Raw genomic sequence first — 57,671 nt, 5'->3', positions numbered from 1 at the left:
GATACCGGTAAAACCCGCAAAATCGCGAAAATGATCCACAAGCGGCTGGGCGATGTAGCGGATGCCCCGGTCAACATTAACCGCACTACGCTGGAGGATTTTATGGCCTATCCGGTTCTGCTGCTGGGTACGCCGACTCTCGGCGACGGCCAGTTGCCGGGGCTGGACGCCGGGTGCGAAAGCGAATCATGGAGCGAATTTATTAGCGGACTTGACGGCGTGAGCCTGAGCGGGAAAACCGTGGCGTTGTTCGGTCTCGGCGATCAGAAGGGCTATCCTGATAATTTTGTCAGCGGCATGCGTCCCCTGTACGACGCGTTGTGCGCCGCAGGCGCGCAGGTGATTGGCAGTTGGCCGAATGAAGGTTATGAGTTTAGCGCTTCCGCGGCGCTGGACGGAGAGCGATTTGTTGGGCTGGTGCTCGATCAGGATAACCAGTTCGATCAGACCGAAGCGCGTGTGGCGGCCTGGCTGGAGGAGATTAAAAGTGCCGTACTGTAGGCGTTTGAGATTGATGGTAAGCCGATATTAGATATTGTGTCTGTATTTCCGCCACCCGGCAAAAATGCGGGCACAATAATTTCATACAGATTCGGCATCGCGCTCAAACCTGCTTCACATTCTGGTTCAGAGGGTTGTTCCGTTCACTGTCAGTACGAGGATATATGTTATCTCCACAGCGTGTGAACGGGCAGGGGGACGTTTCGCCCGTCCCCCTGCACCCCCGGCATGGCGCTGGAAACCTGCCGCTTCGCGGTCCGCTCCACTCCGGCTTCATCTGGCGGACCGGCTGAGACGCGGCATCCTTGCCGCGACTCAGCCTCTGGCCGCCGTCCTGGCGGCCAGTCCTGGATGCGCGCCTGCGTTCCCGCCAGGTTTCCCTGATGCGCCCAACCCCCCGGCGGTGAGCCCGCAGGAAACCTGCAACTGCCTGACCGCTGAAGGTGATAAAAAACCGGGGAAATACCTGCCACATCTGAAAGACCGACAGCGACGAATATGCTGCTGAAACCACAAAACTCTCAGCGATGCCCTGGTGCCCGCTGAAACCGGCGAGCCGGAGACCCGAAGACAAGGGCTGGACGCCAGGGATGGCGGCCAGAGGCGAATCGAGACATGACAAAATTGCCGGGAGCAATTTTGAACAGCGCTTGCGCTGGCCCTGAAAGGGCGAGTCCCAGGGATGGGACGAGTAGTACCGAGTTGAGCCGACCGCAGGCTGAGGACCGGGAGGTGAGCGCAGTGCGCAGCACCGGTTTCTTTGCGGGACCGCGGGGATTGTAAAGGGGAGACGGTTTTCTCCCCTTTACCCGTTCACGGGCGACGGTCATCCATTTTCTGCGGGATTACGGTGAACGGAACCCGTGGCGCAGGGCCTGTATTTATGGTTTTCCAGGTCAGGTAAGGCGTCAGCCGCCACCTGACAAGAATGCAGGCATGGTAGCTAAAACCGGCCTCTCATCCCCCGGTGGCGCTGCGCTTACCGGGGCTACGGGCGCTCAGAGTGAGTAGGCCGGGTAAGGCGCTAGCCGCCACCCGGCAAAAATGCGGGCACAATAATTTCATACAGATTCGGCATCACGCTCAAACCTGCTTCACATTCTGGTTCAGAGGGTTGTTCCGTTCACTGTCAGTACGAGGATATATGTTATCTCCACAGCGTGTGAACGGGCAGGGGGACGTTTCGCTCGTCCCCCTGCACCCCCGGCATGGCGCTGGAAACCTGCCGCTTCGCGGTCCGCTCCACTCCGGCTTCATCTGGCGGACCGGGCGCGACTCGACGGCCCTGTCTCGACCCGCCCTCTGGCCGCCGTCCTGGCGGCCAGTCCTGGATGCGCGCCTGCGTTCCCGCCAGGTTTCCCTGATGCGCCCAACCCCCCGGCGGTGAGCCCGCAGTAAACCTGCAACTGCCTGGCCGCTGAAGATGATAAAACACAGAACCTCCCCTGAAAAAACGAACAGCGACGAATACGCTGCTGAAAGCACAAAACCCGCAGCGATGCCCTGGTGCCCGCTGAAACCGGCGAGCCGGAGACCCGAAGACAAGGGCTGGACGCCAGGGATGGCGGACAGAGGCGAATCGAGACAGGCCGTCGAGTTGAGCCGACCGCAGGCTGAGGGTCGGGAGGTGAGCGCAGTGCGCAGCACCGGTTTCTTTGCGGGACCGCGGGGATAGTAAAGGGGGAGACGGTTTTCTCCCCCTTTACCCGTTCACGGGCGACGGTAGTTCATTTTCTGCGGGATTACGGTGAACGGAACCCGTGGCGCAGGGCCTGTATTTATGGTTTTCCAGGTCAGGTAAGGCGTCAGCCGCCACCTGACAAGAATGCGGGCATGGTAGCTAAAACCGGCCTCTCATCCCCCGGTGGCGCTGCGCTTACCGGGGCTACGGGCGCTCAGAGTGAGTAGGCCGGGTAAGGCGTCAGCCGCCACCCGGCAAAAATGCGGGCACAATAATTTCATACAGATTCGGCATCGCGCTCAAACCTGCTTCACATTCTGGTTCAGAGGGTTGTTCCGTTCACTGTCAGTACGAGGATATATGTTATCTCCACAGCCTGTGAACGGGCAGGGGGACGTTTCGCCCGTCCCCCTGCACCCCCGGCATGGCGCTGGAAACCTGCCGCTGCGCGGTCCGCTTCACTCCGGCTTCATCTGGCGGACCGGGCGCGACTCGTGATTACTCGTCCCATCCCTGGGACTCGCCCTTTCAGGGCCAGCGCAAGCGCTGTTCAAAATTGCTCCCGGCAATTTTGTCCTGTCTCGACCCGCCCTCTGGCCGCCGTCCTGGCGGCCAGTCCTGGATGCGCGCCTGCGTTCCCGCCAGTTTTCCCTGATGCGCCCAACCCCCCGGCGGTGAGCCCGCAGTAAACCTGCAACTGCCTGACCGCTGAAGGTGATAAAACACAACCGAGTAGGCCGGGTAAGGCGTTAGCCGCCACCCGGCAAAATGTGGGCATGGTAGCTAAATGGGCTTGTTATCCCCCGGCGGCGTGGCGCTTAACGGGGCTACGGGTTTCCGGTCGCCTGAGGGGCAACAGCCCGGACGCGGCTACCCGCACAGCCCCGGCTGACGGGAGATCATCTGCTCCAGCCACTGGCGCTGGTGGCGCTGTTGACTCTGCTGCCAGAGATAATCCCGGGCGCTCTGCAGCGCCTGCTGCGGCGCCATCGGTTCGGCAGGGCGAATCGCTTCACACCATAACAGATGCCAGCCCAGCTCGCTGGCGACCGGCGGACTCAGCCCGTTTTCCGTCAGCGAAAACAACGCCTCCTCCAGTTGCGGATAAAGTAACCCTCGGCTAATCCAGCCTAAACGCCCGCCCTCCAGCGCGCTCGGACACTGGGAATAGCGCTGCGCCAGCGGCGCAAAGGCGTTGCGGGAAGCGTCGATTTGCTGATAAAAACGCAGGATTTGCCGGTGAACCGCTTCGCGGTCATCATCGACGGTCAGCAGCAGATGACGGGTCAGACGCTGCTCCGGGCGTATAAACTGCGTCTGATGGCGCAGATACCAGGCCTGTACCGTAGAGGGATCCGGCTGCGGCACCTGTCGGGCAATATCAGCAAAGGCGATCTCCAGCCGGGCGTGATGCAAGATGATGGCCGCGCGTTCTGGTGGGGTAAACTCTCCCTCGTCGAGCCAGACGCTAAGGGAAGCGGCAATGTTCTCTTTTAGCGCGGCGGTAATATCGCCTGGCGGGACCAGCGCGACGATCGCCTGTTCCATCTGGTGCTGGCGCTGCCAGGCCTGCTCAAAAGCCTCTCTGTCGGCTGCGTTTAATGCGCTCAGTTCACGGTTCCAGCGGCTGCGCGCCAGCCGCTGTCGACCAAAACGTTCCCATGCGTTCATGATTCTCTCTCCTCAGCCAGGGCGATGGCCTGTACCGGGACCCTGAACCAGCGGCCGCTAAAGTCGACGGTATAGTCGTCGCCGGACTCCCCCTGATCGGTGGCTTCAATGCGTCCCCGCTGACCGGCGGCCACGACCACATCGCCGTTGACCGACAACGCCATCAGACAGGTGACGGTATCGCCATATTGCAAATTCCCGGCCAACCAGGGCTGAGCGATGGGGATCAGTTCCTGTTCGCGGCAGCCGATAATCCGGTCACTGTCGGGAAAGTGGATCTGGTAGATGATCTGATCCTGCAAAAAAATGCCCCAGTCGCGCACAAACCCGGTGCTGCCGCGCCTGACCAGCAGCGCGCCCGGCGGGAAGCCCGCGACGGTGCCATCATTACGAATCGCGCGTACCACGCGGACCTCGTCGCTGAAGGTGAATTTCGGTCTCATGTGCCGCTCTCCTGAACGTGCTGCTGATAGCTCTCAGCGAGCAAGCGCCGCGCCAGCAGCCAGTGTGCGTGGGCGTTTTCCTCCAGTTGGTTGCGTAGCGGAACTGCAGCGCGCAGTTTGCGATGAAATGTAGCCAGCACCGGCAGACAGCAGGGCGCAAGGCGCTCCGGCTGATAGGCGACGGAAAAAAACTGAAAAAAGGATTCGGCGGAGCTCAGTTCGTCAACGCCGGGTATGTGATAAAACCACTCCATGATCACCCCCTCGCTCGCAGTACGGGTTCAGCGCAGATCTCATCATAGAGTGCCACCAGTTCGTAATCTTTCGGGCTGCGCTTCCAGTTTTCGGCAAAGCGGCGTATCGCGGGCAGCAGTTGATTAATTTGCGCCGAACTCAGGTGATACCCCATCTGGTCGAACACGCCGTTGACCGCCTGACGCCCGGAGTGTTTCCCCAGTACCAGCTTATAGCGGCGGCCAATCAGCGCCGGATCAATCGATTGATAGCTTTCGCTATCGCGCAGCAGCGCCGCCACGTGGACGCCGGACTCATGGGTAAAGACCAGCTCGCCCACCAGCGGCTGCTGCGGGTCGATGGGGCGCAAGGATGCATCCGCCACTTTCTGACAGAGCGCGGGCAGCGCCGCAAACTGAACGCCGGTCTCGACGCCGAGGCAGCGTTCAAGACCCAGCGCGACGGTCTCCAGCGCCGCGTTGCCCGCCCGTTCCCCAAGACCAAGAATGGTGGTATTGACGCTGGTGGCGCCAGCCCTGACCGCCGCCAGGGTATTGGCGGCGGCAAGGCCAAGATCGTTATGCGCATGCATTTCGATTTCGCCGGGCCAGACGTTACGCAGGGCGGAGATTTGCGCCACGGTGGTAAACGGGTCAAGTATGCCGACCGTATCGGCGTAGCGCAGGCGGGCGGCACTGGCTTGCTGCGCCACCAGGGCGATATCGCGCAGGGTCTGTTCGCTGGCCCGCGAGGCATCCTCGCAACCCACGCATACCTTCATACCGAGGGTATGGGCAAGATGGATAAATTTCGCCAGCCGCTCCAGCAGTACCGCTAATGGCTCGCGCAGTTTGTACTGTCGCAGTTTGTCCGACGCCGGAATGGAGATATCCACCCAATCGATGCCCAGATCGGCGCTTTGACGGATCTCCAGCGCGTTCATCCGGCACCAGGTCATCAGGGTGGCGTGAGGCAACTGGCGGCGCACCAGTTGGATCCGCGTAATCTCCTCGTCCCCCATTGCCGGGGTGCCCACTTCCATCGCCGTTACTCCCGCGGCATACAGCGCCTCGGCAATGGCGACCTTTTCGCTGGTGCGAAAGGCTACGCCGGGGCTCTGCTCACCATCGCGCAGAGTGGTATCGTTAATCAGTATGCGTCCCATCGCGACCCCGTCTTAGCCGTAAATCGGCGTGAATAGCGCATCCGCCGGGCGCGGCTTGCCGTTTTGCCAGTAGGGCGACAGCGCGCGCAGCCGGTCGATAATCGGTGGCAGGGTGGCGATGACGTAATCAATCTCTTTTTCCCGGGTGTAGCGCGAGAGGGAAAAACGGATAGTACCGTGGGCCGCGGTGTAGGGAATATTCATCGCCCGCATCACGTGGGAAGGCTCCAGCGAACCTGATGTACAGGCGCTGCCGCTGGACGCGGCGATCCCGGACTTATTTAACAGCAGCAGAATGGCCTCGCCTTCAATAAACTCGAAAGCCAGATTTACCGTGCCCGGCACGCGCGGCTGGTTGCCGCCCATCACCATCACGGAGGGAACGTCAGCCAACAGGCCCTGTTCCAGGCGATCGCGCAACTGGCTGATGTGCCCCATTCCCGGCAGATGAATGTGCGCCAGTTCGCAGGCCGCGCCCATGCCGACGATGCCGGTGATGTTTTCGGTTCCGGCTCGCCGACCGTGTTCCTGATGGCCGCCGCGCAGCAGCGGACGAAAGCGCGTTCCCCGACGCAGCCAGAGGCAGCCGACGCCTTTCGGCCCGTGGAACTTATGTGCCGAACAGGAGAGCATATCGATGCGGGTCTTACTGACGTTTATCGGCAATTTTCCCACCACCTGCACCGCGTCGCAGTGAAACAGCGCCCCTTGTTCATGGGCCAGATCCGCCATGTCGACCACCGGGAAAATCACGCCGGTTTCGTTATTGGCCCACATCACGCTGACCAGCGCGACGCGCGGGCTGAGCGCCGCCCGGAACTGCGCCATATCCAGCGCGCCCTCGCTATCGACCGCGATCCGGTGGATCAAATACCCCTGACGCTCCAGATGTTCGCAGGCCGCCAGCGTCGCCGGATGCTCGACGCTGGTGGTAATAATTTCGCGACGTTCCGGCATCAGGGCGACCGCCGAGGCGATAGCGGTGGAGGTGGCCTCGGTGGCGCAGGAGGTAAAGATTATCTCGCTGGGATATTCCGCGCCCAGTAGCGCCGCAACCTGCTGGTGTGCGCGCTCCAGAGCCGCCTGAGCCGGAATGCCGAAATCATGTATTGATGACGGGTTGCCGTAAAAATCCGTCAAAAAGGGCATCATCGCTTCCAGAACCATCGGGTCCAGGCGCGTGGTGGCGTTATTATCGAGATAAACCTGTTTCATCTTGTCCCCCTTGGGTCAGTTAACCGCGGCCTATGCCGCCACCACTTCCATATAACAGCCGGTGCGCTCCATCAGCTTTTGCTGCAGCCAGGCCAGAGTCATATCGGTCATCATGCAGCCGCTACAACTGCCGGACAGGCTGACGGTCACCTGATGATTGGCGACGTTAAGCAGCGACATATCGCCGCCGTCGGCCTGGATATGCGGGCGCAGTTCATTGATGGTATCGACGACGCTCTGCCAGTGCGGATCTTTGCTGCTGGTGACCGGGAGGGGCGACGGCGGCTGCTGCGCGAGGATTTCCGCCAGCGCCAGCTCGATTTTTTCATGGCAGGCGGTGCAGCCGCCGCCCGCTTTGGTGTAGTTGATTACCTCTTCGAGGGTGGTCAGGCCGTTGTTCAGCACCGCCCGGCGAATATGCCCTTCATCGACGCCGAAGCATTTGCAGATCAGTTTGCCCTCTTCATGCTCCGCTTCCGGGCTTTCGCCGCGAAAGTTGGCGATGGCCGCGCGCAGGGCCTCCTGGCCCATCACCGAGCAGTGCATTTTTTGCGGCGGCAGGCCGTCGAGATAATCGGCGATCTGCTGGTTGGTGATTTGCCCGGCTTCATCAAGGGTATGGCCGATAATCAGTTCGGTCAGGGCGGAAGAGGAGGCGATCGCGCTCCCGCAACCGAAGGTCTGGAAGCCCGCCTCCTGGATAATTTCGGTTTGCGGGTCAACGCGTAGCATCAGACGCAGCGCATCGCCGCAGCTTAATGAACCCACATCGCCTACCGCGTTGGCGTTGTCCACCACGCGCGCGTTGCGGGGATTAAAAAAATGGTCTTTCACTTTCTCGGAGTAATTCCACATGCTGTCAGCTCCAGGGATGATGACGGAAAACGCCGGGGCGCGGTCCACCGCAAAAAATGCGGTGGTGATAACCAACAAGCAAATGCAGTACCAATGCGTAAATACGTTAATTCTTAATGGGTTAACGGTTTAACCTGACAACCCGCGGCCGACACTGTCGTTATTTATTGTGGGGTTTGTCACAGAAACGACATGGTTAGCGGCGTGGATCCAGATCCTCCTGCCACTCCTGCTCCTGCAGCAGCCGGACAAAACGTTCCGGGTCGCGCTGGCGGGCGCTTTTACGCTGCGCTTTGTCATACCAGTAGAGCTGGATCTCCTGTAGCAGACCGACGATGGTGGTGTCCGCCGGAACGCGTTCGGCGCGAACGCCAACCTGTAATAACTGGCGGAAAACCGCATCGCCAATCGCCACGCAGAACAGGGTGACGCACCCCTCAAGGGCGTGGATCCGCCGGGCGATCTTCTCCGCCTGATGGCCATTTTCGACAGCGAAATCAACCACTCGGATCAGGGTGACCCGATCCGCTTTGACGCCGTATACCACCAGCCGCGGCGTGGCGCCGAAGTGCTGATCGACGTGACGGTAGTCGGAACTGGCGAAGGCGACCTTCATTGACCAGTCGTCGGAGTGGACCATATCAAACTGACGGTTAATGGTCGGCATAAGCGGCTCCTGCGGTGAGTGAGGGGTCCACGTGCTGGCGAAGCGGCGAGCGGTAGAGGGGAAGATGGTGGTGTCTCTCGCGCAGCAGATTCGCCAGTTCAAACAGCGTATCGCGCATTCCGCAATATCCCTGGCGTACCCGACGGAACTCGCCGAGCCGGTCAAAAATCGGAAAGCCGGCGCGAACCAGCGGCAGCGCAAACTGTTCCGCCAGATCGCGGGCGTGGGAGTTGGCCACCAGCAGGTCGGCAGGCTGGGAACATAACAGGGTTTGCAGATCTTCCAGATCGCCAGGAACTACCCGTTCAGCCGCCAGCTGGCGCAGGCTGGGATGGCCGGTGGGCGCCACCAGCGGGCCGGGCTGCATCCCCTGGCTGTTGGCGAAATCGCACCACGCCGCCAGAAGATCGCCTTCCGCCGCCATCGCCATGCGCTGGCCCTGCAGCCACGTATGACAGTCAATCATGGCATCCTGTAGCTGGCCACGCTGGCGTTCAAGCCATGCGGGTACTCCGCGTCCGGAAATTTTCGCCAGTTGCTGAATGAAGGCGTCGCAACGTTCGAGGGTCATCAGGTGCGGCAGGGTCATCACCTCCCCGCGGCTGCGCTGGGCCAGCAGCGATGAAGCCCGACTCAGGGAGACGCCGATGACGAAGCTGCACAGGCTTTGCCCCATCTGCTCTATCTGACGCAACGGCGTTCCGCCCTGGGTCAGCGGTGAGAAATCGCCCTGCGCCAGGTGGCCGTCCATCGATTGCGCCAGATCCGGCAGAATAATCGCCTGCAGGCCAAAGGCTTCGACGCATCGGCGCAGCCATTCGATATCGCCCGGGGAACAGAGATGGCTGACCAGCAGATTGACCCGGCGATTACGCTGACCGGGGCGCGGTTCAGGCGCAACCCACTGCTCAATAACGCTCTCCAGTACCGCGCTATAGCCATTTTCCATGGAGCCGTAAAAATCCGGGGTATTGACCGTCAGTATCGCGACCCCTTTGTGTCGGGGGTACTCTTCGCGAAACTGGCGAACCACGCGGGAAGTGTCGCTCCCCTGGGCTTCCGACAAGCCGGTGCTCAGCAGCACGATGGCCTGCGGGTTGTTACGCTGGCACAGGGTATCGAGGGCGGTAAAAATATTGCCGTCGGCGCCCATAATCGTCGAGGTCGGGTCCATGGCCGTCGATTGCAGCGGCACCGGGTCGTGAAAGTGCTGAATAAAAAAGACTTTGGCGAAGGCGCTGCATCCCTGTGCTCCATGGACCAGGGGGATGCTGTGCTCGATCCCGAGACTGGCGAGGATCGCCCCGAGCGGTTGACCGGTTTTGATTGGGCTGACCGCCAGGGGTTTATCACTGCGGAAAATGTCTGCCATGCTGTTCTCCTTAGTGCCAGGGGGCGCGGGAATGGGTTTGTGGCCAGATGGGGCTGTCGAGGGTCTGACAGAGCTGGCGGGCGAGAGTGACGATTCCCTGATAGCCAGCGAAGGCGTGTTCGCGCTCCTGATTGATATCGAGAAACGGCAGGCGGGCTTTATACGCGGTGTACATGTTGCGTCCACCGGCGATCATCAGGTCAGCCTGATAGCGATAAACCACATCCAGCAGGCTGCGGGCGTTGCCTTCCTCCAGCATGACCGCGTCATCGCCCATCAGTTCGCGGATACGCTGTTTATCCTCTTCGGTGGATTTACGTGTGCCGGTCGCCACCACGGTCATGCCCAAATCCTGTAGCGCCGACACCACCGACCATGATTTGACCCCGCCGGTATAAAGCAGCGCTTTGCGTCCGCGAAGCTGCTCGCGCCACGGGATAAGCGCCTGTTCCGCCGCCTGCTCTTCCCGCGCGATTAACGCTTCGGTGCGGCGGCATAAATCATCATCGCCAAGCAGCGTCGCCAGCTGACGCAGCGCGTCGGAGGTGGCGCGGATACCGTAAAAACTGCCTTCGAACCACGGCGTGCCGTAGCGCAGCTCCAGCGCTCTGGCGACATTGATTAACGCCCGCGAGCAGACCAGCATATTCGCCTGCGCCCGGTGCATGGTCTGGATCTCGGCAAAACGGCCATCGCCGGAGAGGCTGCCGAGCACGCGAATGCCCAGCTCATCCAGCAGCGGCTGAATATGCCAGAACTCACCGGCGATATTGTATTCGCCAATCAGGCCGATATCGTGACGGTGTTCCGGGGGAAACGGCGATGTTTCGGGCCAGGGGGCGGGTTCGCGCTGACCAATCACCCGTTTAACCATTACGTCGCCCGCCAGCCGGTTGCCGAGATTTTTACTGCCGTAAAAACCGGCGGCATCAACGGCGATGACCGGTACGCCGGTGGCGGTTTGCGCGGCCTGGCATACCGCTTCCAGATCGTCGCCCTCCATCGCGGGTACGCAGGTGTTGTAGATAAAGACCGCCGCCGGATGATAACGCGTGACAATATGGCGTACCGCGTGAAACAGGCGGCGTTCACCGCGGCCCATAATCACATCCTGTTCGTTGAGATCGGTGGTGAATCCGAGCCGGTTGAGGGTTGGCCCGGAGCTTACGCTGCCGCGATTATCCCACGAGCTGCCGGCGCAGCCGATGGGGCCGTGTACCAGATGCGCCACATCCGCGATGGGCAGCAGGGTTATCTGAGCGCCGTCGAACGCGCAGCCGCCGGCAGTGGCGCCGGGTTTGGGGGCGCTACAGCCGGATTTTTGCTTATGGTTGTGTTCACAGGCCGGTTCATCCAGCAGCGCCAGAATTTCATTTCCCTTCATAGTGACCTCGTTGACGGTGGGGGATAACGAGGTGATGCAATTCGCGCTCCAGAAAAGGTGCATTGATTTTTAAGGGAAAAGTGTTGTTGGCTTTGCGACAAAGCCAACAATCAGACAATGCCGTGGTGGGGGGAAGGGGGTTTTTATCACTTACCGCGATAACGTTAGGTTTTGTTGATGAAAAGGTGCCTGCCAGACGCTGTTAAGTGCGGCTAAAGCCTGGTCCTGGCTCGCCTCCTTCAGACGGCTGAGGCCCCGTAGCCCCGGTAAGCGCAGCGCCACCGGGGGGTGACGAGCGAGTTTTCGCCACCATGCCCGTATTTTTGTCAGGTGACGGCTGACGCCTTACCCGGCCTACTCACTTCAGGCGGCTGAGAACCCGTAGCCCCGGTAAGCGCAGCGCCACCGGGGGGGGACGGGCGAGTTTTCGCTACCATGCCCGCATTCTTGTCAGGTGGCGGCTGACGCCTTACCTGACCTGGAAAACTCATAAATACAGGCCCTGCGCCACGGGTTCCGTTCACCGTAATCCCGCAGAAAATGGATGACCGTCGCCCGTGAACGGGTAAAGGGGGAGAAAACCGTCTCCCCTTTACAATCCCCGCGGTCCCGCAAAGAAACCGGTGCTGCGCACTGCGCTCACCTCCCGCCCCTCAGCCTGCGGTCGGCTCAACTCGGCGTCATGCCTCGATTCGCCTCTGTCCGCCATCCCTGGCGTCCAGCCCTTGTCTTCGGGTCTCCGGCTCGCCGGTTTCAGCGGGCACCAGGGCATCGCTGTGGGTTTTGTGGTTTCAGCAGGGTATTCGTCGCTGTCGGTCTTTCAGATGAGGGCGGTATTTTCCCCAGTTTTTATCATCTTCAGCGGCCAGGCAGTTGCAGGTTTACTGCGGGCTCACCGCAGGGAGGTTGGGCGCATCAGGGAAACCTGGCGGGAACGCAGGCGCGCATCCAGGACTGGCGGCCAGGACGGCGGCCAGAGGCTGAGTCGCGGCAAGGATGCCGCGTCTCAGCCGGTCCGCCAGATGAAGCCGGAGTGGAGCGGACCGCGCAGCGGCAGGTTTCCAGCGCAATGCCGGGGGTCATGGGGGCGAGCGAAACGCCCCCATGCCGTTCACCGGCTGCGGAGATAACATATATCCTCGTACTGACGGTGAACGGAACAGCCCACGGAACCGGAATATGAGGCGCCACCGGGGGATAACAGGCCGGTTTTCGCTACCATGCCCGCATTTTTGCCGGGTGGCGGCTACGCCTTACCCGGCCTACTCACTCTGAGGGCCTGTAGCCCCGGTAAGCGCAGCGCCACCGGGGGATGACGGGCGAGTTTTTGCTACCATGCCCGCATTTTGCCGGGTGGCGGCTGACGCCTTACCCGGCCTACTCACTGAACCAGAATGTGAAGCAGGTTTGAGCGTGATGCCGAATCTGCATGAGATATTGCGTCCGCATTTTTGCCGGGTGGCGGCTGATGCCTTACCCGGCCTACTCACTCTGAGGGCCCGTAGCCCCGGTAAGCGAAGCGCCGCCGGGCAATTGCTGAAAAACGCACGTTGTCAGCAATTACCCGACGGCATGGGCCGCGTAGACGGCACGCATTCCACCGCTCCCGGTAACGCTAAAAAAGCCCGCGGGGTCAGCGGGCAACAGGCACAATACAGGGATTAAAAAACGCGCTCCTCCAGAGGGTTATCCCTGTTAAGTCGCTTCGCCAGCCACGGCGGTAAACGCCCTGCCAGCAGCGTATTGATCGCGTCGCACTGGGCCTGAATAGTGGTACCGGGCTGCGCTTTCATCGGATGTACCCGGTGACGAATCAGCCGGGCGGCGGCTGGCCCGCCAATCTCCTGACAAAACAGCAACTGGCAGTCGTCCACAAGCCGGGCGCGCACTTCGCCGGGCTCCTGCTGGAGGGGCGCGGAGGGATAGCGGCGCAGATCGTACAGCCAGCCGCCTTGCTCATCGAACGCATAGATAAAAAACAGCCGCCCCTGACCGAAATGACCGTTAATCGCCAGACCATCCTGCGAGCAAAAGGCGACCCGCAGCTGCGGCGTGCGCTGAGCGGGGCGAATGATACGTAAATGGGCGGGCAGTTCGCCTCGCAGACAAGACATCACCCGTGACCAGCGGGCGGGAGACATCACCGCATCAGGCGAGGGAAAGCGGGCGGCTAATTGCGTTTGCGTCAGGGTGGACAGCCGCGATGGCGTCAGCGTCTCTCCGCTCTCCTGCGCCAGCCAGTCCAGGATTTGCGCCGGTTGCAGGTCCGGTAAAGTCTGAAACAGCGCCAGCAGACGCCAGAAAAGGGTATCGTTGTCGGACATCTTCAGCTCCTTATAGCAGCGTATTGCGGGTCGCGCGCAGGCTTACCGGGAAGACAGGCCGCGCAGGCTGAGGATTAACGTAATAACAGCGTCCTCCTTCCAGCGAAATGGCGCCGCCCCAGCGATCGGCGTCGTTATGCTCAATCTGTATCACACGCGCTTCCAGGTCCTGTTTGGCGATATAGGCATACAGATCCGCGCCGCGCTCACGAAAAATCACGATGGGCATATTCCCTCCTGGCCCCGCATAATGCGGGGCGCCTGATGGTTAACGGACGAGGTCGAAGCTGTAATCGGTTTTACCCAACTGGCTGGTATCGCTATCCAGTTTCTCCAGTACCGCGTTGACCAGCGTTGTCACAATCTGCATTGCGCCTTCATAGCCCCAGGTGGTCTGGCGGTGCAGATGGTGGCGATCGAACAGTGGAAAGCCGAGGCGGATGAGCGGGACTTCAAAGGCTTTGCCCTTTGCCAGGGTATCGCGCTGAATAAACTTGCCGTAAGAGTTGCCAATCATAAAGTCCGGCTGCCGGGTGAACATCAGCGAACGGAAGTGCCACAGATCGCAGTTGATAAACACTTCGCTTTCACGCCCGTAGGGCGAGGCATCAAGCATTTTCTTCATCGCTTTTTGCCAGCGTTTGTTGGCGTTATGGCTCAGAATAACCGTCGGCTCGCAGCCCAGCTCCAGCAGGAAGCGAGTCAGCCCCATGACAAAATCCGGGTCGCCGTAGAGGCCAAATTTCTTGCCATGCAGCCAGGTGTGGGAATCGAGCATCATATCCACCAGCCGTCCGCGCTCAAGGGTGAGGGCGTCGGGAATCGGTTTGCCGCTAAGCTGGCTGACGGTCATCAGCAGTTCGTCGGTGGCGCTCAGCCCCAGCGGGATCGCCACTTCAGTCGCGGGCTGATTCCACATCTCCTGAACCACTTTTTTACTCTTCAGCAACTGCCACGGTTGCAGCAGCAGCGTATCAATGGCGTCCGGGGCCTCTTTTATCTCCTGCTGGCTGGTGCCGCCCGCATACATCCGATAATGCCCATCGGCAGGGGTATCGAGCACCTCTGACGGGTCGGAAAGCAGGCTGCACGGCACCGCCATCTGTTGCATCATCCGCTTTAATACGCGAAAGTTGCCGAGATAGGTTTCAAAACCGGTCACCAGATTGAGCTTTTGCAGTTTACCTGGCTGCCCCTGGTAGTCGGCGGTAAAGGTTTTGGCGAACCCTTCAAACATATTGTCCCAGCCGGTGACGTGGCTACCGATAAAGCTTGGCGTATGGGCGTGCGGCACGGCGATGCTGCTGTCGACAAAACCATCTTTTTTGGCGTTGGCGATAAACGCCTGCAGGTCATCGCCGATAACTTCCGCCATGCAGGTGGTCGAGACGGCGATGATCTCCGGTCTGTATAGCGCGCTGGCGTTCTGCAGGCCCTTGTTCATATTGTTGTTGCCGCCGAAAACCGCCGCGTCTTCGGTCATTGAGTCGGAAACGCAGGCGATCGGCTCCTTGAAATGGCGGTTAAAATAGGTGCGAAAGTAGGCCACGCACCCCTGGGAACCGTGTACATAGGGCAGGGTGTTGGCAAATCCGAGCGCACAGAGCACCGCGCCCAGCGGCTGGCAGGCTTTCGCCGGATCGACGGTCAGGGCTTCGCGCTGGAAATTGAGCGCTTCATATTCGGCGGTGGTCGTCCAGTCGAAGACCTCCTGCACGCGCTGCGCGTCATACGCCTCTTCCATACCGCGTTTATTGCGGAACAGTTGCTGATATTCATCTTGTTCGAATAGCGGATAGCAGCTATTAATTTTCTCAATTGTTTGGCTCATGGTGTTCTCCTCCCGCGCCACAAATCGGTGAACAGACGGGACAGTGAGTGGGCAATCACGCAGACTTCAGCCACGGAGCGGTCAGTTCGCTCCACGCCGGGTTGTTTAAGGTCATATCCATATCGCGGGCGAAAATAGCGAAACCATCGTAGCCGTGGTACGGGCCGGAATAGTCCCACGAGTGCATCTGGCGGAACGGCACGCCCATTTTCTGGAAGATGTACTTTTCCTTGATACCGGAGCCGATCAGATCGGGCTTCAGCGCCTTAACGAAGGCCTCCAGCTCATAGCTGCTGGCATCATCGAACAGCAGGGTTCCCTCTTTCAGTTCCGGCAGGGTGCGGTCGTAATCATCGTTATGGCCAAACTCATACCCGGAAGCGATGATCTCCATGCCCAGATCCTCATAGGCGCCGATAACGTGGCGTGGCCGCAGGCCGCCCATATAGAGCAGCACCTTGCGCCCCTCCAGGCGCGGACGATATTTGGCGATGATCGCCGCCATTTGCGCTTCGTATCGGGCGATCACCGCCTCGGCGTTGGCGCGAATGGTGTCGTCAAACTGGTCGGCGATTTTGCGCAACGATTCGGCGATTTTGGTTGGCCCGAAGAAGTTGTACTCCATCCACGGAATCTGATGCTTTTCCTCCATATGCCGGGCAATGTAGTTCATCGAACGGTAGCAGTGGACGAGGTTCAGCTTCACGAATGGCGTATTTTCCATTTCGACCAGCGTACCGTCGCCGGACCACTGCGCAACGACCCGTAACCCCATCTCTTCAAGCAGAATGCGCGAAGCCCAGGCATCGCCGCCGATGTTATAGTCGCCGATAATCGCCACATCGTAAGGCGTGGCTTCAAACGGCTGCCCTTCGCGGTTGTTCAGCACCCAGTCGCGTACCACGTCGTTGGCGATATGGTGCCCCAGCGACTGCGATACGCCGCGAAAGCCTTCGCAGCGAACCGGGATCACCGGTTTATTCAGCGCTTTGCTGCTGGCATTCGCCACGGCGCTGATATCATCGCCAATCAACCCCACCGGACATTCCGACTGAATGGTGATGCCTTTTGTGAGCGGGAACAGCAGCTCCATTTCTTCAATCAGTTTGCTGAGTTTTTTATCGCCGCCGAAGACGATGTCGCGCTCCTGGAAATCTGAGGTGAAGTTCAGCGTGCCAAAACTCTCGACGCCGCTGACGCCGGTGTAATAGTTGCGTCGTCCGGCGCGCGAGTACTGGCCGCAGCCGATCGGCCCGTGGGAAATATGAGCCATATCTTTAATTGGCCCAAAAACCACCCCTTTGGAACCCGCATACGCGCAGCCGCGCACGGTCATCACGCCGGGTTGCGATTTGCGGTTGGAGGTCATGCACTTGCCAACGCTTTCCATTTGCGGATCGCTGACCATCATGTGCTTTTTACGCTCTTTACGCGTGGTTTCCGGGAACACCTCCAGGACTTCCTGGATGAGCGCCAGATTACGTTCGCCTGTTGCGTTGGTCATGGTCATTATCCTGTGATCAGGCCGCGTTTTCTTCGGCGGCGGTTTTACCAATGATGCTGGTGTCTTCTTCTTCCATGATGCCGAATTCCATCAGCAGCGATTCCAGTTCATCCATGGTGCAGGGGGTCGGTACCACCTTCATGGTGTTGTTGACGATTTTTTGCGCCAGAGTGCGGTATTCATTGGCCTGATTACAGGTCGGGTCGTACTCGATAACCGTCATCCGGCGGATTTCCGCGCGCTGCACGATGTTGTCGCGCGGCACAAAATGAATCATTTGCGTGCCGAGTTTTTCCGCCAGGGCCATAATCAGTTCGTCTTCGCGGTCGGTCTGGCGCGAGTTACAGATCAGGCCGCCGAGGCGCACCTTGCCGGATTTGGCGTATTTGACGATCCCTTTGGAGATATTGTTGGCGGCGTACATCGCCATCATCTCGCCGGAACAGACGATGTAGATCTCCTGGGCTTTGTTTTCGCGGATCGGCATGGCGAAGCCGCCGCAAACTACGTCGCCGAGCACGTCATAGAAGACGAAATCGAGGTCATCTTCGTAGGCGCCTTCCTCTTCCAGGAAGTTGATTGCCGTGATAACGCCGCGGCCCGCGCAGCCGACGCCTGGCTCCGGACCGCCGGATTCCGCGCAGCGCACGTTGCCGTAGCCGATTTGCAGAACATCTTCCAGCTCCAGATCCTCGACCGACCCCACTTCGGCGGCCATCTCCATAATGGTGTTCTGTGCTTTAGCGTGCAGGATCAGGCGGGTGGAATCCGCTTTGGGATCGCAGCCGACGATCATCACTTTCTTGCCCAGCTCCGCCAGCGCGGCGACGAGGTTCTGCGTGGTGGTGGATTTGCCGATACCGCCTTTACCGTAGATAGCGCATTGACGCATGGTCATGGTGACTTCTCCTGTTGTTGAGTGTTTGCCAGCAGAGAAGTGCAGGGAACATACCAGTCGTGCCTGATTGATTAACACATTGATATACATGAAATTGTCTTAAAATCCCTGCGGCAGGGGTAAAACAAAACGGCACAATAAGGCGACCAAATGTGAGAAACAGAACAATTCCACGCGTCGGACCGATTGTGGCGCTTTGTCGCCTGTTCAACAGCTTGTCGCGTGCTGTGTCTTATTCCGCGCAATCTCTCTGCGCAATACCGGGCGGTTATTTAAATAACGTGCTGAATTTACAGTAACTATTTTGTTATGCGCGAGCTGGCACAGGCTGTGCTTGAGGCCATCACTGGGTTTGCCGCTTTCCGACGCGGCGAAGATGCCTCTCACCTTCGAGGATTGAACAATGTCCGGACAAATGAAAACAATGGATGGCAACGCCGCGGCGGCCTGGGTTTCCTATGCCTTTACCGATGTTGCCGCGATCTATCCTATTACTCCCTCTACGCCGATGGCGGAAAACGTCGACGAATGGGCGGCGCAGGGGAAAAAGAACCTGTTTGGTCAGCCGGTGCGCTTAATGGAGATGCAATCAGAGGCCGGTGCGGCAGGCGCGGTACACGGCGCGCTACAGGCCGGGGCGCTCACCACGACCTACACGGCTTCGCAAGGGCTGCTGCTGATGATCCCCAATCTGTACAAGATTGCCGGTGAACTGCTGCCGGGGGTTTTTCACGTCAGCGCCCGGGCGTTGGCCACCAATTCGCTGAATATTTTTGGCGATCACCAGGATGTGATGGCGGTTCGTCAGACCGGCTGCGCCATGCTGGTGGAGAACAACGTTCAGCAGGTGATGGATCTCTCCGCGGTCGCCCATCTGGCGGCGATTAAGGGGCGCATCCCGTTTGTTAACTTTTTTGATGGTTTTCGTACCTCGCATGAAATTCAAAAGATCGAGGTGCTGGAATATGAGCAACTGGCAACGCTGCTCGACCGCTCCGCGCTGGACAGTTTCCGGCGTAACGCGCTGCATCCGGATCATCCGGTTATTCGCGGAACCGCACAAAACCCGGATATCTATTTTCAGGAACGGGAAGCGGGCAACCGTTTTTATCAGGCGCTTCCTGAGCTTGTTGAAAACACGATGGCGCAAATTAGCGTCCTCACCGGACGGGAATACCATCTGTTTAACTACGCCGGCGCGCCGGATGCTGAAAGGGTCATCATCGCCATGGGCTCGGTTTGCGACACCATTCAGGAAGTGGTGGATACGCTGAATAGCGCAGGGGAGAAGGTCGGGTTACTCAGCGTGCATCTGTTTCGCCCCTTTTCACTGGCGCACTTCTTTGCGCAACTGCCAAAAACCGTGCAGCGGATTGCGGTACTGGACCGCACGAAAGAGCCTGGCGCCCAGGCCGAGCCGCTGTGTCTCGATGTTAAAAACGCATTTTATCACCATGACGCTGCGCCGCTGATTGTCGGTGGCCGTTACGGGCTGGGCGGCAAGGATGTCCTGCCCGGCGATATTGCCGCGGTGTTTGACAACCTGAACAAACCGCTGCCTATAGATGGCTTTTCGCTGGGTATTGTCGATGATGTCACCTTTACGTCATTACCGCCGTATCAGGGCGCGATGGCGGTATCGCATGCCGGGATCACCGCCTGTAAATTTTGGGGCATGGGCTCAGATGGCACCGTTGGCGCGAATAAAAGCGCCATTAAAATTATTGGCGACAAGACCCCTCTCTACGTGCAGGCTTATTTCTCCTATGACTCGAAAAAATCCGGCGGCATCACCATTTCACACCTGCGCTTCGGCGACCGGCCCATAACTTCGCCCTATCTGATTCACCGGGCCGATTTTATCTCCTGCTCGCAACAATCCTATGTCGAACGCTATGAGCTGCTGGACGGGTTGAAACCGGGCGGAACCTTTTTGCTGAACTGCAACTGGTCCGATGCGGCGCTGGAGCAGCATTTGCCTGCCCGCTTCCGGCGTTATCTGGCGCGGGGAAATATCCGCTTTTACACCCTTAATGCCGTCGATATCGCCCGTGAGCTCGGTCTTGGCGGGCGGTTTAATATGCTGATGCAGGCGGCGTTCTTTAAGCTGGCGGCGATTATTGACCCGCAAACCGCCTCGGACTATCTCAAACAGGCGGTGGAAAAAAGCTACGGCAGTAAAGGGGCGAGCGTTATTGAGATGAACCAGCGGGCGATCGACCTGGGGATGGCTTCGCTGCATCAGGTGACGATTCCGCCGCACTGGGCGACGCTGGATGAGCCTGAAGCGCAAGCGTCCGCCATGATGCCGGACTTCATTCGCGATATTCTGCAACCGATGAACCGCCAGTGCGGCGACCAACTGCCGGTGAGCGCGTTTGTCGGTATGGAGGATGGCACCTTCCCGTCGGGCACCGCGGCCTGGGAGAAGCGCGGCATTGCCCTGGAGGTCCCGGTCTGGCAACCGGACGGCTGTACGCAGTGTAACCAGTGCGCGTTTATCTGCCCCCATGCGGCGATCCGTCCGGCGTTGCTCAGTCCTGAAGAGCAGGACGCCGCGCCGGTAGCGCTGTTAAGTAAGCCCGCTCAGGGGGCGAAAGCGTATCACTACCACCTGGCGATTTCCCCTCTGGACTGTTCTGGCTGCGGCAACTGCGTGGATATCTGTCCTTCGCGCGGTAAGGCGCTAAAAATGCAATCTCTCGATAGCCAGCGCCAGATGGCGTCGGTTTGGGATTACGCGCAGTCGCTGGCGCCAAAAAGTAACCCGTTTCGCAAAACAACGGTTAAAGGCAGCCAGTTTGAAACGCCGCTGCTGGAGTTTTCCGGCGCCTGCGCGGGCTGCGGGGAAACCCCTTACGCCCGCCTGATCACCCAACTGTTTGGCGACCGGATGATGGTTGCTAACGCCACCGGCTGCTCTTCTATCTGGGGGGCCAGCGCGCCGTCGATGCCTTACACCACTAACCATCGCGGTCATGGTCCTGCATGGGCGAATTCGCTGTTTGAAGATAACGCCGAATTTGGCCTCGGCATGATGCTGGGCGGGCAGGCGGTGCGTAAACAAATCGCCGATGAGATGACCGCCGCCCTGTCGTTGCCGTTAAGCGATAGACTTATTGACGCGATGCGGCAGTGGCTGGCCCATCAGGATGACGGCGAAGGGAGCCGCGAGCGTGCGGATCGGCTAAGTGAACTGCTGGCGGTGGAAAAAGCCGGGGAGCCGCTGCTGGAGCATCTCTGGCAGAACCGTGACTATTTTATTCGCCGCTCACAGTGGATTTTCGGCGGCGACGGCTGGGCCTACGATATCGGCTTCGGCGGCCTCGACCACGTGCTGGCGAGCGGCGAGGATGTGAATATTCTGGTGTTTGATACTGAGGTTTACTCTAATACCGGCGGACAGTCGTCGAAATCGACCCCGGTGGCGGCAATCGCTAAATTTGCCGCGCAGGGGAAACGCACGCGCAAAAAGGATCTCGGCATGATGGCGATGAGCTATGGCAACGTTTATGTCGCGCAGGTCGCCATGGGCGCTGATAAAGATCAAACGCTGCGGGCTATCGCGGAAGCCGAAGCCTGGCCGGGGCCGTCGCTGGTGATTGCTTACGCCGCCTGCATTAACCACGGCCTGAAAGCCGGGATGCGCTGTAGCCAGCGTGAGGCGAAGCGGGCGGTTGAGGCAGGCTACTGGCATCTGTGGCGCTATCATCCGCAGCGTGAAGCGGAAGGCAAAACGCCGTTCGTGCTGGATTCCGAAGAGCCGGAAGAGAGCTTCCGCGACTTTTTACTGGGGGAAGTGCGCTATGCCTCTTTGCACAAAACGACGCCGCAACTGGCGGATGCGCTTTTCAGTAAAACCGAAGAGGATGCCCGGGACCGCTTCAGGCAGTATCAGCGGCTGGCCGGCGAAGAGTAGCGCGAGGCAACGGCGGGCGGGCAAGAGGCTGCGCCAGCGGTTTATTCTTCTTGCTGCATCACCCTGAGCAGCGTATCCAGCAGGCCGGGAAAACGCGCGTTTAAATCTTCCCGGCGCAGCGAAATCAAGTTTTCCCGCCCCTGAGGCCGTTGCCAGATCACGCCGCTGTCGCGCAGTACGCGCCAGTGGTGGGTCATGGTCGATTTGGCCACATCCTCATGACGCAGAGCGTTACAGCTCTGCTCGCTGCCGTCGGCAAGGATGCGAATAATCTCCAGACGGAGCGGATTACCGAGGGCGAAAAGGACATTTTCGAGGCGAATTTGTTCAGGTTCGGGGTGATTGGCGATCATAATATTCCTGTGTCGGCGGTTGCGCCGCTCTGCAAGCGGCGGCCCGTATCGGCGGCTGACCGGTAATATACTCAAACTGCGGTTCTAACGCCACGGGCGTCGTCGCAGCTTTACCGATAGTTACGATAGCAAAAATAGTTCGAATATACTCGTACAATTGTACTATGATAGATGCGGTTGAATAAATCGCGGCGTATCCGGCCGCTAACTGACAGTCAAAATGACTAAGGACGCATCATGCCCCGACCCATCCCCCTCGAACGTTATCGCAACATCGGTATCTCCGCGCATATCGATGCCGGTAAAACCACCACCACCGAGCGTATCCTGTTTTACACCGGGATGAGCCACAAGCTGGGGGAAGTACACGATGGCGCGGCAATCACCGACTGGATGGCGCAGGAGCAGGAGCGTGGGATCACCATTACTTCCGCGGCGGTAAGCTGTTTCTGGCCCGGCATGGACCGCCGCTTCGCGCCGCATCGCATTAATATTATCGACACTCCCGGGCACGTGGATTTCACTATTGAAGTGGAGCGTTCCATGCGGGTACTCGACGGCGCGGTAATGGTTTACGACTCCGTCGGCGGCGTACAGCCGCAATCGGAAACCGTCTGGCGGCAGGCGAATAAATATCACGTCCCGCGGCTGGCCTTTGTTAACAAGATGGACCGTCCCGGCGCGGATTTTTTCCGCGTGGTGCAGATGATGAAAGATCGCCTGAAAGCGAATCCGGTGCCGATTGTTATTCCGGTAGGCGCGGAAGATCACTTCACCGGCGTGGTGGATCTGATCACGATGCGCGCCATTTTGTGGGATGACGCCACCCAGGGGATGACCTTCAGCTATGTTCCGGTGCCCGATGAGCTTCTGGATACCGCCCGGCAGTGGCGGGAAAAAATGGTTTCCGCCGCCGCGGAAGTCAGCGATGAACTGATGGATAAGTATCTGGAAACCGGCGATTTGAGCGAGGCGGAAATCGTTGCCGGGCTGCGTCAGCGTACCGTGAAGGGCGAAATCCAGGGGGTACTGTGCGGCAGCGCGTTTAAAAATAAGGGCGTACAGCGGATGCTTGATGCGGTGGTTGAGCTGATGCCGTCGCCGCTGGATATTCCGGCGATTCAGGGCGTGGATGAGAAAGGGCGGCCCGCCGAACGTCATCCTGGCGATGACGAACCGTTCTCGGCGCTGGCCTTTAAACTGATGACCGACCCCTATGTCGGGCAACTGACCTTTATCCGCGTCTATTCCGGTACGCTGAAAAAAGGCGATGCGGTGTGGAACCCGGTGAAAGAGAAGAAAGAGCGCATCGGCAGGATCGTGCTGATGCAGGCCAACGATCGCCATGAGGTGGATGAACTGCACGCCGGGGATATTGCCGCCTGTGTCGGCCTGAAGGATGTCACCACCGGCGATACGCTGTGCGACCCGGATGCGATCATCACGCTGGAGCGGATGGCGTTTCCGGAACCGGTGATTTCGCTGGCGATTGAACCGAAGACCAAAGCCGATCAGGAGAAAATGGGCATCGCCCTGCAACGACTGGCGGCGGAAGATCCGTCGTTTCGTCTGCACACGGACGAGGAGTCCGGTCAGACGATTATTTCCGGGATGGGCGAGTTGCATCTGGAGATTATCGTTGACCGGATGAAACGTGAGTTTGCCGTTGACGCGAATATTGGCCGTCCGCAGGTGACCTATCGCGAAACGATCCGCAAAACGGTCAAAGAGGTGGAAGGCAAGTTTGTTCGCCAGTCCGGCGGGAAAGGGCAGTATGGTCACGTGGTACTGACCCTTGAACCGCTGGCGCCGGGGAGCGGCTTTGTGTTTGAAGATGCCACGAAAGGCGGCGTGGTGCCGCGCGAGTACATTCCTTCCGTGGAAAAAGGGCTGCGCGAAGCGATGGGCAGCGGCGTGCTGGCGGGGTACCCGGTGGTGGATATCAAAGCGACCCTGACCTTTGGCTCGTATCATGAGGTCGACTCTTCGGAAATGGCTTTTCGCATGGCGGCGATATTCGGTTTCAAGGAGGGGGCGCGCAGAGCTGACCCGGTGATCCTTGAGCCGGTGATGCATGTGGAAGTGGAAACGCCGGAAGAGTACGCCGGGAATATCATGGGCGATCTCTCTTCCCGCCGGGGGATGGTACAGGGGATGGAGGCGCGTTTCGGTAGCCAGATTATCCGCGCCGACGTGCCGCTGGCCGAGATGTTTGGCTATTCCACCACTCTGCGTTCGATGTCCCAGGGGCGGGCGACCTATAGCATGGAATTCCATCATTATGCGGAAGCGCCGCGTAACGTGGCGGAGGCGATTATCGCCAGTCGGGCGAAAGGCTAAATAACGTTCCCGGGTGGCGGCTGGCGCCTTACCTGACCTGGAAATTCATGAATACCGGGCTCCCGTCTTTCAGATGGCTGAGGACCCGTAGCCCCGGTAAGCGCAGCGCCACCGGGGGATGAGAGGCCGGTTTTAGCTACCATGCCCGTATTTTTGTCAGGTGGCGGATGGTGTTTTACCTGACCTACACTGACCTACAAACCCCATAAATATAAGCCCTGCGCCACCGGTTCCGTTCACCGTAATCCCGCAGAAAATGAACTACCGTCGCCCGTGAACGGGTAAAGGGGGAGAAAACCGTCTCCCCCTTTACAATCCCCGCGGTCCCGCAAAGAAACCGGTGCTGCGCACTGCGCTCACCTCCCGGCCCTCAGCCTGCGGTCGGCTCAACTCGACGGCCTGTCTCGATTCGCCTCTGGCCGCCATCCCTGGCGTCCAGCCCTTGTCTTCGGGTCTCCGGTTCGCCGGTTTCAGCGGGCACCAGGGCATCGCTGCGAGTTTTGTGCTTTCAGCAGGGTATTCGTCGCTGCTTAATAGAAAATAGAAAACCTGTGTTTTATTACCTTCAGCGGTCAGGCAGTTGCAGGTTTACTGCGGGCTCACCGCAGGGGGGTTGGGCGCATCAGGGAAACCTGGCGGGAACGCAGGCGCGCATCCAGGACTGGCGGCCAGGACGGCGGCCAGAGGCTGAGTCGTGACAGGACAAAATTGCCCGGAGCAATTTTGAACAGCGCTTGCGCTGGCCCTGAAAGGGCGAGTCCCAGGGATGGGACGAGTAATCACGAGTCGCGCCCGGTCCGCCAGATGAAGCCGGAGTGGAGCGCACCGCGCAGCGGCAGGTTTCCAGCGCAATGCCGGGGGTCATGGGGGCGAGCGAAACGCCCCCATGCCGTTCACCGGCTGTGGAGATAACATATATCTTCGTACTGACGGTGAACGGAACAGCCCGCTGAACCAGAATGTGAAGCAGGTTTGAGCGTGATGCCGAATCTGCATGAGATATTGCGTCCGCATTTTTGCCGGGTGGCGGCTAGCGCCTTACCCGGCCTACTCACTTCAGGCGGCTGAGAACCCGTAGCCCCGGTAAGCGCAGCGCCACCGGGGGGGGACGGGCGAGTTTTCGCTACCATGCCCGTATTTTTGCCGGGTGGCGGCTGACGCCTTACCTGACCTGGAAAACCATAAATACAGGCCCTGCGCCACCGGTTCCGTTCACCGTAATCCCGCAGAAAATGGATGACCGTCGCCCGTGAACGGGTAAAGGGGGAGAAAACCGTCTCCCCCTTTACAATCCCCGCGGTCCCGCAAAGAAACCGGTGCTGCGCACTGCGCTCACCTCCCGACCCTCAGCCTGCGGTCGGCTCAACTCGACGGCCTGTCTCGATTCGCCTCTGGCCGCCATCCCTGGCGTCCAGCCCTTGTCTTCGGGTCTCCGGCTCGCCGGTTTCAGCGGGCACCAGGGCATCGCTGAGAGTTTTGTGGTTTCAGCAGCATATTCGTCGCTGTCGGTCTTTCAGATGTGGCAGGTATTTCCCCGGTTTTTTATCACCTTCAGCGGTCAGGCAGTTGCAGGTTTCCTGCGGGCTCACCGCCGGGGGGTTGGGCGCATCAGGGAAACCTGGCGGGAACGCAGGCGCGCATCCAGGACTGGCCGCCAGGACGGCGGCCAGAGGGCGTGTCGAGACAGGGCCGTCGAGTCGCGCCCGGTCCGCCAGATGAAGCCGGAGTGGAGCGGACCGCGAAGCGGCAGGTTTTCAGCGCAATGCCGGGGGTCATGGGGGCGAGCGAAACGCCCCCATGCCGTTCACCGGCTGCGGAGATAACGAATATCCTCGTACTGACGGTGAACGGAACAACCCTCTGAACCGGAATGTGAAGCAGGTTTAAGCGTGATGCCAAATCTGCATGAGATATTGCGCCCGCATTCCTGTCAGGTGGCGGCTGGCGTGACCTGTAACCCCATAAATCCAGGCCCGGAGCCGCAAATTAAACAATATCCTGCGCGTACTGCCACAGCGCCTTCAGTTGCGCCAGCTTCTCTTTATCGTCCGCGTGCTGCTGATACAGCAGTTGCAGCTCATCGGCATAGGCCTGTAGAAATTCCGGTGTAAACACCTCCCGGCGATGTTCTAACCAGCGCTGCTGCTCGGCTTCATCAAGAGTGCCGGGGAAATTACGCGCGCGATAGTTGAACAGCAGTCGCTCAATGCGCGCATCGGCGAAGGTAATATCCAGCGCCGGCAGATTACGCGGCTCGGTCTCAAGCACGATTTTCATCGCCGCACGATCGGCATCGCTGAAAAAGCCGTTATATAACTGCGCATCGACGTTAGCAGATGGCACAAAAGGCTCGGCTTCGGCAAAAATCGCCACCACTTTCTCGCGTACCTGCGGATTGGCCCGCAGCTGCCGCGCGTTATCCAGGCAGCGCTGAATATTGATGCCTAACCGATCGGCATCCTGTGGACGCAGGGTATTTTGCTGCGCCAGCACCGGGCATTTATTGAGGTGCACCAGCTTAATCGGCACCGCCGCCAGTTCGCCCAGATCGCTTTTTGGCGTATACAGCCGTTCACGCAACGTATCGGCGTCCAGATCCAGCAGCGGCGCAATATCCCCCGCCAGATCGACCATAATCACCGCGTTACGGTTATCCGGGTGCCACGCCAGCGGGGCCACCAGGCTGGTATTGCCGCGCGCTGCGCCGAACATGCCGGAAACATGCACCAGCGGTTTGATTTGCGGCACGTCAATCAGCGTCGCCAGCTTACGTTTGTTGCGATGGGCGTACAGATAGTCAAACAGACGCGGCTGCCGGGTTTTGACCAGTTTCGCCATCGCGATAGTGGCGTAAACGTCCGCCATGGCGTCGTGGGCGTTACTGTGCTCAATGCCGTTAGCGACAGTCAGATGCTCCAGACGGAAGCTCGGTAAGCCCTCTTCATTTTCCGGCCAGTTAATCCCTTCCGGGCGCAGCGCATAGCAGGCGCGCATCACGTCCAGCAGATCCCAACGCGAGTTGTCGTGCTGCCAGCTCCAGGCGTAAGGATCGTAAAAATTACGATAGAAAATATTACGCGTCACTTCGTCGTCGAAGCGCACGTTGTTGTAGCCGACAACGCAGGTTTTCGGCACCGTGAACAGATCGTGAATGCGGCGGGCAAAGGCGGCTTCGTTGTCGCCTTTGGCAAGGGCCTCCTGCGGAGTAATCCCGGTCACCATCACCGCCTGCGGCTGCGGCAGATAATCGTCGGCAGGCTTACAGTAGAAGACTTCTGGTTCGCCGATGATAGTGAGATCTTCATCGGTGCGGATGGCAGCAAACTGCGCCGGGCGGTCTAGTGCAGGGTGGGTGCCGAAGGTTTCGTAATCGTGGAACAAAAATCCGGGCTGGTTGGCGCTATCTTGCATAATCTGTTCGTTATTCCTGGTGGCAAGCAGCCATCATGGTAAACGATTTACCGGGCCATCAGAAGGGCATCGGCTTTGCCGCGCGTCTGCGGTGTCATATTTTCTTGCAATTAATCCCTGATATAAAACGAGAAGTTCCGTAAAAAGGACGGCGAATCTATCAATTTAGAGGATATGCTGTTGAAAGGCCGTTTGTTTATTGCTGTATCTTTGCTCGCTACGAGCGTTTCTTGCGCATTTGCCGCCAATGATTTTCCCGTCAACCTGGCGCCACCCGCCATTCAGGCCGCGTCCTGGGTGCTGATGGATTATACGACCGGTCAGGTGCTGACCGCCGGTAACGAGCACCAACAGCGCAATCCTGCCAGCCTGACCAAACTGATGACCGGCTACGTGGTGGATCGCGCCATCGATAGCCACCGCATCACGTTTGATGACATTGTCACCGTAGGAAAAGATGCCTGGGCGCAAGGTAACCCGGTATTTAACGGCTCCTCGCTGATGTTCCTTAAACCGGGCGATCGGGTCAGCGTGCGTGATTTAAGCCGTGGGCTGATCGTTGATTCCGGCAATGACGCCTGTGTGGCGCTGGCGGACTATGTTGCGGGCGGTCAGCCGCAGTTTGTCGCGCTAATGAATCACTACGTGGAAAAACTGCATCTGAAGGATACCCATTTCGAAACCGTCCACGGCCTGGATGCGCCGGGGCAGCACAGCTCGGCCTACGATCTGGCCGTGCTTTCCCGGGCGATCATTCACGGCGAACCTGAGGTGTACCATATGTACAGCCAGAAGAGCCTGACGTGGAACGGTATCACTCAGCAGAACCGCAACGGGCTGCTGTGGGACAAAACCATGAACGTCGATGGCCTGAAAACCGGCCATACCTCCGGGGCCGGATTTAATCTGATCGCTTCGGCGGTGGACGGTCATCGTCGGCTGATAGCGGTAGTCATGGGTGCCGACAGCGCAAAAGGGCGTGAACAGCAGGCGGCGAAACTGTTGCACTGGGGCCAGCAAAACTTCGACACGGTGCAGGTGCTGCAAAACGGTAAACAGGTCGGCGTTGAGCGCATCTGGTATGGCGATAAAGAGCAGATTAAGCTGGGGACCGATCAGGACTTCTGGCTGGCGTTGCCAAAGTCGGAGGTGCCGCGCATCAAAGCGAAATATGTGCTGGATAAAAAAGAGCTGGAAGCGCCGATTGCCGCTCATCAGCGGGTCGGCGAAATCTCGCTCTACGATGGGGATAAAGAGGTGGCCCACTGGCCGCTGGTGACGCTGGAAAGCGTTGGCAAGGGCAGTGTGTTCTCACGCTTCAGCGATTATCTGCATCAGAAGCTGTAACTCTCCTGCCGCTCCGTTCCGGGGCGGCATCTCGTATTTCGCCCGGCGCGCTATGGGATGACCGTCAATGCTATCATTGGGTTACATAAGGTTGTCGCAGTCCGGCATTCAGTGAAGCAGAGATTTATCCCTTCTGTCGACAAGGTTTCTTACATTCGCGTGATGCCTGCGGTGAAAAAGCGGTTACAATTGGCTTTTTCGTTGTGTCGGAGTGGGTTGTGCGCACGGATAAATCACTTAAGCCATTTGAAATTCGGCTGTATCGCCATTACCGCATCGTTCATGGCGTGCGAATAGCACTGGCCTTTGTGCTCACCTTTATGCTGGTGCGCCTGCTGAACATACCGGAAGGGACCTGGCCTCTCATCACTCTGGTGGTGGTGATGGGGCCAATCTCTTTCTGGGGTAACGTGGTACCGCGTGCGTTTCAGCGTATTGGCGGCACGATCCTCGGCTCGGCCCTCGGGCTGGTGGCGCTGAAGCTGGAGCTTATCGCGCTGCCCGCCATGCTGCTATGGTGCGCGGCGGCGATGTTCCTCTGCGGTTGGCTGGCCCTTGGCAAAAAGCCCTACCAGGCGCTGCTGATTGGCATTACCCTGGCGGTGGTGGTGGGCGCGCCGCCGGGAGATATGACCACCGCGCTGTGGCGAAGCGGCGACGTTATCTTTGGCTCTCTGCTGGCGATGCTGTTTACCGGTATCTGGCCGCAGCGGGCGTTTTTGCACTGGCGCATCCAGATGGCCAGCTACGTCACCGCTTTCAACCGGCTGTATCAGGCAGGATTTTCGCCAAACCTTGTTGAGCGCCCGCGGCTGGAAAAGCACCTGCAAAAGGTGCTCAATGATGTGGTGAAAATGCGCGGTCTGATCACCCCGGCCAGTAAAGAAACGCACATTCAGAAAGCTATCTTCGAGGCGATTCAGACCGTCAGCCGTAATCTGGTATGCATGCTGGAATTGCAAATCAATGCTTACTGGGCCTCTCGTCCCGGCCATTTTGTCATGCTTAATGCGCATACGCTGCGCGAAACCCAGCAAATGACTCAGCAAACGTTGCTCACCATTGCCCACGCGCTGTATGAAGGGAACCCGCAGCCGATTCTCGCCAACAACGAAAAACTGAATGAAATTGTGGCTGAACTGCGCCAGTTGATTAAAGAGCAGCAGGATGAGAATTTCTCCGAAACGCCAATCCACGGCTATGTCTGGTTAACCATAGAGCTGGCGCGTCAGCTCGAACTGCTGTCGCATTTGATTTGTCGGGCATTGCGTAAATAAAGACGAGATATCAGAGAGATATCAGGTTACTGACAACGTGCGTTGTGCTGCCATTGCCGCGAAATGACACGTTGTCGGTTGTCTGATGTGTGTGATTTGTCCTGTCGCTTGCTTCGATTCAGCCGCATTTAGGGTTATGATAAACGCAAGGGAAAAAATATTGTCATCAGCGGCTGCGAACAGTTATGTTAGCCCTATAGGGTAGCCGCTTTAACGAATCCGAATCTCAAATATCAGGGGTATAAAAATGGAAACAACTAAGCCTTCTTTTCAGGACGTACTGGAGTTTGTTCGTCTGTACCGTCGTAAGAACAAACTGCAGCGTGAAATTCAGGACGTTGAGAAAAAGATCCGTGATAACCAAAAACGTGTCCTGCTGCTGGACAACCTCAGTGACTACATCAAGCCCGGCATGAGCGTTGAAGCTATTCAGGGCATTATTGCCAGCATGAAGAGCGATTATGAAGATCGCGTTGATGATTACATCATCAAAAATGCTGAAATCTCCAAAGAACGTCGCGACATCTCTAAAAAACTGAAAGCGATGGGGGAAGCCAAAGCAGAAGAGAAATCTGGCGAGTAATCCGTTATTAGCGCTCCGGCGGCTTTCGCTGCCGGAATCCCGTCCTTCACTGCGGCATCCTCTCTTCACTCCCGGGCAAAAGCCGCCCTCAAGCGCTGAACCTTTTCGCCGGAATTTGGTATACTCCCGCCGTAAACATATTGATATCGGAAGGGTTTATCTTATGCTGTTCCTGCAACAGGTCCCGCCGCGATGATACTGATTACCGGCGGTGCGCGTAGCGGCCAACGCCGTGATGCCGAATCTTTACTCAATTCTTTTGTCTCGGCGATCTATATCGCGACGTCCTGGATTTCCGATAACCAAATCGCCGCCCGCATTCAGCACCATCGTGATACCCGTCTGGCCCACTGGCGTCTGGAAGAGCGCAGCGCAGATTTTTCCGCGTAACCGCAACGCGGATAACGCAGATTGTGGTCGGTGATAAATAACCGCTGACCGTGGAATTTATCGACGGGGGTCCTCTTTCAATGATTAAGTCTTTTTTTGTCGCATTATCGTTTATCAGCCGATTACCGGTGCCGGCACGTTTATCCCAGGGGCTGGAGATCGAACAATATCAGCGCAGTATCGTCACTTTTCCCTTTGTCGGCTTGCTGCTGGGGGCCATCAGCGGCGCAGTGGCGATGCTGCTCCAGCCGTGGTGCGGCGGACCGCTTGCCGCGCTGCTTGGCGTGCTGACGCTGGCGCTGCTGACCGGCGGCTTCCATCTTGATGGCCTGGCGGACACCTGCGATGGCATTTTCTCTGCCCGTCGTCGTGAACGGATGCTGGAAATTATGCGCGATAGCCGATTAGGTACCCACGGCGGCCTGGCGCTGATCTTTGTACTGGTCGCGAAAGTGCTGGCGATCGCCGAAGTGTCCCTGCGTGGTACATCGGCGGTTTTTGCGCTGGCGGCCGCCTGCGGCGTGGGGCGCGGCATGGTGGTGGCGCTGATGTATCGTCAGCGTTATGCCCGGGAAGAGGGACTGGGTAATCTGTTTATCGGCAAAATTACGCTGCGTCAGACGCTGATCGCCCTGGGGATGGCTGTGGTACTGGCGACGCTGCTGCTTGGGGTCAGCGGTCTGCGGGCGGCAATGATCACGCTGGCGCTGGTATGGGGACTGGGCATGGCGCTGAAGCGCACCCTGGGAGGGCAAACCGGCGACACCCTGGGCGCGGCGATTGAACTGGGCGAAGTGATATTTCTGCTGGCCCTGCTGTAGGCGCGGCAGGAGAGAGTATCAGACGCGCCCGGATGCGGTGTGTCAGGTGCCGCTTCCGGGGCATTGTCCGGGCGTACGCTTACAGCGCGTTTTGCCATACGCGCTGCGGCAGCAGATAAACGTCCGCTGGCGCGTTCATCCCATCGGTAACGATATGCTGAATGCCGCTGGCCATCACCGCCAGGGTGACATCGAAAGCGTTCAGGCTATCGCCAAAACCGGCTGTCAGGTTGAGCATCGAACCGTTAGCCATCAGATACAGGGTTTTATTGTCCATCCGGTAGGCGTTAATATACGGCATCACCTCGGTATGACTGAACTGATGCAGATACCCGCAGTCAATCTCCTCCGCCACGTGACCCACGTTGAGGATAAAGACCCCATCTTTAGTTTTATCCAGCGCCTCGCGATTAACCACTTTTTTGCCGCCGGTCGCGGTGGCGACGACATCCGCCAGGGCAATCGCCTGCTGTAGTTCAATGACATGCCAGCCATCGTAGGCCGCCTGTAATCGCCGCGCCGGGTCGATTTCCGCCACCATCACCTGACCGCCGAAGGCTTTAGCCGCCGCCGCGACGCCCTGGCCGACCAGACCATAGCCGATGACCAGCACTTTTTTCTCGTGCAGGGTCAGGTGGGTCGTCTGGAAGAAGGTGTGCCAGGCGGTCAGACCGACCATATGACGGTTATGGAGCCCTTCTTTAACCGGCAAATCATCCCAGTTAAAAATGGGATAGCCAGGACGGATATCGCCCAGGCGACTGACGCCGGAGCCGGTCGCTTCAAGCCCGGCCACGACGTTACCGAACTCTCCGCGCTGATGTAGCAGGGTGGTAATATCCGCGCCCATTTCACACAGGTGCGTTGGTTGCCAGGCAATCGCTTTTTCCCAGGATTGTCGCCAGTCGGCGTCGCTCATATTGCGCCATGCGCAGGCTTCTGCGCCGCGTTCCACCAGCCAGGCAACCACCTCATCCTGCACCGTCGTTGGGTTGCAGGTGGTGAGGAAAACCCGGGCTCCCTTTGCCAGAATGCCTTGCACCAGCGGGATCATTTTCATGTCAAGGTGCATACAGCAGGCCAGACGAACCTGACTGAGATCGGGAAGCGCAGCGACCTGCCGCAGAGTGCGCGGCATGTTCTGACAGGCCCATGCCACTTCTTTTTCTAAGTGTGTTTTGTAATTCAATGTGTTTAACCTTCAGTCCAGAGAGTGGGGAAATCCCGGTGGAAGAGGGTGAGTTTAGCCTGGAGTGGCAGGCGGGCGAATTATTATATTCACCGAGTGAATTCAGATGGCTGGCAAGGTGATTTTTCAGGAATTGCGCGCGGCGCTACTGGCGCGGGCCTGCGTCGCCGAATGCCGAAGGGGGGGCAGGCCGGATAAGGCGTTAACCGCCATCCGGCGTAAGCGCGGGAAGAATGTCTGATACAGGTTTGTCATCAGCCTCAGGGCACATCGTGCCCGTCAGACGGCTGACAAAGTGCATTGTTCCGCGATCGCCGGGCGGCGCTACGCCAGCGCGCAGTGACGAAACCGCCTAAAGCTCGCCGGTGATGTACTGTGCAACGCCGTGGGCAAAACTCCAGTCGCCCTTGTGGTTGCTTATCACCGAAATCATCAGGTCCTCGCCGCTTATCCCGCAGTGTTCCTGAAGCTCGGCCTGCAGCGTGGCATAAAAAGTCTGCTTCTGCTGTTCGCTGCGTGGGCTGGTATAGACCCTCACCACAACCATGTTTTTACTCCGCGTCAGCCCCAGACCGGTATCTTCAATGATCATATGGTGAGCTTTATTTTCGTGAACAATCTGGTAGCGATCGCGCGCCGGCACGTTGAATGCCTGCACGACAGCCCGGTGCGCCGCATCAAGCAGGGTTTTGATTTCGCTTTCGGTACGGCCTTCAATGATATCAAATGTCAGTAATGGCATAGCAGATGCGCCTTATTGTCGGGTTAATAATTCTTGAAAGTGATGCTAACCAATGCTGACGCGGGTAAAAACCGCTATATTTGAATTCATTGTTTTCCTGTGTGAACAATCCATATGAGCGACATTCGTCCTGAAATATACTGGACTCATCTGTACTGGCTTACGGTACTGGAGGAGCAGAAAAGCTATACCCGCGCCGCAGAAAAGCTGGCGGTCAGCAAATCGGCCATTAGTCAGAAAATTAGCGAGCTGGAACGGGTGACCGGTAAAACGCTGGTGCACCGCACGACCCGCAGCGTCACCCTCAGCGATGATGGCCTGCGGCTGGTGGCGGAGCTTAATGAGCCTTTTGGGCAAATTCGTGAGATCTTTACCGGCACCTGCGATGAAGAGGGCGGGCCGCTGCGCGGGACGCTACGCCTGACTGCGCCGGTAGCATTTTCGCGCCAGCAACTGGTCCCGGCGATCACGCCCTTTCTGCATCAGCACCCGCAGCTTCATCTCCAGCTGGAGGTCACTGACCGTCTGATCTCGCTGGCCAGCGAAGGGTTTGACCTCGCCATTCGGCACTGTCGCCGTGAACTGCTGCCGGAAACGCATGTCGCCTGGCCGCTGTGCCGGACGGCGACGCTGGTTGTCGCATCGGCGGATTATATTCGCCGCTTTGGCCGCCCGGACTCGCCTGAGGCATTGCGGCAGCATCACTGCCTGACCTATCCGCGCGGGCCGCAAAGCCCGCACTGGACCTTTGAACGCGGCGATGAGCGGGTGAGCGTGAAGGTGCAGGGGCCGTTTGCCACCAACAATAGCGAATCCCTGCGGGATGCGGTACTGGCGGGGGTGGGGATTGCGCTGCTGCCGGATTTCAGCGCCAGGGAGGCGATTGGCCGTGGGCTGGTGCAGGAACTGCTGCCGGACTGGCGACCGGTGGATGTCTTTGCCGAAAATCTTTACGTCATTCGCCCCTATGCGCCGCGCGTATCGCGGGCGGTAGAGACCTTTAGCCGCTATCTGAAGGCGACCTTCAGCTGATATTTTGCAACTGTTGCACCAGCGCCTCGCGAAAGCGAGGAAGTAACGCGGGTGCCGCAGGCGCCAGCTCAGCCAGCGTTACGGTTTTATCGGCACGGTAGATCCGGCCGCTGCCGAGCCGGGCCTCAAAAGCGTTGGCCGCCAGATGGGCCGCCTGGAGATCGGCGTCGAGTAATATCACCGCATGGGCGAGAACCACATGCCCTTTACCGCCCGGCATTGGCCGCCAGTACTGAGCGGTACCGGCGATTTTCCGCGCATGCTCGCCTTCGCCGCAGGCCAGATTATAGCGGCCATCGCAAAATGAACCGCTGACTGCCTGGAAATGACTGGCGACGCCGAAACTTGCCAGCGTACGCTGGAGCAGCGCGCAGAGGAAAAGATAAACCGGCTCTGCGGCTTCTCCCAGCGGCTGATAAAGCGGCCATGCCAGGCTGAGATTGATAATCCCCGGTCCCTGCGGCACCAGTCCGCCGCCGGAACGGCGCAGCCAGATCGGCCATCCCCGACGGGAAAACTGCTCGCTCACCGTCGAAAGCGCCGCAAATTTGCGGTAGCTTCCGGGCACCACAAACCCCTGCGGGGCCTGCCAGAGCTGAGCGACAGCGTCACCGGCGAGCGCCCGGTCGAGCAGCGGTTGCTCAGCCAGCGTTGGATCGGCGCAATATTGCACCGATAACGAATGGTGATCAAAACGCGTCGGCCAGCAGGGAAGCTGAGTCATCCTGTCTCCTTAAACTGCGTCTATATCGCCGTGGCGGCTTTTTTTCATCAGCATTGCGGTGAAGGCCGAGAGCAGACAGCCCGCAGTTAAATAGATCGCGACGCTGTGCCAGGCGCCCCCGGAAAGGGTGACCAGCGCGGCGGCGATAAATGGCGTAAATCCGCCCCCGACGACGCTGGCGACCTGATATCCTACTCCGGCGCCGCTATAGCGATAGCTGGCGCCAAACATTTCGGTGAACATTGGCTGCTGGACGCAAACCACCATATCGTGAGCGATATTCGCCAGCATCAGCGCGAAGAACAGGATCCAGAAGTATGACTGGCTTTCAAGGGCCATAAAGAACGGGAAGCCGCTGAGCGCGCCGATCAATGCGCCGGTAATGTAGACGCGGCGTCGGCCGAAGCGGTCGGCCAGCCAGGCGAAGCAGGGGATAGTGAGGCAGCTTATGGCGCCGACTAACAGGCCGATATTGAGGAACAGTTCCCGCGGCAGGCCGAGATTCTGCGTGGAGTAGTTGAGGGCGAAAGCCGTGACGATATACATCGTCAGCAGTTCGCACAGGCGCAGGGCGATAATCAATACAAACGCGCCGGGATGGCGACGTAGCGCGTCCACCACCGGCAGGCGTTTTTTCTGCGGATGCCGCTGCTGTTCGCGCAGTTGCTGTTCGAACTCAGCGGATTCCGCCATACCGTTGCGGATCCACACCGCCACCAGTACCAGCACGACGCTGAACAAGAACGGCAGACGCCAGCCCCAGCTCAGAAATTGTTCGTTAGTGGTGCTGGCGCTTATCAGCGACACCAGGCCGGTGGAGAGCAGTAACCCGACGCCGTATCCCACTTGTACGCCGCTGCTGTAGAATGCTTTCTTATTTTTGGGGGCGCTTTCAACCGCCATCAGCGCCGCGCCGCCCCATTCACCACCGACCGCAAATCCCTGTACGGCGCGCAGCAGAACCAGCAGAACCGGGGCCCACCAGCCAATCTGGCTGAATGAGGGCAGCAGACCGATGCAGGCGGTGGCGATCCCCATCATCCAGACGGTCATCATCAGCATGCGTTTACGCCCGAGGCGATCGCCGAAATGGCCGAAGATAATGCCCCCCAGCGGGCGGAAGAGGAAACCAACGCCAAAGGTAGCAAAGGCGGCAAGGGTACCCATCGCCGGGCCGATCTGCGGAAAAAACTCCCGGTTAAATACCAGCGCGGCGGTGATGCCATAGAGAAGAAAATCGTACCAGTCGACGACAGCCCCGGCGAAGCTGCCCCAGGCCGCCCTGCGGGCGCGATTAAGTGAATATGCCTCCTTGCCGGGGCGATTAGAAATAAGCGTTGAGTCCATAGCTGTCCTGTCTGTTGCTGAGTTTAATTATTGGAATGAGATTTTTTCCTGATTCAGGGCTGCAGTGAGACTACCTCGCCGAAGGGCAAGAGAAAAGATTTTTACCTGTTCTGCGCGTATAACGAGATCTGGCCCCTGCCTGACTGCGCGGGATAACGGTCTGCCGGTTCGCGCGCAGGCGAGTATCGGCGTTCTCTTATTGTTTTAATTTTAATTTTTGAATCGGGGAGGGACGCCTTTTAACAAATGACTTAAATGGTTTACAATTAACGCGTCTCCAGTTTCGGAATGGTGAGTTAAATGCGGTTAATTTTTGCGGTTTTATTTTGTGCCATGGTTTTGCCTCCCGCATTTGCAGAAAAACTGCCTGTGCCCGCAGGTAAAACCGTTTTAACTATTTCCGGCAAGATTGAGAATACGAATCAGGGTGATACTGCCATTTTTGACGTGGCGACATTAGAAAAACTGGGTATGGAAACGGTCGTGACAACCACGCCATGGTATTCAGGAAAGGTTCGTTTTGATGGTATTTCCCTCAATAAACTCATGAAGTTAGTTGGCGCTAAAGGCAAGTCAGCCAGGGTGGTGGCGCTTAATGATTATATCTCAGTCATCCCGCTGGACGATTTTTATAAATTCCCGGTTGTTTTGGCGTTAAAAATGAACGGTGAATATATGCGCATTCGCGATAAAGGGCCTTTATTTATTGTTTATCCGTATGACAGCAGCCCGGAATTGCAGAATCAGATTTATTATTCCCGATCGGTATGGCAGGTTTCGAAGATTATCATTGAGTAAGGGTTTGATCTTGAATCGAATACTCACTGTTATTATTTTGTCACTTTTTATTGTTACTGGTTACATTACTTATCTGGTACATGAGCGGCAAAGTGAGTTGCAAAAATTGACCCGTTATACGGATTCGTGGTCCGTTTCCCAGATAGTCTCAGAGTATATGCGTCTTGAAGCGCGGCTAAGTGCGATGGGACTGGGGATTGAGGGCAGCAACCACGATGAGGTACGCCTGCGCCTTGAGATCATGATGAGCCAGATTCCGCTGCTTCAGCAGGGCGATCTGGGGAAGTTTATTGCTAAAGATGCCCAGCGTAAGGCGACGGTTGCCAGTTTAATTCGTCTCCTGAACAAACTGGATAAACAACTGGAAACGATGGATCCCGGGCAGTTAAAAGCGATTCTGCAGGAGATGAGCACCCTCGACGGGCCGATGACCTCGATGGCATCAATATCGCTGACTCATGACATTAATACGATTAATCTGACCCATGATAAAATACAGAATCTGTATTACATCTATTCGGTTATTTCTGTTCTGTTGATTGTTCTTAGCATTACCCTTGGCGTATTGATGTTAAGGCAAAATAACAGTCTGCGCAGGGCCCATGTGCGGATGAAGTTGCTGGCGGACGATCTTCAGGCGTCGAAAGAGACGTTACAGGTACAGAACCGTCGACTGCAGTACGATGCCTATCACGATTCGTTGACCGGTATGCCCAACCGACTCTCTTTCTGGCAGCGTTTGCAGGAAATTGTCAACCAGGCGCGGCTCGATAAGGGGTCGGCGGTGGTGATGCTGTTCGATCTGGATAATTTCAAGGACGTTAACGACACCCATGGTCATGATGCCGGGGATAAACTGCTGCAGGATCTAGCGCGCCGTCTCTCGTTTTTCCGCAAAACGCCTGAGATGCTTTATCGGCTGGGAGGAGATGAGTTTGCGCTGATTTCATATGATTTGAGCGAAGAGATGGCCCTGGAACGGGCGAACGTTATTCGCGAAAAGATCGGCCAGCCGTATCAGATTTACGATTCATTCATCCATATTGATGCCTGCATCGGGATTGTGATTTCCACTGGAGAGTGTCGTACTGATTATTTGTACAAGTGCGCCGATCTGGCGCTGTATGAGGCGAAGAAGGAGAGCGCCGCTAACGTGCAGATATTTCGCCCCGGTATGCTTGAGCGTCTCCAGGAGAATAAATCCTTTGAGGATGATCTGCTACATGCGCTTGCTAAAGATGAGTTCAGGGTTTACTACCAGCCGATTGCCGATGCGCGTAATGGCGAAATTTACGGTTATGAGGCCCTGGTTCGCTGGTTTCATCCCGTGCGTGGCACTGTTGCACCGACGGAATTTATTCCGGTGGCGGAGAAAATCGGCCTGATTAATTCGCTGGGAGAGTGGGTGCTGAAAACCGCCTGTGAAGCGGCTGCCCGTTGGCCATCGCGGTTAAAGGTTTCGGTTAATGTTTCACCTGTTCAGATGATTGACCATTCGCTGACCGATTCCGTTATCTCAATACTGAAAAGCACCGGGCTCGATCCGCATCGTCTCGATCTGGAGGTTACCGAGTCAGACGTGTTTAACGAAAATACCAGTTCGCTGGAGATCCTTAGCCAACTGCGTGCGCTCGGAGTGCAAATTTCGATTGATGATTTTGGTACCGGGTATTCGTCGCTGTCACGTTTAAGCTATTTTCCCTTTGATAAGATAAAAATCGATCGTTCATTTGTCGTGAATATCCCGGGTCAGAAAGATGACCTCGATATTGTTCGTTTGATCATCAGTATGGGCAAGAGCCTGCATATGCGTATTGTGGCTGAGGGCGTCGAAACGGAAGAACAGTTGAAATCATTGCAGGTATTAGGCTGCGATTTGGTTCAGGGATATTTAATTGGCAAACCGGAGCCGCTGATCGGGTCTGAAAATAAATAATAGGCCTCATCTTTTTAGTCGATTCTGATATGTCAGAAAGCGAAAAAAATTATTTTTGTTATTAATAAAATTATTCCCCGGCAGCAGAGATAGCTATGCTCGCTGCGGTGTGCGAGCGTTGTCAATATATATGCAATATAAAGTATGTCGGATATAACACTTATGGAGTATATACCCGTCATACTTCAAGTTGCATGTGCGTAGGCTTTCCTCGTTCACCCCAGTCACGTACTGGAGTACGCTCCCGGGAATTCACTGCGTCGCCGCCTTCCTGCAACTCGAATAATTTAGGGTATAAACAGGAGTAGAATTGACGTTTACCAAAAAATAATACCTTTCTGGATTAAAAAGGGTATATGATATGCAACATATATTCTTGTTCCGATTGTATTGATGGTGCGCAGAGAGAGGCAGAATCATGCAGCGAATCATTATTCCAACCCACTATGTCCATACACGTACTACCCCGCTGTGGACGACAAAGACGGCTCCGGCGTCAATCTGGAAGCGGCATCTGGATGCCGGTACGCGGCAGGGGGTCTACCCGCGCCTGTCGGTGATGAGGGGGGCGATACGTTATCTTGGCTATGCTGATGAGACCAGCCCGGATCCGGTGGACACCCTGACGATTGCAGAAGGTGAATTTGGCGTTTTCCCGCCGGAGACATGGCACTGCATTGAGGCGTTAACGGAAGATACCGTTTTTAATGTGGATTTTTATGTCGACCCCTCAATTTTGATTGAGGGTTGAGGGATATTATGGACAGTGAAAATAGAGGTTATTCATTAGCGGTTATTAACTGTAATAATAACGATAAAAAAGAGAAAGTGTATCTTAAGCCAATGGCGCTTTATATTCCCGATGTTGCCGTGGAGGCTGTGACAGCGCTTATTTCCACGCTGTCAGCGGACAACGCCAAAGAAAAAGGATTTATATTGACGGTCACGAATAATAATAATGGCGTATCGGTGGATAGCGAGTTTGCTACCCTGGCCGCGCTTCAGGAACCGCAAACGGCGGCTGATGCGGTAAAAGACCTTATTAATATTGTTCGTGGCTATGAGTCTGATGAAGAGACCAACGTCTGCGGCTGGTAATCGTGTGCCGCACTGTTTATCACGGCGCTGGACTGATTATTAACCCCGGGCGAGAGTTTTTGTATAAGCCCGGCTATCGCCTCTGTGCCCACGGGCATAGAGAGATAAAATCCCTGAAAATGCGCGATCCCCAGCGCTTTCAGTTTATTGAATTTATCCAGGCTGTCCACGCCTTCAGCAATACAGTCGCTGCCGGTCAACTGGCAATAGTAAAGCAGGCTCTTAATCAGCGCGAGGGCATGGGGATCGCGCTGCATATCATTCACGATGCTCATATCCAGCTTGTAGGCGCTAAACCTGCATGTGCGTACCGGAAACAGAACGCTGCTTTGCGAGAAGCAGTCATCGAGCATAATACGGAAACCGTGCTTGTGTAACCGGACAATATTTTCACTGGCTTTGCTATGACGGTTGAGGTCGGTGGTTTCGGCCAGCTCCAGTACCAGCCTGTCTGCCATTCGCGGCTGATGGATCTGTTTGCGCGCGGTTTCCATCATGGGGAGCAGGTTCTCATGACCGGCGATAGCGGCGGCAATATTCACCGAGAAATAAAACTCGCCAGGATAGCGGTTGATATGCTGTACCGCCTGCTGGAGCATAAACGCGGTCAGTACCAGCCATGCATACCCGGAATGTATCCGCGGTAAAAAATCACCGGGAAGCAGAACGTCGCCGTTGCGCGCCCAGCGACAGAGGATTTCCATTCCCTGAAGCCGCAGGTGTTGACTGGTAATGGGCTGAAAGACCGGGAAAACGTGTCGACTGTGAATGGCGTGGACAAATTCGCGTTCGAAAGCGGAAAGGGCGGGAAACGCCGCGTTTTTCTGTTCTCTTATCTGGCTGCCGGGAAAACGGGGGCGCATGTGAGGGTGATGTTGCACCATTTTTTTCAGTCCTGCGGTTCTTTGATTGTAGAGCGTTTTATGGCTGATACCGCGGCGTTTTGCCTGTTCGAAGGCGCTGTATCCGTTGAACAACCCGAGGATGGCGTTCAGCTCAGGCCGGGTAAGCCCGGCAGGGCGCTTTCCGCCTATTCGCGTCTCTTCGCCTGACAGTTGTTCAAGCGATGGATATCCCTCAAAGAGGGCATCCCGCAGTAATGCTGAAAGGTAAGGGAGCGGCAGATCGGAGGCGACGGCACGCACGGCGGAAAGCCGGTGGCAGTCCGTAATCTGATGCAACAGCGTGTGCCATAGCCAACTTGTCGGGCTGCGGCTGAGGAACAGCACCGGTAACGGCGTTGCGGATTGTTCCAGCAATGTGACAGCCTGTTTCAGGGTAGCGAGCATCAGGTCAGGGGCGTCGGGCAGAAATACCACCATGCGACGCGGGCAGGTGAAGAGTGTGGGGGCTTCAGTTGGCAGCACGATGGCTGGCGTTCCCCCTTCCTCTATTATTCGCGCTACGCCTTCGGCGACCAGCGCGCAGGGTGACAGAATGTAGTCCACTGGCGGGCTGCGGTCGGGGGCAGAAGGGTTACTCGTAAACAAAGGTCACCCCGATAATCGACTGCACGTTACCTGCCGTAACCTGCCCGCTGGTCCGCGCGTAGTTCGCGGTTAAACCCAGACTGACCGCCGAGCTGCCCACGGTACCTAACGACACCATGCTGTTGGTGGGAACGACGCTGCCGCTGCGCGTCAGTTGAACGCCAATTCCCTGGGCGGGCGAGGCCGACGCGGTATTGGTAAAGATAGTGCTGGCGGCGTCTGCTGTGGTGCCGGTGAGGTAATAGCCCAGCTTCTGGCTTTGAGCACAGTAAACCGTCAGCGGGATTGCCGTTGAGCCAGGATAGTCCGGCAGCGTTACCGTTACATCGCGGGCAGAGACGTCACAGCCTCCGGTGGGCACAACCACATCGTTATTAGCATAAATGTTCCAGACAAACTGAAAGTCGTCGCTATCCTTGTTGTTGGTCTGACGCAAGATCAATATGGCAATTAATGAACCAGCAGAGATCGCCACGCCGCCCGCGGTGCTGACGGGAGTCAGATAAAGAATGGTTGGCCACGGTTTATCCGTGAGGGAATCATACGTTATTCTCGCCGTTTCGCTGGTGGTCGGAAATGGGTAGCTGACACCGTTGTATTTAACTGTGCCGGAAAAATTTGATAGCACACCGCCGTAGGCTGAGCCGCGTTGCAACGTCACATAGTCGGTTATGGTATCCGGATAGTCGTTATGGCAAAAAATTTGCGTCGAGAGATCCACGACAAGGTTTTGTCCGGCGCTGACTGCTGGTGCGAGGTTAACGTAAACGTTTGCTGTGCCCCCTCCTATGGGGATCGTCACGCCAGTGGCGGTTTTACAGGCGAAAGACCAGGCGCTAAGCGACCAGCCACCCAGCAACAGCGTAATCAGCAGAGTTATTATCTTTTTCATAACATATTTCTCCTGGTTCAGGCGTAGGTATAGGTGACGTTAATCACTGCCTGAATGGTTCCCTGAGTGGCGCCGCCCTTAACCGTCAGCGCGCGTACCTGCAGCGGGAAACTGGCGGACTGGGTAGACTCATCCACCTGCACCGATTTGGTCGCGCCGGTGTTCAGCGTGGTGCCGCTGTCATCCTGCAGCTCCAGCTGGATATTCCCGGCGGTGCCCTGGTTTTTGTAATAGCCGGTAGCGTCCGCTGTGCCGCTGAAACTGGCGGTGACCCGCGATGTACCCACCGGGCAGTTGCTAAGGTTAAGCGCCACGCTGTGCCAGGCCGAGGAAGAACCGGCGGAGACCAGGCTGAAGGTGTAGAGATCCCCGAGATCGACGGTTGCGTTAGTGGTGGAAACGGTGCACGGCTTTGCCACCACTTTGCCATTAACGGTAATGGTGACGTCGGCGGCATGCAGCGCCGGGGGGGTGGTTGCCAGCATGGCTGCCAGAAGCCATCCGGTACAGGTCCATTTCATTAGCGTCTCCGGTTACTGAAATTCGAGGGTGAAGGTGGCGGTTGCATTAACGTGCCCGGCGGTGACCGGTACCTGAGTGGCCATCAGCCGGGCATAAAAGTTCAGCGTGTTACTCTGGCCCGGCGTCAGCGTGGTCCACGGAATGGCCGATGAGTCGGCGTTGAGCGGCAGCGCCGACTGTTGACCATCAAGGATTTGCACGCCAATGCCCGCCGCGGCTGAAGCCCCGCTGTCGAGCGCCAGCAGATCGGTATTGATGCTGTCGGCTACGCCGGTAAAGCCCACTTTCACCGCGGTGACTGCACTGCCGCAGGGAGACAGCACAATACGAAAGGGAACCAGCGGCGTGGAGGCGCCCACCGCATGGAACTGTTTTGCAGCGTTATCCATCAGGTCGACGGTAAAATCTTTTGACTCGCCGGCGACGGCGCAGGCGTTATCCCGCACGTAGCCGCTGATGGTGATGGTGCTGTCCGCCGCGCTGGCGTTGGCCATCGCCAGTGATACGAGGGCGCTCAACAGACAGAAGGTTTTTTTCATCATTAGGGTTTCCTTAGCGGCACGTGGCTGACAACTGACTCAGCGTCTGATTCTGGCTTTCTGGCGGCAGCCGGTAGTCAGCCACGCAACTGGCGCCCGGGCCTTCACCCCATTTCGCCTGTACTTTGCCGACCAGCGGCATCCCGCTGAGATAGACCTGGCCATTGTCTGCCACGATGCTGCCGCCCTGGCTGCTGTCTGACGTGACCAGCGCGCCGAAGGGAACCGGCTTACCGTTGTGGGTAAGCGACATCAGCAGCCTGAGGCCGACGTGGGCTTTAAATTCAGCGCGGACAATTGCGCCGTGAGTCGGCACCACGCTGGCCACCGCGTCGTCCAGATCGACGTTATCGGCCAGCGTGTTGGTGTCCAGCGCCACTCGGTTTTCACGGTATTCGGTGGCGTAGGGCAGTACGGCGTAGCCGCGCCAGTCAGTCTGCACGCCGGTCTGATTTTCCACCTTCACATTGTCGGCGCCGGGGGCTTTGATCAGCACGACGGTATCGTTCATCGGCTGGCTCAGCGTGACGCCATCGGCATGGGCCAGCACGCCGCCGCTGAGGCCATAATAAAGCTGCTTAATGCTGTCGCTGTGGCTGTAACCGATGTTGGCATTGCCGTAACCGCCGCGGTAATTCAGCGCGGCGTAGCCGCTACCGCCGCTGTCGCCATCGCCGCCGCCCGCGTAGCCGGTCTGCACGCTGTAGCTCAGGTTGTTGCCCTCCAGCAGCGTGCCGTACAGCCCCGCGAGGCTGGTGGTCCGCCCGTTCAGATCGTTCGACATGCTGTAGCTGGCGCTGGCGTGTCGCCAGGCGGATTTGCTGTCCGAGCGTAGCCAGTGGCTGAACGGAATATTGACATTGACGGCCAGCATCTGGTCGCGCCCCTGCTGCCAGGCGTTTCGGGTCAGGCTGTAGCTCAGCGTCCAGTTGATGTCGTCGACGGCGGCGTTCAGCCCGGCCTGCAGTTGCTGGTCCGCTTTGCCGGTTCCCCAGTAAGTCTGATGGCTGCCGCTCAGGTAGAAGGTGGCGGTACGCCCCAGTTGTTGGGTGACGCTTAGCTGTACTTTTCCACGCTTGTTATAAGCAAGGTTGTAGTAATCGGTGAAGGTCGGCTTCACGTCAATGACACCGTCCTGGGTTTCGACGCTGTAGCCGCTCATCCGGTGATATGTGGTGTCGGCGAAGCTGAAATAGCCGCGCGTGGAGTAACGGTAACCCACCAGCTGGATATTGGTGCCGGTATCGGTCAGCGACTTGTTATAGAGGAAGCGCACCGACTGCCCCTGATGCTCACTGTCATCGGGGAGGGTGGCGTTCGCCTGGGTGATATCCAGCGACAGGGCGCCCAGTTCTCCCAGGTTTTTACCCACGCCGACATTAAACGCGCGGTAACGATCCGCCAGTTGCGTGCCGCCGTACAGCGTCCAGCCCGCGGGAAGCCCGCGCATCACTGTGCTCTGGAAAAATGCCGGTTTGTCCTGCTGGCCGTTGCCGCTGCGGTACTTCCCGGCGGTAAGGGCATAGCGGGTATGTCCCTCACGCTGGAGTACCGGAACAGAGGAGTAGGGCACGGTGAAGACCTGGCTGCTGCCATCCGCCTCTTTGATGGTCACCTGCAGGTCGCCGCCATTACCGGCGGCATAGAGATCGTTGATGGTGAAGGGGCCGGGCGGCACCGTACTCTGGTAAATCTCGTAGCCGTTTTGTTTAACCGACACCTGCGCCGTGCCGCGGGCAATCCCGTGGATCGTTGGTGCGAATCCTTTCTGACTGTCCGGCAGCATATTGTCATCAGACGCTAACTGCGCCCCGCGAAAATTGATGCCGTCGAAGACATCGCCGTTGGTGTAGCTGTCGCCCAGCGTCAGGCGGGAACGTAGCGACGTGATGTCGCGCTCCAGCCAGGTATTGACGTGCTGCCACTTGTTTTCACTGGTCGATGCGCTGCCGCCGCTGCTGTAGCTCCAGGTGGTGTTGTCGCGCAGACGCCACGGGCCCATATTCAGCCCGCTCTGCAGATTCAGATACGCATAGTTGCTGTTGCCGTTTGCGCCGCTGTGGACGCTGTTGCCGGTAAAGTTGTAGTTCAGCAGCCCGGCGTTAATGCCGTTATCCCAGAGTTCGGGCGGAATATAGCCGCGGGCGCGGTTGCCCATAAACACCTGTGGGATAGTCAGCCAGAGCCGCTGCTGACCGACGTCGAAACGGGTGGTTGCGTCCTTGATGAGCTCAGTTAATGGCAGGCAGACGTCAGTCGCCAGTGCGTTCATTCCCGGAATGGCAGACGTACTGACGCCCATACCGGCAAGCTGTCCGCGGGTCAGACAGGGCGTCAGCCCGTGCCCGTTTTCTCCGGCATTAAAGGTGATATCGCGGGTGGTCATATAGCCATCATTCAGATAGATATCCACACGATAGGTGCCTGGCGGGAGTTCCTGCCCTTTTTCAAAGCCGGACAGGTCTGCCACGGCTGCGGGATCGTCCGCCAGAAAACGAGGGTTAAAATAGAGATCTGCCTGGGCGAAAAAAGCCGGGGAGGCAAGCAGAAGAGCAATGGGGATCTGAGCTAAAAGGTGAACAGATCCTGGGGTCATACGGCGGGTATCCAAACGCTCAGGTCCATATTTAAGATGTGACATAGTCCCTCCGGTCCAAAATCGCCCGGCATTCGGTATTTTTTCGTTCCGGGGAGAACGCTGCTCCCCGGACAGTTATTGCATTACGCCTTTCATTCGCGGGGTGAGCGCGCCGTAGTCGTTAATCGTCCGGTACGTAATGTCGCTACCCGCATCGGACGGTAAACTAACGCTGGCTTCCCCTTTTGGTGGAACCAGTGCATTTTTCAGCACCCGGGTACCGGCATTAAGTTCGGTGACCGTCAGGTAGTAAGGCGTAGGGTTGATCAGCGTCAGCGAGCCCGCGCTGCGGCGAAACCGCAGTTTTTCCGCAGCCTGATCCGGCGGCAGCGGCAGATTCGCCGGGCGGTAGTAGAGCTTGATACGGCTGATAATCGCCAGTTGCAGGGTGTTGTCGCTAAGCTTTGATTTGTCCATGGACGGAATCGCTTTAACGTTCAGCCAGAACAGGGTTTCCCGGTCCTGGGGTAACTGGTTACTGGTGGCATCGAGGATGCGCAAGGTACTCTCTTTTTTCCCCTGCATGGCGAACAGCGGCGGCGTGATGACAAAGCTGCCGTCTTTTGCTCCGTCGGCATTTTCCACCCATGACTGGATCAGAAAGGTGCTTTTGTCATCATTATTGGTCACCGCCAGCTGAACCTGCTTTTGTCCAGCCGGGTAAATGACGCGCGTTGCGCCCAATGATACGCCCGCTTCCGCCTGAACGCTGAAGCCCGCTGTGGCGGCCAGTAAAAGACCTGCCAGTAAACCGCGCATCCGACGCAGGGTACCCAGTGTATTTTTCATGCTTACCTCTTTCTTACTCACTGTTATTTCCTGTTACCGGTACTGATTACTGGTAGGTCAGGGAGAACCAGGCCTGAGCATTTGCAGCGCCTCCGGTGACCTGATTCCCGGTGGAACGATATTTGGCGACAAAGTGCAGCGTGGTCGGGCCGGTGTGCAGCTGTGTCCATGACGCAGGCGGCGCATTCAGCGGGATTTGCCTGCCGGTTTTATCAAACAGCGCGATACCAATGCCGGTAGCGATACCCGGCCCCTCGCCAACCGAGAGCACGTCCGGGTTTTTACCATCGGCGATGCCGTGAAACGCGACGCCAACGCGCTGGCTCACGGTGGTACTACACTCCTGCAGGTGAATATCAAAGGGGATGGGATTGGTATCTTCCCCTGTGGAATGAAAGCGGTTGCTGCTGATTTGCCCCATTCTGACCGTCATCTGGCGGTCGCCCGCTTCAACGCGGCAGGACTCGGCAATGACAATCCCCTGGAAACGCATGCTGCCGCCGGGCAGCATGACGTTCCACTGGTTGCCGGCCAGCGCCAGCGGTGGCAGCAAAAATAGCAACAGACCTGATTTCATCCTTTGCATCTTTATCACCTCAGGTTTATTCGGATAGCGGGCCATCCTGGCCCCACATGCTTCCCTGCCTGATGAATTACTCGTACTGAACTTTAAAGGTGGCGTCAGCGTTAGCAGTACCGGCAGTGGCGGCACCGGTTGCGTAGTAGCGAGCCTGGAACGGAATGACGTTAGTACCGTCGTTCAGCGTGGTGGCAGCGCCGAATGTTGCGCCATCCAGCGCCAGCGGAGTACCGGTGCGATCAAGGATCTGTACGCCGACGTTCGTCGCGCTGCCCGCCGCGGAACCTTGCAGCGCCAGTACGGTGGTGTTGGTGCTGTCAATAGATGTACCGGCGAACGCGATAGAAGCTTTGGTTGCAACCGTGGTATCACAGTCATCCAGCTGGATGTTGAAACCGACAGCGGAGCTGGTGGCGCCCGCTTTTGCCAGTTTTGCCGAACGCACCTGGCCTAACTGTACGGTCTGGTCGAGAGAACCAGCATCAACCGCACAGGCGGCGTTCACTACTTCTCCTTTAAAATGCACCGTACCGCCATTGACGGTGGTAGACGTGGACTCGGCGGCCAGGGCGACTGCAGAGCTCAGGGACAGTGCTGAAGCAACGATGAGTGCTAATTTTTTCATGATAAATCTCCTGTTAACTAAATAATTCGGAAGCGGTGCTTCACTTAATAAAACACTTGTTGTTAAAAAATAGCTTTTGAAACATAATCCTGTTTTTACAACCTAATTTATTCATCAGGTTACGGCGATGCGTATAAATAGTCTTAAGTTTCACGCCAAACTCTTCTGCGATCTCCTGGTTGCTTTCCCCTCTACTCAACATATTTAACATCTGCTTTTCGCGCAGACTCAGATGGAATTTTGTATGGTAATTGCCCGACATTTCCTTTTTCAGGAAAAAGTTCAGGATACTTTTCGTGTTACTCTTTTTGTCCAGTACGGTTATTTTTTCAAATAGTTCAGACTTATAAAAAGCTAAGTCATTGGATGCAAAGGCGACAATGTTCTTATTTGAAAAATAAATCCATTCCGCCCCCGTAAGATCGTTGCAATCCAGGTCTATAATCAGGAAGAAATTGTCAATAAACTCTACCCCGAGCAATTCAATAAGGCCCAGAGTAAAATATTTATCCTTAGATAAAATATTATTTGATAGATTCATATCTGAACGCAATCTCATCCTTGGGTTGACCTTTAACTCATCGTTAATAAAACCATTCAGCGAATTGAGAGTAATCTATCATCGCCCATATCAATGACACATGCGGTAGAAGCCCTAAAAGTTCTTATGTCTGCATGAGTGGTTTATTGTGGTGTTATAATCTTGTTTTTATATAAAAAACAGATATATCTATCGTAATTTTTCCTTAAGTTAGTGTTTTTTATAAAAAATGCGATAGGGGCTGATTATCATTTTAACCAGAACAATAGGCACACTCTTTATATTGGATTTTTCTTAGGGAACATTCTCTGCTGGACCTGCATTTTCTTATCCTTAACATGTCAGATTTTCTTTTTCTCAATTTTAAATATCCCGATAAAAATGCTTGCGCAAGAGTATTTGCACTGCTTTTAGTCCTTTTATTCCACTAAGGAAAATCTCATTAGCAACACTTTCTTGTATCAGGCCGTTAATTGCCTGAGTGACTATTATGCGATCATGTCTTTGTCCTCATTTTCATCATGGTGACAGATACTGCCAATGCGTCCGGATACGTTGAACGCGTCGCTGCGCTGACATGCCTGCTGTGCGTTGCACAGGATGGCAGGTAGCCCGTCGTTTTGCTGAGGACAATAATACCATCGCATTTTCATTTGGTTATATGTATTTTGTTTTTTTGTTTTTTAGGTGTTATAATCTGGATTATAAGAAAAATATAACCAATTTCAGCATAAAATGCTTGATATACCAAGGTGTATAGAGGGGGTGTGCTTCTGAGGATGATTGTTAAGGCTAGTATATGATCTACAAAATTCAAGATACGATTCATTTCCGCAGTGATGATGGACTGCTATGGCTCGATGATGAATCGGGCGTCACGTTGACGGCAACAACAAGTCGTCTGCTTAAATATCTTTTAGACCACAAAGAACGTGTGGTTTATCGGGATGAGATACTGCAAAATGTCTGGGATGCACATGGATTACGGACTTCCAGCCATAGTCTCAATAAGTATATTTCGGATCTGAGAGCCGTATTCAGGAATATGGGCTGTGACGAGGACGTTATTGTTACTGTGCCCAGGGTTGGATTTATGGTGTCTGAACGTATTGTGATAGAGAGAATAACGCCCCCTGCCCATGAGGTTAACGCGCAAAAAGAGCATGGCAGCGACAGTGTTAATCACCATGAAAACCGCCCTGACCAAGAAAAAAGCAGCGTATCGGTCGCGGTGATTAAAGCCGCCTCGTATATGTGCTTTGCACTGCTCCTGTTTACGTTGTTGTTTGTCGGCTTTAAAACGGATTTTTATCATCCGCGTTTGTCGACGGGGCAGGCTCAGGTCTATTCTTTAGGGGATACAGGAAAATGCCGGATTCAGAGTTTTAGCATCGTACCGATGGAATACAGAAAGCAGGTTATTGCGATGGCCAAAGATCTCATCGTAAAAGAGGGCATGCGCTGTTCAGATAACAGTGTTTTTTACTTTAATGTTGCAGAGACGGTACTAAAAGGAAATCCGGGACGGGTATTTTTAGCGCACTGCATATATTTAGATGAAAAAAAAGGTGATTTTTATTCATGTGAAAACTATTACAGGGCTGATTATGCAATTGTTCAGTAAACGCCGGGGCGTTAGGGGGTATATTATCTCTGCAGTGTTATGCCTCATTTTGGTTTTTGGCCTGTTGATCTACGCCGGTCATCATAGACGTGGTTTTGATTGTTCAGCAAATTTGCGTATTGAATCCACGTCACCCGCGTTTGATGCCCAATTGAAGACTTTCTTAATTATGCGGGATAATCATTCCGGATATTTTGATGTGTCAGGCAAGGTAATGCTCAACGATACCCGTTACAACGTTGCAAGATCGTATCATTTTGAATATGAAAATCAGGGCAATAATATTTACCACTTAGTCAGAACCTCGCTTTCCAAAAGAGAGGCGGACAACATGGTTGAAAGTGTAATGCAGAAAGTTTTTTTTAGTCCGGATCCAAATTCCGGACGGTATATCAAAATCCAGAAGATGAAAAATGCCTATGTGATACAAAACCTGTATTCACCGGCATTGATATGTGTATCTAATTGATTTTTATTGAAAAATACGTTTATTGATATAAGGTGGTCTTATATATGGTCTCTGACTTATATTCAGTGAGCCGCATCAGGTACGCTCAGAATCCGCAGACATGAGGTATGGTTTCAATACCCCGCTTGCCATAATCATTTAGTATTCAGGCTGTCTGTCGTGACGAGAGAGTAATGCTATGATTGACGCAGTCTGAGTCCGTCGATGATTTTCTGGGGTAATTGCTCCGATTACATAATTCGTGCTGAATTCACGCAATGTGATCGACGATTTGGTGCGACCAGCCTGGCGTCTATTTTATCCTAATTTGGTTTTAGAGGGGTTTTGTATATGTATGTGATTATTGTTGGTGTCGGCAAACTGGCTACCGAGCTTTTGGCAATGCAACTGGAGCCGCAATACACTGTAGTTCCATGGGAAAACCGCAGGCTGACCGCAGAAAAATCCATTGTTATCCATGCGGGGTCGGGGCGGCAGTTGCCGGAGGTTATCGATTTTTGCCGTACAACCGGTTCGGTGCTGGTTGAACTCTCTACCGGGACAGCATTACCCGAGGAGTCGTTAACGTTTCCGTTAATTCATTGCCCTAACGTCAATATTCTGATGTTGAAATTTATGAGTATGCTGCAAACCAGTGGGCATCTTTTCAACACCAGCCATATTACGTTAGCGGAGTCACATCAGATGACCAAAACCTCTCTCCCAGGCACGGCTGCCGCAATGGGGACGTATCTTGGGTTGCCGTTAGATGCTATCCGATCGGTACGCGATCCACAGATACAGGAAAGTGAATTTGGGGTACCGCAACAACATCTGGCTCGTCATGCAATCCATCGTATTGAGATCGCAGACGGAGCCTGCCAGTTGCGTTTTGAGTCACGGGTATTTGGTTCATCGCCTTATGCTGACGGAACCGCGCGTATTATTGATGCTATCAGTAACCATCAACCAGAAAACCGGCGCTATGAAATTATGGAACTGGTCAATGCCGGTTGGTTGTGAGGTGGCAAGTTGAACAGCAGGCGTATTAGGGCGAGTCAGGTCCTGGGCGCTAAATTGGCATCGCTGACATCATGTGCAATGAAATTTTCGACCTCGTTGATAAACAATTCAGCCAGAGGAGATAATGGCCGATGAGGCGAAGTTACACAAAAGATTTGCATTGGTACCCGTGGACGAAATTTGCGGATAACGATATCCGGTTGCGTATCAATAATAGCAAACAATGAGTCGATAAGGGCAATTGAGCGGCTGCTTAATAAAGCTGCACGGGCGGCAAATGACATATTGGTTTCCAGCACAATATGGGGAATAACATTTTCCTCCGCAAAACGCTCTCGCACGCTGTGGCTGGGCGGTGAGCTACGGTCAAGGAAGATCATCGGCTGCCCGGCGAGATCCGCCGGGGTAATAGTATCCAGCGCGGCAAGCGGATGATCGGCGCGCATGGCGCAAACAAATTCAGATTCTCCCAGCATCCGTCCATTCGCTTCAGGCTCTGTCGGCGCGCCGTGAATAAAGGCAAGTTCTGAACGGTGGCGGATGACATCCTCCACCGCATCCGGTGACATTCTTGCTGACAGCAGGATACGCGTACGCGCACGCGAGTCCTGAAACGACCCCGCGCACTTGCCTATCAGGGTTGCGGCCATAGCAGGTACTGCTGAGATAGTCAGATAACCTTCACTAGCGGTTTGCATCCCCGATATGTCGCTCATCAACAGATCCATATGGGCAAAAATACGGTCTACATCAACGCCTAAGCGTTCTGCCGCCACGGTAGGGACCAGGCGTCCGCGTACCCGCTTAAAAAGCGGCAAACCGACTAATTCCTCCAGGGCCGCCAGAGTCTTGCTGACTGCAGGCTGTGTGACGTGCAGGCGAACTGCGGTTTCCGAAACGCTAAATGTTTGCATTAGCGTACGGAAAACTTCGAGTTGTCGAAAATTAGGTTTTGCCATAACTAAAAGTATAAAAAAACATAGATTTCGTCATTTTACATTATGAAGTCGTTTTGTGATAGTAAAAACGTACTCGTCAAATGATTCGAGAGCAGACCCTCGGGCGGGCGTCATTATTCTGGCAGGCGATGATTTAAGGATATGGTTAATGAAAATAACGTTATTTGAGCAGGCGGAATTTCTCCAGCGTCTTGAACGTACCAGACAACGCATGAAATCTGCAGGAATCGATTTACTGCTCGTGGCAAGTCCAGCCAATCAGTTTTATTTGACCGGCTATGACGGATGGTCGTTTTACACACCGCAGATGGTACTGGTCCATATTGATGAACCTTTGCCTATCTGGTATGGCCGACGTATGGATGCAGTGGGGGCTCGCTTCACTGTCTATATGCCTGATGAATATATCGTGGAGTATCCGGACAATTATGTCGCGACCAGTGAACGTCATCCGATGCAGTTTCTTGCCTCGCTGATTAAAGAACGTGGTTGGTCTAAAGCCACTATCGGTGTTGAGATGGACGATTATTATTACACCGCTCGATGGCATCAAATTCTGACCTCTGCGCTGCCTGAATGTACTTTCCAGGATGCGTTTCTGCTTATCAACTGGGTGCGTCTGGTTAAATCAGAAACCGAAATTCAGTACATGATGGAGGCGGGACAACTGGCGATGGCGGGCATGCAGGCTGCGCTGGATACTGCTGCGATTGGCGTACGTCAGTCTGATGTCATGGGCGAGCTATATAAGGCTACTGTCGGAGGAACGGAAAAGATTGGCGGAACGTTTCCCTGTAAGCCACCGAATGCAATGGTCGGCGAACTCTGCGCTGCCCCTCATTTGAGCTGGACGGATCAGCCGCTGCGTAAAGATGAAATGTTTTATATCGAAATGGGGGGAACCCGACATCGTTATCACTCTCCGCTATCCCGCTGCATTTATATGGGCACGCCGCCCGCTGAAATTTCACGGTTGGCTGATGTCGTCGCTGAAGGTCTGGAGGCCGTGCTGGCGGCGGTACGACCAGGCCGTACGCTTGAAGAACTAGAGGCAGCCTGGAAAGAGGTGATTTCACGCCATGGTATTGAGAAAGATTCGCGTATTGGTTATCCGGTCGGTATCGGCTACCCCCCGACCTGGGGAGAGCTTACCTGCAGTCTACGCGCCGGGGATAAAACGGTGATGGAAGAGAATATGACGTTTCACTGTATTCCCGCCTTGTGGCTGGAAAAATATGGCTTAGTCATTAGCGAATCATTTGTTGTAACCAAAGATGGCGCAAAGACCTTTGCCGATTTCCCAAGACAGCTTTTCCATCGCTCGTAAGTAAACAAGCGATTATGCCCCGCTATTTTATACCCGTGCGTTCTTATAGCGGGGGTAACAGAGGACGTTGAACTTTCATGATTGTCTGTGCGGGGATTGATAGTTTTGATAAAGGAAAGAGGTATTCATGCAGCAGATTCTTCGGCCGATAATATTTTCGGACAACGGAATGGTCGTCAGCGGACATCACCGTGCTTCCCAGGCGGGAGCCGCAGTATTGCGGGCGGGAGGAAACGCCATTGATGCGGCAATAGCCGCGTCGGCAACGTTATGTGTGGCGTTGCCGCATATGAATGGCATCGGCGGCGATTGTTTTGCGTTGTATTATGATGCTAAAACGCGGAAAGTGAGCGCGATCAATGGCAGTGGTGCCGCACCAGCAACCATGAATGCCGATTTTATTGCCGCAAAAGGGCTGAGCAGTCTGCCGCAACGTGGTGCATTGCCTGTTTCAGTATGCGGATTAATTGATGCCTGGGGGAGCGCCCATTCATTATTTGGTTCAGCTTCTTTTTCGTTAGCGCAATTGCTACAAGAAGCCTACGAGCTGGCGGCAACGGGCTCAGAAGTTGATGTATACCTTGGTGCCTATCTCTCTTCGCAGGCCTATCGCGAGCGGACGTTTGCAGATGCTGATTTAAAAGCCATTTTTGGCGAGACCGGTAGCCGACGTCTGGGTGAACGTATTCCGCAACCGGCACTGGCTAAAACGCTGAAGAGTATTGCTCGCGATGGGGTTCGGTCATTCTATGGCGGTGAAATCGGGAAAATGCTGGTTCAGGATCTTAAAAGTAAGGGCGGCTTGCTTGAGCTTAGCGATCTGGAACAGCATCGAACCTCCGTCACAGTTGCTCCACAGGTGGCATTTTACGGACACCAACTGCATTTCGCACCGCCAAATTCGCAGGGGTTGGCATTGGGTGTATTGGCCGGCCTTTGGGAACAGTTACGCAAGGATGGGCATGATGGGCATATAGTCAAGAACCTTACCCCGGCACTCTATCTACAGCTGAAAGAGATCGCATTTCAGTGCCGGGAACGTTATGCCCTTGACCCGCAATGGGGCGGTGTTCTGCCTGATGACTTTTTTAGTTGCGATAACCTGACGACGTTACTCAGTTCTGCTGATAACGCAGCAATTGAAACGAGAAGAGGGGGAGGCGATACCAGTACACTGGTTGTGGTTGATCAATGGGGGAATGCTGTCAGTTGGGTGCAGAGCCTGTTTGAAGATTTTGGCTCAGGGGTGATGTCACCTTCAACCGGTATCGTGATGCATAATCGTCTGTACCTTGAACGGCTGGATGATTCAGCGCACAGACTTGCACCAGGAAAACGACCTTTCCATACGCTGTGCCCGGCGTTATTAACCAGTGCTGAGGGATGTGAAATCGCGATCGCTACGCCAGGCGATCATGGGCAACCGCAGACGCTTTTCCAGGTATTAATTAATGTGTTTGAGCATGGCATGAATTTGCAGGCAGCGATCGAAGCGCCACGAATCAGACATGATAGCGGCAGCGATGTCATGTATGAGTCACGGATATCCCGACAGTGGGTAGAGCAGCTTGCACACATGGGTAAACATGGCGTTGATGTTGGTGACTGGTCAGTATTACTTGGTGGCGTTAATGCAATACAACGCGCTGCGGATGGTGGATGGATGTCCGGTGCCGATCCGCGTCGTTCCTGTTATGCCGTTTGTCCTTGACTGATGAATATTTAGCAAAGGGGGTCAGGTTAGATTAAAATAACACGATCCCCTTCTTTTATTTTTTATATATCTACGCTATTGCCTTTCAATAATCGGTTTTCTCCCTCTTCTTTATATATTCCTGTTCTACTGATCATTATTATTCCGTTCTTATTTTTCATGTTGTTTTTAATATTTGGTGCAAGTGCATCGTGAATGTGCACCAATATATTGCAGATTATTTGCGGATTCACTTTTCATGACCTTTGCTATGAAGGTGATATTTTTATTTTCAGTTTTATCAATGGGTTAGTGTTTTTTATGGAAATAAAAAAACTATGGGGGAATTTATGTTTTGGCATGCAATGTGCATTAGATATTAGCGGGGACTTTTCATCACACCACGGTGATAGAAAGGGTGAATAGTGGACTCATTCCCTGAAAATATGGAGAGCAGCATTTATCGGTATCGTGCTAATGCTGCCTTTAACAAATGTAATTCAAACGTCTCCTTTAATAGTGATATGAGATGGTTATATTTCGTCTTTTATAAAGGATGGTTAACGTTTGAGAATTTTCACAGTAGTTAACATATTGAGAGTGAAAACATGGTTAACATGAATACGTCCCGATTTTCGGCTGCGGCGCGTCTTGACAGATTGCCGATCCTCAAATTTCACCGCAAACTGTTTGGTCTGGTTGCCGGGGGAATGTTCCTTGATAACTTCGATATTTATGTTGCTGGTGCAATAATGGCGGTACTGCTGAATCAAAGTTGGAGTACCCTTGATCTGAATGCCGCTTTCGTCTCTGCCACGTTTGCTGGCATGTTGATTGGAACCATTGGTACAGGTCTTATCGCCGATAAATTCGGTCGCCGTCTGACTTTTCAATTTAATCTGGCTATTTTCGGAATCGCCTCTATTCTG

Annotated in this window: 49 protein-coding genes and 1 pseudogene (2 of these 50 only partly in view); 20 read left to right on the top strand and 30 right to left on the bottom strand. The window is 56.0% G+C overall.

Annotation, left to right across the window (positions count from 1 at the left end; genetic code table 11):
• On the top strand, positions 1-501 hold the 3' portion of the coding sequence (locus FN037_RS10930) for a flavodoxin (RefSeq protein ID WP_142502213.1). Its footprint begins 30 nt before the window's first position; only the last 501 of its 531 coding nucleotides appear in the window; the start codon falls outside the window, past its left edge; the stop codon is at positions 499-501.
• A 2,551-nt stretch (positions 502-3,052) separates the two neighbouring features.
• Here FN037_RS10930 and nifM read toward each other — a convergent pair.
• The 9 genes from nifM to nifE form a co-directional block, all read right to left on the bottom strand.
• Positions 3,053-3,853, bottom strand: coding sequence for a nitrogen fixation protein NifM (gene nifM / locus FN037_RS10925; protein WP_142502212.1), 801 nt, complete (start codon positions 3,851-3,853; stop codon positions 3,053-3,055).
• Entirely contained in the window at positions 3,850-4,296 is a 447-nt protein-coding gene (locus FN037_RS10920) for a nitrogen fixation protein NifZ (protein WP_138361689.1), read from the bottom strand. Before FN037_RS10920 ends, nifM begins: the two co-directional genes overlap by 4 nt.
• Entirely contained in the window at positions 4,293-4,553 is a 261-nt protein-coding gene (locus FN037_RS10915; protein WP_171034898.1) for a nitrogenase-stabilizing/protective protein NifW, read from the bottom strand. Before FN037_RS10915 ends, FN037_RS10920 begins: the two co-directional genes overlap by 4 nt.
• Entirely contained in the window at positions 4,553-5,695 is a 1,143-nt protein-coding gene (gene nifV, locus FN037_RS10910; protein ID WP_138361691.1) for a homocitrate synthase, read from the bottom strand. The genes FN037_RS10915 and nifV overlap by 1 nt, the downstream gene beginning before the upstream one ends.
• A 12-nt stretch (positions 5,696-5,707) precedes the next feature.
• Complete coding sequence (nifS, locus tag FN037_RS10905) at positions 5,708-6,910, bottom strand: cysteine desulfurase NifS (RefSeq protein WP_138361692.1); 1,203 nt, start codon at positions 6,908-6,910, stop codon at positions 5,708-5,710.
• A 30-nt stretch (positions 6,911-6,940) separates the two neighbouring features.
• Positions 6,941-7,765 carry a Fe-S cluster assembly protein NifU gene (gene nifU, locus FN037_RS10900; protein WP_138361693.1) on the bottom strand — a complete coding sequence of 275 codons (825 nt, stop codon included), beginning with the start codon at positions 7,763-7,765 and terminating at the stop codon, positions 6,941-6,943.
• A 196-nt stretch (positions 7,766-7,961) separates the two neighbouring features.
• Positions 7,962-8,432: a NifB/NifX family molybdenum-iron cluster-binding protein gene (locus FN037_RS10895; protein WP_138361694.1), complete on the bottom strand. Its 471-nt coding sequence runs from the start codon at positions 8,430-8,432 to the stop codon at positions 7,962-7,964.
• On the bottom strand, positions 8,419-9,804 hold the full coding sequence (gene nifN, locus FN037_RS10890) for a nitrogenase iron-molybdenum cofactor biosynthesis protein NifN (RefSeq protein WP_138361695.1): 1,386 nt from the start codon (positions 9,802-9,804) through the stop codon (positions 8,419-8,421). Before nifN ends, FN037_RS10895 begins: the two co-directional genes overlap by 14 nt.
• Before the next feature lie 10 nt (positions 9,805-9,814).
• Entirely contained in the window at positions 9,815-11,188 is a 1,374-nt protein-coding gene (gene nifE, locus FN037_RS10885; protein WP_142502211.1) for a nitrogenase iron-molybdenum cofactor biosynthesis protein NifE, read from the bottom strand.
• 1,413 nt (positions 11,189-12,601) lie between these two features.
• Between nifE and FN037_RS10880 the strand changes: the two genes are divergently transcribed.
• The gene (locus FN037_RS10880) at positions 12,602-12,853 is read left to right on the top strand and encodes a hypothetical protein (RefSeq protein ID WP_185929253.1); all 252 of its coding nucleotides are present in this window, start codon (positions 12,602-12,604) and stop codon (positions 12,851-12,853) included.
• Here FN037_RS10880 and FN037_RS10875 read toward each other — a convergent pair.
• From FN037_RS10875 to nifH, 5 genes are read right to left on the bottom strand one after another with little or no spacing between them, the layout of a single operon-like run.
• A complete protein-coding gene (locus tag FN037_RS10875) occupies positions 12,850-13,512 on the bottom strand; it encodes a NifB/NifX family molybdenum-iron cluster-binding protein (RefSeq protein WP_138361697.1) in 663 nt (220 codons plus the stop codon). The two genes, FN037_RS10880 and FN037_RS10875, sit on opposite strands and share 4 nt — an antisense overlap.
• A gap of 10 nt (positions 13,513-13,522) precedes the next feature.
• Positions 13,523-13,741: a putative nitrogen fixation protein NifT gene (nifT, locus tag FN037_RS10870; protein WP_138361698.1), complete on the bottom strand. Its 219-nt coding sequence runs from the start codon at positions 13,739-13,741 to the stop codon at positions 13,523-13,525.
• A 39-nt stretch (positions 13,742-13,780) separates the two neighbouring features.
• Positions 13,781-15,343 (bottom strand): nitrogenase molybdenum-iron protein subunit beta, encoded by a 1,563-nt coding sequence (gene nifK / locus FN037_RS10865; protein ID WP_142502209.1) that lies wholly within the window; start codon positions 15,341-15,343, stop codon positions 13,781-13,783.
• Positions 15,344-15,398: 55 nt separating this feature from the next.
• The gene (gene nifD, locus FN037_RS10860) at positions 15,399-16,847 is read right to left on the bottom strand and encodes a nitrogenase molybdenum-iron protein alpha chain (RefSeq protein WP_138361700.1); all 1,449 of its coding nucleotides are present in this window, start codon (positions 16,845-16,847) and stop codon (positions 15,399-15,401) included.
• A 16-nt stretch (positions 16,848-16,863) separates the two neighbouring features.
• Positions 16,864-17,745, bottom strand: a complete 882-nt coding sequence (gene nifH, locus FN037_RS10855; protein ID WP_138361701.1) for a nitrogenase iron protein — start codon at positions 17,743-17,745, stop codon at positions 16,864-16,866.
• Between the two features lie 403 nt (positions 17,746-18,148).
• Here nifH and nifJ point away from each other — a divergent pair, with 403 nt between their 5' ends.
• Positions 18,149-21,664, top strand: coding sequence for a pyruvate:ferredoxin (flavodoxin) oxidoreductase (gene nifJ, locus FN037_RS10850; RefSeq protein ID WP_142502208.1), 3,516 nt, complete (start codon positions 18,149-18,151; stop codon positions 21,662-21,664).
• 41 nt (positions 21,665-21,705) lie between these two features.
• On the opposite strand, the gene FN037_RS10845 is transcribed toward nifJ, so the two are convergent.
• Positions 21,706-22,017: a helix-turn-helix transcriptional regulator gene (locus FN037_RS10845; protein WP_138361703.1), complete on the bottom strand. Its 312-nt coding sequence runs from the start codon at positions 22,015-22,017 to the stop codon at positions 21,706-21,708.
• Positions 22,018-22,254: 237 nt separating this feature from the next.
• Between FN037_RS10845 and fusA the strand changes: the two genes are divergently transcribed.
• Positions 22,255-24,357 (top strand): elongation factor G, encoded by a 2,103-nt coding sequence (gene fusA, locus FN037_RS10840; RefSeq protein WP_142502207.1) that lies wholly within the window; start codon positions 22,255-22,257, stop codon positions 24,355-24,357.
• Between the two features lie 1,986 nt (positions 24,358-26,343).
• On the opposite strand, the gene sbcB is transcribed toward fusA, so the two are convergent.
• Positions 26,344-27,768 carry an exodeoxyribonuclease I gene (gene sbcB, locus FN037_RS10835; RefSeq protein WP_142502206.1) on the bottom strand — a complete coding sequence of 475 codons (1,425 nt, stop codon included), beginning with the start codon at positions 27,766-27,768 and terminating at the stop codon, positions 26,344-26,346.
• A gap of 180 nt (positions 27,769-27,948) precedes the next feature.
• Here sbcB and dacD point away from each other — a divergent pair, with 180 nt between their 5' ends.
• The 5 genes and pseudogenes from dacD (at position 27,949) to cobS (ending at position 32,186) form a co-directional block, all read left to right on the top strand.
• A complete protein-coding gene (gene dacD, locus FN037_RS10830) occupies positions 27,949-29,115 on the top strand; it encodes a serine-type D-Ala-D-Ala carboxypeptidase DacD (RefSeq protein ID WP_185929252.1) in 1,167 nt (388 codons plus the stop codon).
• 218 nt (positions 29,116-29,333) lie between these two features.
• Complete coding sequence (locus tag FN037_RS10825) at positions 29,334-30,392, top strand: FUSC family protein (protein WP_138361707.1); 1,059 nt, start codon at positions 29,334-29,336, stop codon at positions 30,390-30,392.
• Positions 30,393-30,639: 247 nt separating this feature from the next.
• Positions 30,640-30,975 carry a DUF496 family protein gene (locus tag FN037_RS10820; protein ID WP_142502204.1) on the top strand — a complete coding sequence of 112 codons (336 nt, stop codon included), beginning with the start codon at positions 30,640-30,642 and terminating at the stop codon, positions 30,973-30,975.
• Positions 30,976-31,167: 192 nt separating this feature from the next.
• Positions 31,168-31,344 (top strand): annotated as a pseudogene (locus FN037_RS10815) (bifunctional adenosylcobinamide kinase/adenosylcobinamide-phosphate guanylyltransferase); the annotation flags it as partial.
• A 101-nt stretch (positions 31,345-31,445) separates the two neighbouring features.
• The gene (gene cobS, locus FN037_RS10810; protein ID WP_142502203.1) at positions 31,446-32,186 is read left to right on the top strand and encodes an adenosylcobinamide-GDP ribazoletransferase; all 741 of its coding nucleotides are present in this window, start codon (positions 31,446-31,448) and stop codon (positions 32,184-32,186) included.
• 79 nt (positions 32,187-32,265) lie between these two features.
• Here cobS and FN037_RS10805 read toward each other — a convergent pair whose 3' ends face one another.
• Together FN037_RS10805 and FN037_RS10800 are read right to left on the bottom strand one after the other, a co-directional pair.
• Positions 32,266-33,375 (bottom strand): adenosylhomocysteinase, encoded by a 1,110-nt coding sequence (locus FN037_RS10805; protein WP_142502202.1) that lies wholly within the window; start codon positions 33,373-33,375, stop codon positions 32,266-32,268.
• Positions 33,376-33,727: 352 nt separating this feature from the next.
• Complete coding sequence (locus FN037_RS10800) at positions 33,728-34,117, bottom strand: tautomerase family protein (protein WP_142502201.1); 390 nt, start codon at positions 34,115-34,117, stop codon at positions 33,728-33,730.
• A gap of 114 nt (positions 34,118-34,231) precedes the next feature.
• Between FN037_RS10800 and FN037_RS10795 the strand changes: the two genes are divergently transcribed.
• Positions 34,232-35,149 (top strand): LysR family transcriptional regulator, encoded by a 918-nt coding sequence (locus tag FN037_RS10795; RefSeq protein WP_142502200.1) that lies wholly within the window; start codon positions 34,232-34,234, stop codon positions 35,147-35,149.
• Here FN037_RS10795 and FN037_RS10790 read toward each other — a convergent pair.
• Positions 35,142-35,873 carry a lipoyl protein ligase domain-containing protein gene (locus FN037_RS10790; RefSeq protein WP_142502199.1) on the bottom strand — a complete coding sequence of 244 codons (732 nt, stop codon included), beginning with the start codon at positions 35,871-35,873 and terminating at the stop codon, positions 35,142-35,144. The genes FN037_RS10795 and FN037_RS10790 overlap by 8 nt on opposite strands.
• 9 nt (positions 35,874-35,882) lie before the next feature.
• Entirely contained in the window at positions 35,883-37,220 is a 1,338-nt protein-coding gene (shiA, locus tag FN037_RS10785) for a shikimate transporter (protein ID WP_142502198.1), read from the bottom strand.
• 300 nt (positions 37,221-37,520) lie between these two features.
• On the opposite strand from shiA, the gene FN037_RS10780 reads away from it, so the two are divergent.
• The 4 genes from FN037_RS10780 (at position 37,521) to FN037_RS10765 (ending at position 41,052) form a co-directional block, all read left to right on the top strand.
• Entirely contained in the window at positions 37,521-38,018 is a 498-nt protein-coding gene (locus tag FN037_RS10780) for a molybdopterin-dependent oxidoreductase (RefSeq protein ID WP_138361716.1), read from the top strand.
• 10 nt (positions 38,019-38,028) lie between these two features.
• Positions 38,029-39,954, top strand: a complete 1,926-nt coding sequence (locus FN037_RS10775) for a putative bifunctional diguanylate cyclase/phosphodiesterase (protein ID WP_138361717.1) — start codon at positions 38,029-38,031, stop codon at positions 39,952-39,954.
• Positions 39,955-40,372: 418 nt separating this feature from the next.
• On the top strand, positions 40,373-40,705 hold the full coding sequence (locus FN037_RS10770) for a DUF1971 domain-containing protein (RefSeq protein WP_138361718.1): 333 nt from the start codon (positions 40,373-40,375) through the stop codon (positions 40,703-40,705).
• Positions 40,706-40,713: 8 nt separating this feature from the next.
• The gene (locus FN037_RS10765) at positions 40,714-41,052 is read left to right on the top strand and encodes a DUF1869 domain-containing protein (RefSeq protein WP_138361719.1); all 339 of its coding nucleotides are present in this window, start codon (positions 40,714-40,716) and stop codon (positions 41,050-41,052) included.
• Here FN037_RS10765 and FN037_RS10760 read toward each other — a convergent pair.
• The 9 genes from FN037_RS10760 to FN037_RS10720 form a co-directional block, all read right to left on the bottom strand.
• Complete coding sequence (locus tag FN037_RS10760; protein WP_185929251.1) at positions 41,013-42,500, bottom strand: EAL domain-containing protein; 1,488 nt, start codon at positions 42,498-42,500, stop codon at positions 41,013-41,015. The genes FN037_RS10765 and FN037_RS10760 overlap by 40 nt on opposite strands.
• 28 nt (positions 42,501-42,528) lie before the next feature.
• On the bottom strand, positions 42,529-43,434 hold the full coding sequence (locus FN037_RS10755) for a fimbrial protein (protein ID WP_138361720.1): 906 nt from the start codon (positions 43,432-43,434) through the stop codon (positions 42,529-42,531).
• A 17-nt stretch (positions 43,435-43,451) separates the two neighbouring features.
• Positions 43,452-43,955 (bottom strand): fimbrial protein, encoded by a 504-nt coding sequence (locus tag FN037_RS10750; RefSeq protein WP_142502197.1) that lies wholly within the window; start codon positions 43,953-43,955, stop codon positions 43,452-43,454.
• A gap of 12 nt (positions 43,956-43,967) precedes the next feature.
• Positions 43,968-44,495: a fimbrial protein gene (locus FN037_RS10745; protein ID WP_260607871.1), complete on the bottom strand. Its 528-nt coding sequence runs from the start codon at positions 44,493-44,495 to the stop codon at positions 43,968-43,970.
• Between the two features lie 13 nt (positions 44,496-44,508).
• On the bottom strand, positions 44,509-47,136 hold the full coding sequence (locus tag FN037_RS10740; protein ID WP_142502195.1) for a fimbrial biogenesis usher protein: 2,628 nt from the start codon (positions 47,134-47,136) through the stop codon (positions 44,509-44,511).
• A 72-nt stretch (positions 47,137-47,208) separates the two neighbouring features.
• Positions 47,209-47,922: a fimbria/pilus periplasmic chaperone gene (locus tag FN037_RS10735; protein WP_171034896.1), complete on the bottom strand. Its 714-nt coding sequence runs from the start codon at positions 47,920-47,922 to the stop codon at positions 47,209-47,211.
• A gap of 46 nt (positions 47,923-47,968) precedes the next feature.
• Positions 47,969-48,508, bottom strand: a complete 540-nt coding sequence (locus FN037_RS10730) for a fimbrial protein (RefSeq protein WP_138361725.1) — start codon at positions 48,506-48,508, stop codon at positions 47,969-47,971.
• Between the two features lie 67 nt (positions 48,509-48,575).
• Positions 48,576-49,127 carry a type 1 fimbrial major subunit FimA gene (gene fimA, locus FN037_RS10725; protein ID WP_138361726.1) on the bottom strand — a complete coding sequence of 184 codons (552 nt, stop codon included), beginning with the start codon at positions 49,125-49,127 and terminating at the stop codon, positions 48,576-48,578.
• Positions 49,128-49,167: 40 nt separating this feature from the next.
• Positions 49,168-49,668 carry a LuxR C-terminal-related transcriptional regulator gene (locus tag FN037_RS10720; protein ID WP_138361727.1) on the bottom strand — a complete coding sequence of 167 codons (501 nt, stop codon included), beginning with the start codon at positions 49,666-49,668 and terminating at the stop codon, positions 49,168-49,170.
• Positions 49,669-50,467: 799 nt separating this feature from the next.
• Between FN037_RS10720 and FN037_RS10715 the strand changes: the two genes are divergently transcribed.
• The 3 genes from FN037_RS10715 (at position 50,468) to FN037_RS10705 (ending at position 52,763) form a co-directional block, all read left to right on the top strand.
• The gene (locus tag FN037_RS10715; RefSeq protein WP_142502194.1) at positions 50,468-51,292 is read left to right on the top strand and encodes a helix-turn-helix domain-containing protein; all 825 of its coding nucleotides are present in this window, start codon (positions 50,468-50,470) and stop codon (positions 51,290-51,292) included.
• On the top strand, positions 51,276-51,761 hold the full coding sequence (locus FN037_RS10710; RefSeq protein WP_142502428.1) for a hypothetical protein: 486 nt from the start codon (positions 51,276-51,278) through the stop codon (positions 51,759-51,761). Before FN037_RS10715 ends, FN037_RS10710 begins: the two co-directional genes overlap by 17 nt.
• Positions 51,762-52,091: 330 nt before the next feature.
• A complete protein-coding gene (locus FN037_RS10705; RefSeq protein WP_142502193.1) occupies positions 52,092-52,763 on the top strand; it encodes a dihydrodipicolinate reductase in 672 nt (223 codons plus the stop codon).
• 35 nt (positions 52,764-52,798) lie between these two features.
• Here FN037_RS10705 and FN037_RS10700 read toward each other — a convergent pair whose 3' ends face one another.
• Positions 52,799-53,722: a LysR substrate-binding domain-containing protein gene (locus FN037_RS10700; protein WP_142502192.1), complete on the bottom strand. Its 924-nt coding sequence runs from the start codon at positions 53,720-53,722 to the stop codon at positions 52,799-52,801.
• Between the two features lie 148 nt (positions 53,723-53,870).
• Here FN037_RS10700 and FN037_RS10695 point away from each other — a divergent pair, with 148 nt between their 5' ends.
• The 3 genes from FN037_RS10695 to FN037_RS10685 all read left to right on the top strand — a co-directional run.
• Positions 53,871-55,049: a M24 family metallopeptidase gene (locus FN037_RS10695; protein WP_142502191.1), complete on the top strand. Its 1,179-nt coding sequence runs from the start codon at positions 53,871-53,873 to the stop codon at positions 55,047-55,049.
• Positions 55,050-55,176: 127 nt separating this feature from the next.
• Positions 55,177-56,760 (top strand): gamma-glutamyltransferase, encoded by a 1,584-nt coding sequence (locus FN037_RS10690; RefSeq protein ID WP_142502190.1) that lies wholly within the window; start codon positions 55,177-55,179, stop codon positions 56,758-56,760.
• A gap of 590 nt (positions 56,761-57,350) precedes the next feature.
• Positions 57,351-57,671, top strand: partial view of an MFS transporter gene (locus FN037_RS10685; protein ID WP_221887623.1) — the 5' end (the start) only. The gene runs 1,059 nt beyond the window's last position; the window shows 321 of its 1,380 coding nt (coding positions 1-321); its start codon is at positions 57,351-57,353; the stop codon falls past the right edge of the window.

It is taken from the genome of Klebsiella sp. 2680 (genome assembly GCF_900198535.1).
Classification (GTDB): Bacteria; Pseudomonadota; Gammaproteobacteria; order Enterobacterales; family Enterobacteriaceae; genus Klebsiella; species Klebsiella indica.
The sequence above is the reverse complement of the archived record's forward strand: the minus strand, read 5'-3'. Positions and strand labels throughout refer to the sequence as shown.

Excerpts from the sequence above, each read along its gene's own strand:
- FN037_RS10765 (WP_138361719.1), top strand. The coding sequence starts at position 40,714 with ATGGACAGTGAAAATAGAGGTTATTCATTAGCGGTTATTAACTGTAAT.
- FN037_RS10705 (WP_142502193.1), top strand. The coding sequence starts at position 52,092 with ATGTATGTGATTATTGTTGGTGTCGGCAAACTGGCTACCGAGCTTTTG.
- cobS (WP_142502203.1), top strand. The coding sequence starts at position 31,446 with ATGATTAAGTCTTTTTTTGTCGCATTATCGTTTATCAGCCGATTACCG.
- FN037_RS10745 (WP_260607871.1), bottom strand. The coding sequence starts at position 44,495 with ATGAAAAAAACCTTCTGTCTGTTGAGCGCCCTCGTATCACTGGCGATG.
- nifU (WP_138361693.1), bottom strand. The coding sequence starts at position 7,765 with ATGTGGAATTACTCCGAGAAAGTGAAAGACCATTTTTTTAATCCCCGC.
- nifM (WP_142502212.1), bottom strand. The coding sequence starts at position 3,853 with ATGAACGCATGGGAACGTTTTGGTCGACAGCGGCTGGCGCGCAGCCGC.
- nifS (WP_138361692.1), bottom strand. The coding sequence starts at position 6,910 with ATGAAACAGGTTTATCTCGATAATAACGCCACCACGCGCCTGGACCCG.
- FN037_RS10695 (WP_142502191.1), top strand. The coding sequence starts at position 53,871 with ATGAAAATAACGTTATTTGAGCAGGCGGAATTTCTCCAGCGTCTTGAA.
- FN037_RS10770 (WP_138361718.1), top strand. The coding sequence starts at position 40,373 with ATGCAGCGAATCATTATTCCAACCCACTATGTCCATACACGTACTACC.
- nifJ (WP_142502208.1), top strand. The coding sequence starts at position 18,149 with ATGTCCGGACAAATGAAAACAATGGATGGCAACGCCGCGGCGGCCTGG.
- FN037_RS10895 (WP_138361694.1), bottom strand. The coding sequence starts at position 8,432 with ATGCCGACCATTAACCGTCAGTTTGATATGGTCCACTCCGACGACTGG.
- fusA (WP_142502207.1), top strand. The coding sequence starts at position 22,255 with ATGCCCCGACCCATCCCCCTCGAACGTTATCGCAACATCGGTATCTCC.
- nifV (WP_138361691.1), bottom strand. The coding sequence starts at position 5,695 with ATGGGACGCATACTGATTAACGATACCACTCTGCGCGATGGTGAGCAG.
- nifE (WP_142502211.1), bottom strand. The coding sequence starts at position 11,188 with ATGAAGGGAAATGAAATTCTGGCGCTGCTGGATGAACCGGCCTGTGAA.
- FN037_RS10715 (WP_142502194.1), top strand. The coding sequence starts at position 50,468 with ATGATCTACAAAATTCAAGATACGATTCATTTCCGCAGTGATGATGGA.
- nifK (WP_142502209.1), bottom strand. The coding sequence starts at position 15,343 with ATGAGCCAAACAATTGAGAAAATTAATAGCTGCTATCCGCTATTCGAA.
- nifH (WP_138361701.1), bottom strand. The coding sequence starts at position 17,745 with ATGACCATGCGTCAATGCGCTATCTACGGTAAAGGCGGTATCGGCAAA.
- FN037_RS10845 (WP_138361703.1), bottom strand. The coding sequence starts at position 22,017 with ATGATCGCCAATCACCCCGAACCTGAACAAATTCGCCTCGAAAATGTC.
- shiA (WP_142502198.1), bottom strand. The coding sequence starts at position 37,220 with ATGGACTCAACGCTTATTTCTAATCGCCCCGGCAAGGAGGCATATTCA.
- fimA (WP_138361726.1), bottom strand. The coding sequence starts at position 49,127 with ATGAAAAAATTAGCACTCATCGTTGCTTCAGCACTGTCCCTGAGCTCT.
- sbcB (WP_142502206.1), bottom strand. The coding sequence starts at position 27,768 with ATGCAAGATAGCGCCAACCAGCCCGGATTTTTGTTCCACGATTACGAA.
- FN037_RS10820 (WP_142502204.1), top strand. The coding sequence starts at position 30,640 with ATGGAAACAACTAAGCCTTCTTTTCAGGACGTACTGGAGTTTGTTCGT.
- FN037_RS10690 (WP_142502190.1), top strand. The coding sequence starts at position 55,177 with ATGCAGCAGATTCTTCGGCCGATAATATTTTCGGACAACGGAATGGTC.
- FN037_RS10780 (WP_138361716.1), top strand. The coding sequence starts at position 37,521 with ATGCGGTTAATTTTTGCGGTTTTATTTTGTGCCATGGTTTTGCCTCCC.
- FN037_RS10720 (WP_138361727.1), bottom strand. The coding sequence starts at position 49,668 with ATGAATCTATCAAATAATATTTTATCTAAGGATAAATATTTTACTCTG.
- nifT (WP_138361698.1), bottom strand. The coding sequence starts at position 13,741 with ATGCCCATCGTGATTTTTCGTGAGCGCGGCGCGGATCTGTATGCCTAT.
- FN037_RS10700 (WP_142502192.1), bottom strand. The coding sequence starts at position 53,722 with ATGGCAAAACCTAATTTTCGACAACTCGAAGTTTTCCGTACGCTAATG.
- FN037_RS10730 (WP_138361725.1), bottom strand. The coding sequence starts at position 48,508 with ATGCAAAGGATGAAATCAGGTCTGTTGCTATTTTTGCTGCCACCGCTG.
- FN037_RS10875 (WP_138361697.1), bottom strand. The coding sequence starts at position 13,512 with ATGTCCGACAACGATACCCTTTTCTGGCGTCTGCTGGCGCTGTTTCAG.
- nifN (WP_138361695.1), bottom strand. The coding sequence starts at position 9,804 with ATGGCAGACATTTTCCGCAGTGATAAACCCCTGGCGGTCAGCCCAATC.
- FN037_RS10800 (WP_142502201.1), bottom strand. The coding sequence starts at position 34,117 with ATGCCATTACTGACATTTGATATCATTGAAGGCCGTACCGAAAGCGAA.
- FN037_RS10920 (WP_138361689.1), bottom strand. The coding sequence starts at position 4,296 with ATGAGACCGAAATTCACCTTCAGCGACGAGGTCCGCGTGGTACGCGCG.
- nifD (WP_138361700.1), bottom strand. The coding sequence starts at position 16,847 with ATGACCAACGCAACAGGCGAACGTAATCTGGCGCTCATCCAGGAAGTC.
- FN037_RS10740 (WP_142502195.1), bottom strand. The coding sequence starts at position 47,136 with ATGTCACATCTTAAATATGGACCTGAGCGTTTGGATACCCGCCGTATG.
- FN037_RS10735 (WP_171034896.1), bottom strand. The coding sequence starts at position 47,922 with ATGAAAAATACACTGGGTACCCTGCGTCGGATGCGCGGTTTACTGGCA.
- FN037_RS10755 (WP_138361720.1), bottom strand. The coding sequence starts at position 43,434 with ATGAAAAAGATAATAACTCTGCTGATTACGCTGTTGCTGGGTGGCTGG.
- FN037_RS10795 (WP_142502200.1), top strand. The coding sequence starts at position 34,232 with ATGAGCGACATTCGTCCTGAAATATACTGGACTCATCTGTACTGGCTT.
- FN037_RS10790 (WP_142502199.1), bottom strand. The coding sequence starts at position 35,873 with ATGACTCAGCTTCCCTGCTGGCCGACGCGTTTTGATCACCATTCGTTA.
- FN037_RS10710 (WP_142502428.1), top strand. The coding sequence starts at position 51,276 with ATGCAATTGTTCAGTAAACGCCGGGGCGTTAGGGGGTATATTATCTCT.
- FN037_RS10750 (WP_142502197.1), bottom strand. The coding sequence starts at position 43,955 with ATGAAATGGACCTGTACCGGATGGCTTCTGGCAGCCATGCTGGCAACC.